The following is a 56,487-nucleotide window of genomic DNA, read 5'->3' on the forward strand; positions in this document are numbered from 1 at the left end:
GAACCGCCTCGCGCATCGCGTCCCAGTCCTGGATACAGGACTGCAGCGCCTCGATGAGCTCGTCGGCCTCTTCGCGGAAGATTTCCAGAATCTCCTCGTCCACCTCATCGCCGGGCTTCGCCTGCACCACCGGCTCGGCGGCGGCCACGACCGAGGATTCCTCGACCGGCTGCAGGGTAACGCTGAGCGGCTCGCTCAACTGCTCCTCGGGGGCGGCCACGTACTCCTGCAGCGCCGCGATCAGCTCCTCGCCAGCAGGGACCGGAAGACCGTCGCGCACGGCCTCCAGCTGCGTCCTGATATGTGCGTGACTGCGTTCCAGCAGATCGAACAACGGCTCGCCGCTGCGCAGGCGCCCATCGGCCGACTGCCGATAGAGCATTTCCAGCTCATAGCCAAGATCACCGATCGGTTGCACGTCGGCCATCCGCGCGCAGCCCTTGATGGTGTGCAGGTCGCGTTGCAGGGTCTCGATTTCCAGCGCGTTCTGCGGATCGGCGCGCCAGCGCTGCAATGCCTCGCGGGCATCCTCGATGAGTCCGAAGCTCTCTTCGAGGAACAGCGCCATCAGCTCGGGGTCAGCCTGCACATCCAGCGCATCAACTTCGCCCTCGCCCGCCGCAGGCACCTGCAGCTCGATCTCTTCAAGCTCGCCGAAACCCTCCAGATCCAGTGCTTCGGCCGCCTCCAGGGCCGCCCACAGGTCGCCCTCGGGGCTGGCCGTGGTCGGCTCCGCCGCCTGCGGCTCCAGGCTGACGGCACCGGTTTCCCGATAATCCTGCACGGCGCGGATCAGCGAGCTGGCCACCGTCACCGGCTCGCGGGCCTGCAGTTGTTCGATCTGTTGGGCCAGACGGTCATGGCACTTGTGCAGCAGCCAGGCCAGGGTCGGCTCGGCGGTGAAGCGCTGCTGCATCAGGCCTTCGTAAAGGAATTCCAGTTCATGGGCCAAGTCGCCGATCGCGGTAACACCGGTCATGCGTGCACCGCCCTTGAGGGTGTGCAGATCGCGCTGCAGTCCGCCCAGCGCATCCAGGTCCTGCGTATCGGCCAGCCAGTCCTCCAGGGACTGGGCGGCGCTGTCCAGAATGTCGCCCGCTTCGTCGAGGAAGATCTCGACCATCTCCTCGTCCAGCTCGTCGACCGGCTGCGCGGCTGGGCGCCCCGTCTCCGCTGCGTCGGGCGCATCCTCCAGACTGGGAGGCGCCTCCTCCGACGTATCGAACGCCAGTTCGAGCGGTTCCAGTTCGAGCAGGCTGTCGGGCAGCGCATCAATGTCGAACGCCGGCTCATCGAGCAGGGCTGGCGGCGTCAAGACCGCGGCCAACGCGGCGATGCGATCCGGACGCGGGCTGACCTGCAGCGCGGCGGCCACCTGGTCGAGCATCCCGATCAGCGCCTCATGGGCCGCCAGGGCTTCCTCGAAGAAGCGCGCATCGGTGGCCAGGCCTTGGTCCGCCACGGCGGCATACACTTGCGACACCGCCTCGCAAAGCTCGGCCAGCGGCGCCAGCTTGGCCTGCCGGGCGCCCTGCCAGAGTGCTTCCACGGCGGCCCGCAGATCACCCAGCGGGCTGGGTGCCTGCGGCTGGTCGCGCCAGCCGGCCAGCAGCTCTTCGCTGTCCAGCAGGGTGTCGATGTGGTTGCCCAGATGCCGCCCGAGCAGCTCCGACGCATGGGGTTCGCTGCTGGTGCGCTTGGCCTCGGCCTGGTTCAGGCGTTCCTTCTGCAGGCTCTGCACGGCGACCTGGAACGCCTCGGTGCCCGGCAGCGGCGCGTGCGGCGTGCTGTCAAGCTGCGCCAGGCCCTGCTGCAACAGCTCGCGGGCCTGGGCGAGCAGCCCGGCCAGTTCGCGATCGACCGGAATCTGGTGGTTGTGGAATTCCTTGACCAGCCGCTCCAGCGGCATGGCGACCTCGGCCATCGGCAGGATGCCGGCCATGTGCGCGCTGCCCTTGAGGGTATGCAGCGCCCGCTGCAGACGGTCGTTGACCGGCTGCGGCAGGATCTGCGCACACTCCGCCAGGAACTGGTCAAGCGTCTCCAGGTGGCTCTCCGCCTCGTTGCGGAAGATATCCAGTAACTGCGGGTCCAGGCCGCTGGCATCGGCGGCGTCATCCACCGCCACTGCGCGAGGGAGGGACGGCGCAGGCTGCTGGCCGCGGGACAGCGCATGGGCTGCGGCAGCCAGGCGGTCGACATCATCGCGCTGACGCTGCGCCTTGGCAGCGAACTCGTCGACCAGCTCGGGCAGCAGTCCCACCACCTCGCCGACCAGCTCGTGCACCGCCGGACCAGCCTCGATGCTGCGGTCCAGCAGGCGATTGAAGAGGTTCTCCACCGCCCAGGCCAGTTCGCCGATGATCAGCGCGCGCACCATGCGACCGCTGCCCTTGAGGGTGTGGAAGGCGCGCCGGACTTCGCTCAGCGCTTCACGGTTGTCGTTGTTGGCGCGCCATTGCGGCAGGAACTGGTTGATGGTGTCGAGTACCTCGCCAGCTTCCTCGATGAACACCTCGAGCAGCTCTTCGTCCACCGGCTCCTCGTCGGCAGGCGGCGGCAGGAGGCTGGGCGGAGCATCCTGGGCGGGCGGATTGATGGCCTGCACCGGCGCGGCCAGCACATCGGCCACCGTCAGCACCGGCGCGGGTTCAGGCTCGGGTTTCGCGGCCAGCGGTTCGGCCGGAGGCGTCAGGCCCTCGGCATCCAGCTCCAGCAGTTCGAACATAGACGGCGCGGGCGTGTGCGGCGCGGCCTCCTGCTCAGGGGCGAACAGATCGTCGACGAAATCCGCCAGCGTGGCCGGCGCGGCAACAGGCGGCTGTTCCATCTGCGGCTCGCGCATGTCGTCGGCCAGCCAGTCCAGCACCGGCTCGGCCGGAACAGCAGCCTCCTCGGCCGGCAGCGCGCGGGGCGCATAGCCCAGGCTGCACAGGCTTTCCTCGGCCACGTCGAGAATGACTTCGCCCTGGCTGGCATGGTCCTCGCTGAGGCGTTCCAGGTAGTACTCGACGCCGGTGATGGCGTCGGCCAAGGTATCCAGGTGCTGCCAGTCCGGCACTGCACGGGGCTCCAGCAGACGCTCGCAGATGTAACGCCGGCAGGCTTCAAGCAACTCGGCGGCGCGCTGCAGCGGAATCATGCCCAGTCCGCCGCGCACCTGGGTGAGCAGCTCCGGGACCCGGGCCAGATGTTCGTGGTTCCACTGCGAGGCGATGAACTCGATGATGGCGTCCTTGGCCTGTTCGAGACCGGTACGCGCCTCACGGATCACCAACTGGTGGATCTGCGTCACATCAGTGGTGGGCAGGCGGCTCTGCTCGCTCTGGCTGTCGTTATCCATGCCGGCGATGCCGGACAGGGTCGCCTCGACATACAGCAGCGCGCCGGCGATATCCATCAGCGCGCCATCATCGGCGGTCTTTTCGCCGTCGAGCAGCAGCTGCACGGTGTTCAGCTGGTCGAGAATGGCCTTGCGCGGCTGGGCGAAACCCAGCACCGCCAGGGTGTCGGCGATCTGCTTGAGGGGTGTCTGCAGGCCGCTCAGCTCGGCCAGGTTCTGCCGGTCGCTGCGCACGAACAGGTCCAGGCTGTCCTTGATACGCACCAGCTCTTCGCACAGGGCCGCCACCACCGAGCGGATCGCACCGCGGTCCGGGCCGACCAGTTGGCCGCGCTCGGCACCCGACACCGCTTCTCCCGGAAGCGCCTGGTCGAGGCGGAAACGGGCCTTCAGCTCGGCAATGCGCGGCGTTTCAAAGCTCGCCTTGGCCAGGTGGAACAGCAGGTTCTTGGTCAGCTCCAGCGGCGCGGCATGGTTGAAGCCGGCGGCCCCCTCGCTCACCAGCCGCTTGAGCTCCTTGTCCAGCTGCTGCAACAGCACATGCACGGAGGGGCCGGAGGGCACGCTGCCACTGACCAGCCCTTCGACCACGCCGGCGGCAATTTCCCACAGCGGCTCCAGGGGCGACTCGCGGCCCAAATCAGCGAGCTTCAGGTAGACCTTTTCCAGCTGGGCCAGATTCTTGGCCGACTCCTGCCCGCGCAGCAGGCCCACCATCGCCACCTGCTGCAACTGGCGCAGCTTGCGCAGCAACTGGGGGAATTCGGGGGTATTCAGCAGCGCCAGGGACTCACGCGACAAGGCCGGAATCGGCGCGGACAGGTCCGGCGCGAACAGGCTGGTTTCCGGCAGGGGCTGCTCGCCGCGCGCACTGCGCAGTTCGTTGAGCAGCGGCAACAGCAGCAGCGGCAGATCGGTGCGCGTGCTGTGCACGCGATCCAGGTACACCGGCAGCTGCAGGATGGCCTGCATGAGGATCTGCAGCGCCTCGCTCTGGTCGGCGACACGGTTCTCCAGCAGCGCCTGGGCCAGCCGCTCCATCTCCTCGGCGAGCAGAGCGGCACCGTAGAACTCCACCATCTGCAGGGTGCCGTGGACCTGGTGGACATAGGTCAGGCAGAAGCTCAGGCGTGTGCTGTCCTCGCGGTTCTCGACGAACGCTTCCAGGGCCTGGCGCGCCTGGTTGAGCGTCTCGGCGATTTCGCCCTTGACCCATTCCAGGGCGACATAGTCGTGCCGATCCCCCATAGCCACTCCAGTCATTCGCGTATCCGGGTAAAGGCCAGAACCCGCTCATCGGCCACCGGCTGCAGCGCCGGATGCTGCCAGCCGGTCATCTCGCCGACACCAAGCACCAGCAGCCCACCCGGGGCAAGGCGCTCGGCCAGGCCATTGAGGATGTCGCGCCGCCGCCAGCGGCGGAAATAGATCAGCAGGTTCTGACAGAAAATCACGTCCAGGCTGCTCCACGGCGCCTTGTCCAGGTCCAGCACATTGAGCCGGGCGCAGCACACGCGCGCCGCCAGCTCCGGTGTCACGCGCCAGCCATCCGCCTCGTTGCGCAGATAGCGCTCGCGGCGTTCGGTATCCAGCGCTTCCAGCCGTCGCGCGTCATAACGCGCGTCACGGGCCTGGTTCAACGCGCCCTGGCTGATATCCGTGGCGATCACACCGAACTCCGTTCGCCGGGCAGCGCGACGCTGCACTTCGGCTGCGGAGATGGCCAGCGAATAGGCTTCCTCGCCACTGGCGCATCCCACGCTCCACAGCATCCAGGGCCGTCCGTTGTCTTCCTGCAGGCGCCGGCTCAGATACCCCTCCATCACTGCGAAGGAAGGGGCATGACGGTAGAAGCGGGTTTCCTGCACGGTCAGTCGGTCCAGCAGGGTCGCCCATTCCAGGGCGCCTCGCGGCCCCTCGGCAACCCGACGCAGATAGGCCTGGTAATCCTCCAGACCCAGCTCGCGCATGCGCTGGCCAAGCCGGGTCTGCAGGAAGACGCGCCGCCGCTCGCCGAGCACCTGACCGGTGCGTTCCTCGATCAGCGCGCTCCAGGCGCGAAATTCCGCAGTAGTCATGTCGGCCAGGGGTTTCAAGGCCCAGACGCCGCTTGGCTGCATGCCGTGCCCCTCGCTCATGACTCATGATCGGCGTCCCTTGCGAAACGCCGCCCCCTGTCAGGCCTCGTCGCGCGCCGCCGGCAGCTTGAAGCCGGACACCGAGTTGCGCATCTCGTTGGCCAGCTTGGCCAGGTTGCCGATGCTGCGCGCCGTGGCGGTGGTACCGGTGGAGGTCTGCGAGGTGATCTCCTGGATCACGTTCATGGTGCTGGAGATATGGCCGGCGGAAGAGGCCTGCTGGCGCGCCGCGTTGGAGATGTTCTGGATCAGCGCGGCGAGGGTCTTGGATACCTTTTCGATCTCTTCCAGCGACACCCCGGCGTCCTGGGCCAGGCGTGCACCGCGCACCACCTCGGAGGTGGTCTGCTCCATGGAGATCACCGCTTCGTTGGTGTCGGTCTGGATCGCCTTCACCAGCGTTTCGATCTGCTTGGTCGCCGCCGAGGAACGTTCCGCCAAGCGCTGTACTTCGTCGGCTACCACCGCGAAGCCGCGGCCGGCGTCGCCGGCCATGGAGGCCTGGATGGCGGCGTTCAGGGCGAGGATGTTGGTCTGGTCGGCAATGTCGTTGATCAGGCTGACGATGTCGCCGATCTCCTGGGACGATTCACCCAGGCGCTTGATGCGCTTGGCGGTGTCCTGGATCTGCTCGCGGATGCTGTCCATGCCGGTGATGGTGTTGTGCACCACCTCGTTGCCCTTGTTGGCGATGGCCACGGAACGCTCGGCCACCGCGGTGGACTCGGCGGCGTTCGCCGACACCTGGTCAATGGACACGGCCATTTCGTTGATGGCCGCCGATGCGCCGGCGATTTCCTGGGCTTGGTGTTCGGACGCCTCGGCCAGGTGCATGGCGGTCGCCTGGGTTTCCTGGGCGGCGGCGGACACCTGCACGGCGGTCTGGTTGATCGCGCGCACCAGATCACGCATCTGGTCGATGGAAAAGTTGATCGAGTCGGCGATGGCGCCGGTGAAGTCCTCGGTCACGGTGGCTGTCACCGTCAGGTCACCGTCGGCCAGGTCGGCAATTTCGTCGAGCAGTCGCAGAATGGCGGTCTGGTTACGCTCGTTCTTCTCGGCGGTTTCCTGCAGGCGGCGGCGGGTGTCCTGCACCATCACCATGCCGATCAGGATCACGGCCGCCAGCGCCAGGGCGCCCAGCAGGTAGGTGGCCAGGGTGTTCAGATAACGACCGTTGGCGAGTTCGTCGAAGCCGGCGGCCAGGTCGGAGGCCTTGTCCAGCAGGGTCTGCGAGATGCTGAAGATGTTGCCGGCCGATTCCCGCACCTGGAACAGCTCGGGCGAGGTTTCCAGGATCTCGTCCACCGAGCCGGAAACGAACTCGAACAGCTCGGCGATCTCTGCCAGACGCTCACGGGCTTCCGGCTCGGAGACCCGGCTGATCTCCATGGCACGGTTGCCTTCCAGCATGGCATTGAGCACCCGGCCGAACAGGCTGGCGTCGCGACCGAACATGTCGGCCGCCTGTACCGAGTCCTCGTCGCCGGCCAGCACCTTGTTGACCGCACCGAGGATCCGTTCGGCCAGCAGCGACTGCCGCTGGGCGACCGACACCTGAGCGGCGGGCGCATCGCTCTGCAGCAGGATGTCCACCACTTCCTCGTACTCGACCTGCAGCTGCGGAATGGTTTCCGACAGGGTGGCGGCCACCTGGTGCAAGGACAATACGGTCTGTTCGCTGGCCAGGATCACGTCGGTGTCGCGACGCAGGCGGTTCCAGTCCTTTTCCACCGCATCCATCTGCGGGGCGACTTCGAAGGACACCATTGGCAGGCCGGTGTCCGGGTTGCCCTTGGTCAGGTAGCCCCAGCGGCGATCGAAGTCGTTGCGGGCGTCCTTGAGCAGGGCGAACGCCTCGGCCTTGCCCGCCGCCGCTTCGGTGGCGTTCTTGGCGATACGCTGGGAGAGCACGCGCAGCTCACCCGCGTGGGTGATGTACTCGGTGTCGTAGCCAGACTGCACGTTCAGGTAGGTGAAGTTGGCGAACAGCAGCACGATGGAGACGATCAGGCCGACGAACAGGCCGGCGATCAGCGAGCTGCTGCGCATGCCCGAAAAGAGATTTCCCGCGTTGTTTTTCTTCATGAATGGCCCCCGCCTGGACCCACCGCTATTCCCATTTGAAGCCAACGGACCGGATACCGGCCCACCAATAAATTCGTGTCACACCGCGACGTCGAGGAAGTCCTCGTGCTGCGCCAGTCGCTGCGGACTGAACACCAGCCAGGGCTGCGCGCGATTGAATACGCCATAAATGAAGGGCTGGATGGCCGCTTCCAGGGGCGGCACCTGCTCGGAGAAGGTCTCGACCGGGAAGTGCTGCATGCCGAACACTTCATCCACGACCAGGCCGGAAAACACGTCCTGATGCTCCACCACCAGCACCCGGCGCTGCTTGCGCTGGGCGCTCAGTTCCTCGCCGAAGAAACCGCACAGATCGATCAGCGGCAACAGGCGCCCGCGTACGTTGGCCACTCCCCTGACCCAGGGCTTCACCCCGGGCAACTGGGTGTGGCGCGGCTCGTGCAGGATTTCCCCCACCTCACCCATGGGCGAGACGAACAACCGCTCGCCCATGCGAAAACCGATCCCACTCCAGGTCTGCTGGGTTTCCTGCTGGGCCGGCAAGCCGGCCGCGAGCGTACGGCAGCGCTGATCGATGCCGAGAAGGAGATCGAAGGGAGTCGGTTGTCCGGACATGCCTGCCCTGCCGTGCCGGGAGTCGATGAGTTCGGTGCGGACGGCGTCAGCCGGCCAGCACCGCGTTCAGCGTCTTGAGCAGGGTTGCCTCGTCCACCGGCTTGGTCAGGTAGTCGCGCGCACCCTGGCGCTTGCCCCAGACCTTATCGGTTTCCTGATCCTTGGTGGTGACGATGATCACCGGAATGTGACTGGTTTCCTCGTCCTTGGTCAGTTGGCGGGTGGCCTGGAAGCCATTCAGCCCCGGCATGACCACATCCATCAGCACGGCGTCGGGCTTTTCCTGGCGGGCCAGGGCCACGCCATCGGCGCCGTTCTCGGCCTTGAGCACCTGATGCCCATTCTTTTCGAGCATCTCGGTCAGCTTGTACATCTCGGTCGGAGAGTCATCAACAATCAGAATGCGAGCCATGGTGTTCCCCATACGAAATAACTACGGTCCGTCGCAGGACTCAGGATACCTGTTCACTCGGCACGAACTCCGGCACGTGGGCCTTGATCGCACCCAGCAACTCTTCCTTGCTGAACGGTTTGGTGAGGTATTGATCCGAGCCGACGATCCGCCCCTTCGCCTTGTCGAACAGGCCGTCCTTGGACGAGAGCATGATCACCGGCGTGGATTTGAAGGCGCTGTTGTTCTTGATCAGCGCACAGGTCTGATAGCCGTCCAGACGCGGCATCATGATGTCGACAAAGATGATGTTCGGGTGGGTGTCGGCAATCTTGGCCAGGGCATCAAAACCGTCCACAGCGGTGATGACCTCGCAACCGACCTTCTTCAGCAGGGTTTCCGCGGTGCGGCGAATCGTCTTCGAGTCGTCGATCACCATCACTTTCAAACTGCCGGAATGCTGTTCCATTATCGCCCTACCATTGCCTCGGTGAGTCGTTATCGTTGCGCTTCGCCTGCGCCTGAGACCGGTCTACGACAGGGCTTCTACCCTGCCGCCGGCCTTTGTAGCACAGGACCCGGACGGCAATCCACAGAGCAGATCACCCTGCGGATTCAACCTTGACCGAGGGCAACTCCGGCGCCACCCTTGACGCCCTTGCGCCGGTCACCCCGTTGGCGACCGGCCGTCACGCTGCAGAGGAACCCTAATGAGCACTCGTCTCGGGATCGTCATGGACCCCATCGCGTCCATCACCTTCAAGAAGGACAGCTCCCTGGCCATGTTGCTGGCTGCCCAGTCGCGCGGCTGGACGCTGTTCTACATGGAGCAGCAGGATCTGTATCAGCGCGGCAGCCAGGCCCGCGCCCGGGTGCGGCCACTGCGCGTGTTCAACGACCCGCAACGCTGGCACGAACTGGATGCCGAGCAGGACATCGCGCTCAACGAGCTCGATGTGATCCTGATGCGCAAGGACCCGCCCTTCAACAGCGAATACGTGTACGCCACCTACCTGCTGGAACTGGCCGAGAAAGCCGGCAGCCTGGTGGTCAACAGCCCGCGCAGCCTGCGCGACTGCAACGAGAAGTTCTTTGCCACCCAGTTCCCGCAATGCACGCCGCCGACCCTGGTGAGCCGGCGCGCGGACATTCTGCGAGAGTTCGCCCGCGAGCACCGTGACGTCATCCTCAAACCGCTGGACGAGATGGGCGGCGCCTCGATCTTCCGGCACCGCGAGGGCGACCCGAACCTGTCGGTGATCCTCGAGGTGCTCACCGAGCATGGCAGCCGGCAGATCATGGCGCAGCGCTACATTCCCGAAATCAAGGATGGCGACAAGCGCATCCTGATGATCGACGGCGAGCCGGTGCCCTATTGCCTGGCGCGCATCCCGGCGCAGGGCGAGACGCGGGGCAATCTGGCCGCCGGCGGCCGAGGCGAACCGCGTCCGCTGACCGAGCGCGACCGCGAGATTGCCGCCCTGGTCGGCCCCGAACTGCGCAAGCGCGGCCTGCTGTTCGTCGGCCTGGACGTGATCGGCGACTACCTCACAGAAATCAACGTGACCAGCCCGACCTGCATCCGCGAGATCGACGCGGCCTACGACACGCGCATCGGCGAGCGCCTGATGGACGCCATCGCCAGCCGTCTGGGTCGCGGCTGAGCGGACAACGGCCACTGACCGGAAGCGCTGCCTGGTTCATGGACTTTTGGACCATCACTGGGCAGACTTCCGGGGTTTCCACGGCGCCGCTTACTCAATGACCGCAGCCATCACCCCCACCCTCGAACCGCCTCGAGTTCGCCCCGCCGACCGACTGGGCTTCACCCTGTTCCTGGCGGTGGCGCTGCACGTCGCGCTGATCTTCGGCCTGGGCTTCACGCTGGCCAAGCCCAGCGAAGTCAGTAAATCGCTGGAAATCACCCTGTCCACTTTCAAGAGCGAGGAGGCCCCGAAACAGGCCGACTTCCTTGCCCAGGACAACCAGCAGGGCAGCGGCACGCTGGAACACAAGGCGGCGCCCAAGACCACCGAGATCGCGCCGTTCCAGGACACCGAGATCAACAAGGTCACTCCGCCGCCCGCCGCGCCGCCGGAAGTGCCGCGCGAGGCGCCCAAGGCCGCCGTGGCTACCCGCGCGCCCCAGCGGGAGAAGACCCCGGTGCAGGCCGAACTGCAGAAGACCGAGCAGCGCCGCCCGGCACCGGAATTCGACAGCTCGCAGCTGTCCGCCGAGATCGCCAGCCTGGAGGCCGATCTGGCGCTGGAACAGCAACGCTACGCCAAGCGGCCGAAAATCCACCGCCTGAACGCCGCCTCGACCATGCGCGACAAGGGCGCCTGGTACAAGGACGAGTGGCGCCGCAAGGTGGAACGCATCGGCAACCTCAACTATCCCGACGAGGCGCGCCGCCAGCAGCTGTACGGCAGCCTGCGCCTGCTGGTGTCGATCCGCCGCGACGGCTCGCTGTACGAGGTACAGGTGCTGGAATCCTCCGGCCAGCCAGTGCTCGACCAGGCCGCCATGCGCATCGTCCACCTGGCCGCCCCGTACGCACCCTTCACTGGCGATCTGGCCGAGTTCGATCGCCTGGAGATCATCCGCACCTGGCGCTTCGAACGCGGCGATCGGCTCTCCAGCCAGTAGCCCGCCCCCAGCAGGGCATCCCGCCACGCCCGCTTTCGCGGGGCGGTTCCAGCCGCGATGCCTTTTCGCTTTTCGCCATGCTTGCCGCCCCTGCCGCGAAGGCCGACACTTACGGCCATGAACACCACCGATACCTACCTGAAGAATCAGTTGCTGATCGCCATGCCGCATCTGGCCGACCCGAACTTCGCCCAGACGCTGATCTACCTGGTCGAGCACAACGAGCATGGCGCCATGGGACTGGTCATCAACCGTCCCAGCGGCCTTGAGCTGGCCGATATCATCGAGCAGCTGCGCCCCGAACAACCCCCGGCACCGGACAGTTACGAGCAGCCGGTATTCAGCGGCGGCCCGGTGCAGACCGACCGTGGTTTCGTGCTGCACGACAGCGGCTGGCAGTACCAGGCCACCCTTGATCTTGGCGAACTGGCGCTGTCCACCTCGCTGGATGTGCTCTACGCCATTGCCGATGGCCATGGCCCGCGCCGCAGCCTGATCACCCTTGGCTACGCTGGCTGGGACGCCGGCCAGCTGGAGACCGAGATCACCGAGAACGCCTGGCTGCACTGCCCGTGCGACGCGCGCCTGCTGTTCGAGCTGCCGGCCGAGCAGCGTCTTGCTGCGGCGGCCGCCTCGCTGGGCATCGACCTCAACCTGCTGAGCAGCCAGGCGGGGCACGCATGAGCGAGAACCTGCGGCTGGTCATGGGCTTCGATTACGGCACCAAGCAGATCGGCGTGGCGGTGGGCCAGGCCATCACCGGCCAGGCCCGCGAACTCTGCGTACTCAAGGCACAGAACGGCGTGCCCGACTGGACGCGCGTCGAGGCGCTGATCAAGGAATGGCAACCCGATGCCATCGTGGTCGGCCTGCCGCTGAACATGGACGGCACGCCCAGCGACATGAGCGAACGCGCCGAGAAGTTCGCCCGCCGCCTGCACGGCCGCTTCAACCTGCCGGTACATACCCACGATGAACGCCTGACCACCTTCGAGGCCAAGGGCCAGCGCCTGCGCGAGGGCCAGCGCGGTGGCTACCGGGATCGCCCGGTGGACGCCCTGGCCGCCGCCCTGCTGCTGGAAGGCTGGCTCGAAGCCCGGGGATAACTCTTCTCGGCCTGCGGGCCGCCTTCAAGGAGCGACCATGACCCTTCCGAATCCCGCCGAACTGCTGCCGCGCATGGCCCGCGACCTGCGCGCCCACCTCGCCGCACGGCAGATCAGCGAACCCCGCTTCATCGGCATCCAGACCGGCGGCCTGTGGGTCGCCCAGGCGCTGCTCGACGAACTCGGCGAACCCGGCCCGCTGGGCGCGCTGAACGTGTCCTTCTACCGCGACGACTTCAGCCGCACCGGCCTGCATCCCCAGGTGGGCCCCTCCAACCTGCCGTTCGAGATAGAGGGCCAGCACCTGGTGCTGATCGACGACGTGCTGATGAGCGGCCGCACCGTGCGCGCCGCGCTCAACGAGCTGTTCGACTATGGCCGCCCGGCCAGCGTGACCCTGGTCTGCCTGCTCGACCTGGACGCCCGCGAGCTGCCGATCCGTGCGGATGTGCTCGGCGCCACCCTGTCGCTGGCCCCCGATGAGCGCGTAAAATTGCTCGGCCCCGCGCCGCTCGTCCTCGAGCGACAGATGCTTGCATCCCACTGAGACCCCGAACGATGCCGACCGCCGCTATCAAGCGCCCGCTGCAGCTCAATGACCTTGGGCAGCTGCGCCATTTCCTGTCCCTCGACGGCCTGTCCGGCGAGCTGCTCACCGAGATCCTCGACACCGCCGATTCCTTCCTGGAAGTCGGCGCCCGCGCGGTGAAGAAGGTCCCGCTGCTGCGCGGCCGCACCGTGTGCAACGTGTTCTTCGAGAACTCCACGCGCACGCGCACCACCTTCGAACTGGCTGCCCAGCGGCTGTCGGCCGACGTCATCACCCTGAACGTCTCCACCTCCTCGACCAGCAAGGGCGAGACGCTGTTCGACACCCTGCGCAACCTGGAAGCCATGGCCGCCGACATGTTCGTGGTGCGCCATGCCGATTCCGGTGCCGCGCACTTCATCGCCGAACACGTCTGCCCCGAGGTGGCGATCATCAACGGCGGCGATGGCCGCCACGCGCACCCGACCCAGGGCATGCTCGACATGCTGACCATCCGCCGCCACAAGGGCGACTTCGCCAACCTCTCGGTGGCCATCGTCGGCGACATCCTGCACTCGCGGGTGGCGCGCTCCGACATGCTCGCCCTGCGCGCCCTGGGCTGTCAGGACATCCGCGTGATCGGCCCGCGCACCCTGTTGCCCATCGGCCTGGAGGAAAACTACGGCGTGCGGGTGTTCACCAGCCTGAGCGAAGGGCTGAAGGATGTCGACGTGGTGATCATGCTGCGCCTGCAGCGCGAGCGCATGCAGGGCGGCCTGCTGCCCAGCGAGGGCGAGTTCTACCGCCTGTACGGCCTGAGCACCCAGCGTCTGGCGCTGGCCAAGCCGGATGCCATCGTCATGCACCCGGGGCCGATCAACCGCGGCGTGGAGATCGAATCCGCCGTGGCCGACGGCGCCCAGTCGGTGATCCTCAACCAGGTCACCTACGGCATCGCCATCCGCATGGCGGTCATGTCCATGGCGATGAGCGGCCAGGCCGCCCAGCGCCAGCTCGAATCCGAAACCGCTTCCGAGGAGCAGAACTGATGTCCTCCACCCGTATCCTCGGTGCTCGCGTCATCGACCCGGCCAGCGGCCTGGACCGGGTCACCGACCTCTATCTGGATGCCACCAAGATCGTCGCCATCGGCGAGGCGCCGGCCGGTTTCACAGCCAGCCAGACCCTGGATGCCAGCGGACTGATCGCCGCGCCGGGCCTGGTCGACCTGTCCGTAGCCCTGCGCGAGCCGGGCTACGGTCGCAAGGGCAACATCGCCAGCGAGACCCTGGCCGCCGCCGCCGGGGGCGTCACCAGCCTGTGCTGCCCGCCGCTGACCCGCCCGGTGATGGATACCGCCGCGGTGGTCGACCTGGTGCTGGAGCGCGCCCAGGAAGCCGGTCACGCCAAGGTGTTCCCCATCGGCGCCCTGACCAAGGGCCTGGGCGGCGAGCAGCTGGCCGAGCTGGTCACCCTGCGCGACGCCGGTTGCGTGGCCTTCGGCGATGGCCTGACCGACATGCCCAACACCCGCAACCTGCGTCGGGCCATGGAATATGCCGCCACCTTCGACCTGACCCTGGTGCTGCACAGCCAGGATGCCGCGCTGGCCGAAGGCGGCCTGGCCCACGAAGGCCCGACCGCCAGCTTCCTCGGCCTGGCCGGCATTCCGGAAAGCGCCGAAACCGTTGCCCTGTCCCGCCAGTTGCTGCTGGTGGAACAGTCCGGCGTGCGCGCGCACTTCACCCAGCTGACCAGTGCCCGGGGCGTGGAAATGATCGCGCAGGCCCAGGCCCGCGGCCTGCCGGTGAGCGCCGACGTGGCGCTGTACCAGCTGATCCTCACCGACGAGGCGCTGGCCGGCTTCTCCAGCCTCTACCATGTGCAGCCGCCGCTGCGCTCGCGCGCCGACCGCGACGCCCTGCGCGAGGCGGTGAAAAGCGGTGTGGTGCAGGCGATTGCCAGTCATCACCAGTCCCACGATCTGGACGCCAAGCTGGCGCCCTTCGCCGCCACCGAGCCGGGCATCAGCAGCGTGGAATTACTGCTGCCGCTGGCCATGACGCTGGTGGAGGACGGCCTGCTGGATCTGCCGACCCTGCTGGATCGCCTGAGCTGGGGCCCGGCGCGGGCGCTGCAGCTGCCCGCCGGCCGCTTGGCTGTGGGCGCCCCGGCCGACCTGCTGCTGTTCGATCCGGCCAGCAGCACGCTGGCCGGTGAAAGCTGGTACTCCAAGGGGCAAAACTGCCCGTTCTTCGGCCACTGCCTGCCCGGCAAGGTGCGCTACACCCTGATGGACGGGCGGATCAGCTACCAGGGTTGAGTCAGGTGCCCCCCCCTGTGGGAGCGAATTCATTCGCGAGCTTTCAGGCCACACCCGGAAGCTCGCGGACAAAACCGCTCCCACAGTACGGGCGTTGGGTTTCAGCCCCACAGCCGATTGCGTTCGGAAATCTGCTGGTTCAGTGTCCAGAAGTCGTAGAGCACCCCAATCAGGAAAAAGCCACCGGTCAGCAGATAGAGCAGGCCGGTGATCCACTTGCCCTGGTACATCCGGTGCACGCCGAACACGCCGAGGAAGGTCAGCAGGATCCAGGCGATGTTGTAGTCCAGCCGCCCGGAGTTGAAGCGCAGGTCCGCCTGGCGATCCATCGAAGGGATCAGGAACAGGTCGATGATCCAGCCGACGAACAGCAGGCCAAGGGTGAAGAACCAGATCGTCCCGGTGATCGGCTTGCCGTAATAGAAGCGGTGCGAGCCGAGGAAGCCAAAGATCCAGAGCAGATAACCGATGACCTTGCTGTGGGTGTCGTGATAGCGCATGGGCGTGTCCCCTGACGGAATGGATCGGGCTCAGCCTAACCCATCGGCGCGCACGTTGCGCCCTCAGCGCGCCAACGGCAGCTGGACGACATTGCCGTACTGCGGCGCCGGCGCGCAGCGCTGCAGGGAGCGCAACAGCTCCTCGACCTCCTCCCGCTGCTGCGCCAGTTGCTCGGCATAGCGGCCCAGCATCTGCCCGCGCGTGCGGGCCTGACGGCTGGCCTGGGCCAGGGCGCGCATTTCCAGCAGCTGTTGTTCGAGCAGCTGCTTGCGCTCCTGATTGAACTGCAGCAGCGGCAACAGCACCTCGGCTTCCCAGCGCTCGATGGCGCCTCGCAGGCGCCGATGCAGATCGACCACCGACTGCGCCAGGGTGCCCAGGAAGCGACGGGTCAGACTGTGCTGCTCGGTCAACAGCGTGCTGGGCCGCAGGCGAAAATGGTCGGCCCGCAGCCGCAGTTGCTGCAGCTCACGGGCAAAGGCCTCCAGTTCCAGACGCGGCGCATCCACCGCCATCAGCGGGTACGCCTCGTTATGCCGGCGATAGATGGCCGCCACGGTGCGGTCCGCCATGGCAGCCTCGTTGCGCAGGTGGTCCAGGTCGGACTCCAGCAGGCTGAAGAAGCCCACGATGCCCTGGTTGATGCCCAGTGTTGTCCAGCTGCCCAACAGGCGCTCGCGCACCGCCAGCAAATGCTGCTCCAGCCGCTCGGGACCGATGGCCTGACGCAACAGCTCGGCCTGCCGGCGCAACAGGTTCTGCTGACCGCGCAGGGCAATCAGCCCCTTGTGGTGTTCGGCATGCTCGGCGCGCGCCCGCTCACCCAGCTCGGCGAGCACCGCGTCCTGGTCACGCTCCTGCGCCGCCAGCTGCCGCTGCTGGTCAGCCACCCGTGCAATGCGCTGCGCCAGCAGCGCCTCGCTGGCCACCAGCATCTCGCGCAGCGGCGCCACCACCTGCTCGTCGACCAGCCGCCCCCGGTCGGCAACCAGGCGCTCGTCCAGCAGCGACTCCAGTTCGGCAAAGCGGCTGCGCGCCAGCAAACGGGCATCGTTGCGCACCCGGGCCAACAGCCCCTGGCGGGCGGACAGGGGCACCACCTGCTCGACGCCCAGCCCCAGTTGCTCCGCACTGTCGCGGCGCACCCGCTCCTGATTGGCGGCGATTTCCTCGGGCGCGAGCAGCTCGTCCTCCAGCACGTCGATCTTGTTGAGCAGCGCATACAGACGGCGCGGGCCGACGCGGTCCAGGCCACGCACATGGCCGTCCCAGATGGCCAGGTCGCTGGCCGTCACGCCGCTATCGGCCGCCAGCAGGAAAAACACCACCTGGGCCTCCGGCAACATCGACAAGGTGAGCTCGGGCTCGCTGCCCAGGGCGTTCAGCCCGGGGGTATCGAGGATGCGCAGCCCCTTGCGCAGCAGCGGATGGTCGACGCTGGCCAGCGCGTGCCGCCAGGCCGGGACGCGCACGCGCTCCGCTTCCCCGCTCGGCTCCAGGGTGGCGGGGTCGAAGCCCAGGCGCAGCGCCTGCTCGCGGGAAACCGACTTGACCCGCGCCACCTCGGCGAAGGCGTCGGCCATGGCGGCGGGTTCCTGCGCATCCAGGTTGAAGGTCACCCAGGCCGCCGGCCGCTGGCGCAGCTCGGCCAGCGAGACCTCTTCCAGGCGGGTCTCGATGGGCAGCAGTCGCAGGTACGGACGTGCCGCCCGTGCATCGAAGAACAGCTCGGTGGGACACATGGTGGTGCGCCCGGGCTGCGAGGGCAGGATGCGCCGGCCACAACCGGCAAAGAACAGGGCGTTGATCAGCTCGGTCTTGCCCCGCGAGAACTCACCGACGAAGGCCAGCGTCAGTTGTTCACTGCGCAGCTGACGCAAGGCGCGCTCCAGGCGCGCCTCCAGCGCCGGCGTGGCCATTCGGTTGGCGGCCAGCCAGCTGCGATAGCGCACCAGTACGGCGGTCAACGCCCGCTTCCATTGCACGGAGGCATCGATCTGCTGGCCGAGGCGGTCCAGGCTCATGGCGGCATGTCCTTATGCGAAGAGGCATGCCGTGCATTATTGGCCAGCCGGGCGGGGCGTCCAGCGACTGGCGCACACCGTGACGGCTGTCGATCAACCCCGGGTGATCTGCAGCCCCTCCGGGAACCGCTGCGGCCTCGCGATGCGCACGCGCTTCTGGCGGTTCAGCTCGCCGCTTTCCAGACTGACCTGGTTCTTCGGCACGCCGAAGGCCTTGGCCAGGAAGGCCATGAGGTGAGCGTTGGCCTTGCCTTCCACCGGCGGGGCGGTGAGGCGGATCTTCAGGCGATCACCATGCAGGCCGGCGAATTCGTCCTTGCTGGCCTTGGGCTGCAGGTGCACGGCGAGGAGCAGGTCCTCGCCGTCCCAGCGGTACCAGTCCGTCACAGGAAGAACGCGATAGCCGATGGCATCAAGGTCATTTCCGCTAGGTTGAGGACCACGTACCTGTCCAGCAGGTGCAGCGCGATCAGGGCGAATATCGGGGAGATATCCACCACGCCCAGGTTGGGCATGAACCGGCGGATGGGTGCCAGCACCGGCTCGCAAATTTGCTGGACCAATTGCGCGGTGGGGTTGTAGGTGCGCGGCGCGACCCAAGAGAGAATCGCACTGACAATCAGAGAAAAGAAAAAGATTTTTAGGAACAGCGAAGCAACGCCAATCAGTGCCCAGGCCAGGAGATGTAGCAGGCTCCACGGCGTGCCATTGAGTGCCAAAATGACCAACATCAGCGCGAGCTGAACCAGCACCGCCAGCACCAGCGAAGCCAGGTCGATTCCGCCGAAACCGGGAATCACCCGGCGCAGCGGCATCAAGAGCGGCGAGGTGGCGCGCACGATGAACTGGCTGAGCGGGTTGTAGAAGTCGGCGCGCACCAGTTGCAGCACGAAGCGCAACAGCACGGCCAGCAGGTACAAGCCGCCCAGAGCGTGGATCAGAAAGGTGACAGCATCGACCAGACCATTACCGTTCATCAGAAGCTCCTTATTGACCCAGTTGTTCGGCCAGCTCGGCGGAACGAGCGGCGGCGGCGTTCAATGCCTGTTGCACGAGGGATTCGAAACCACCGGCCTGGAAAGCCTTGATGGCTGCTTCGGTGGTGCCGTTCGGCGAGGTGACCCGGCGACGCAGTTCGGCGGCGTCCACATCGCTTTCAGTGGCCATGCGCGCCGCGCCAAGCGCGGTCTGCAGGGTCAGCTGCGCGGCGGTTTCGCGTGGCAGACCAAGCTGCTCGCCGGCGGCGGTCATCGCCTCGATGAGCAGGAAGAAGTAGGCCGGGCCGCTGCCGGACACGGCGGTGACGGCGTCGATCAGCTTCTCTTCATCCAGCCACAGGGCCACGCCGACCGCCGACAGCAGTTGCTCGGCCTGGGCGCGCTGCGCCGCGCTGACCTGCGCATTGGCGAACAGCCCGCTGACGCCCTGGCGCAGCAGCGCCGGCGTGTTGGGCATGCAGCGCACGATCGGTCGATCGCCCAGCCACTGTTCGAGGCTGGCGCAGGGAATGCCCGCGGCGATGGAAACGATCAAAGGACTGCCGGTCAGGCTGGGCGCCAGCGCCTGGCACACGGCTTTCATGACCTGCGGCTTGACCGCCAGCACCACCACGTCAGCGCCAGCCACCGCCTCGGCGTTGTCGGCGCACAGGAAGATACCGTGCTCGGCGCCCAGACGGGCGCGCTGTTCGGCGCTGGGATCGCTGGCGCGGATGCGTTCGGCGGGCACGCCCTGGGCGCGCAGGCCGCCGATCAGGCTGGCGGCCATGTTGCCGGCGCCGATGAAGGCGATTCGAGGTTGGTTCATAACGGATTCCTTCAGGAGGGGCGCGCGGCGGAATAGTCGCGCGCGCCGAACAGCGCCGTGCCGATGCGCACCCAGGTGGCGCCTTCGGCGATGGCGGATTCGAGGTCGTGGCTCATGCCCATGGACAGGGTATCGAGCTCATAAGGTAGCCGGGCCTGCAGTTCGCGCAGGCGGGCGAAGGCGGCGCGCTGCTCGGCGGGATCGTCGGTCGGTTCGGGAATGGCCATCAGTCCGCGCAGACGCAGATGCGGCAAGGCCGCCACGGCGGCGGCCAGCGCCGGCAGCTCCTCCGGCGCGCAGCCCGACTTGCTGGCCTCGCCGCTGACATTCACCTGCAGGCAGATGTTCAGCGCCGGCAGCCCGGCCGGGCGCTGTTCGGACAGGCGCTGGGCGATCTTCAGGCGATCCACCGAATGCACCCAGGCGAAATGCTCGGCGATGGCCTTGGTCTTGTTCGACTGGATGGGGCCGATGAAATGCCAGCACAGCGGCAGATCGGCCAGCGCCTGCTGCTTGCCCAGGGCTTCCTGCAGGTAGTTCTCGCCAAAATCGCACTGGCCGCGGGCGTATGCGGCGCGGATCGCCTCGGCCGGCTGGGTCTTGCTCACCGCCAGCAGACCGATGCCGGCCGGGTCGCGCCCGACCCCTTGCGCCGCCTCACGGATCCGCGCGCGGACCTTTGCAATCTTCTCTTCTATCGTCGACATTACTGGCGCTCTGAGCCGGGCCCCGGAGGCTTGGCATTCTACCCGCTTGCCTGTGATTGGGGAGTCCCATGGATATTACCGAGCTGCTCGCCTTCAGCGCCAAACAGGGCGCGTCGGACCTGCACCTGTCGTCCGGTTTGCCGCCGATGATCCGCGTGGACGGCGATGTCCGGCGCATCAACCTGCCGGCCATGGACCACAAGCAGGTGCACGCGCTGATCTACGACATCATGAACGACAAGCAGCGCAAGGATTACGAGGAGTTCCTGGAAACCGACTTCTCCTTCGAAGTCCCCGGCGTAGCGCGCTTCCGGGTCAACGCCTTCAACCAGAACCGTGGCCCCGGCGCGGTGTTCCGCACCATTCCGTCCAAGGTGCTGACCATGGAAGACCTGGCCATGGGCGAGATCTTCAAGAAGATCGCCGACGTGCCGCGCGGGCTGGTGCTGGTCACCGGCCCCACCGGTTCGGGTAAGTCGACCACCCTGGCGGCGATGCTCGACTACATCAACAGCAACAAATACCAGCACATCCTCACCGTCGAGGACCCTATCGAATTCGTCCATGAATCCAAGAAGTGCCTGGTCAACCAGCGCGAGGTGCACCGCGACACCCTCGGCTTCAACGAAGCGCTGCGTTCGGCGCTGCGTGAGGACCCGGACATCATCCTGGTCGGCGAAATGCGCGACCTGGAAACCATCCGCCTGGCGCTGACCGCCGCGGAAACCGGTCACCTGGTGTTCGGCACCCTGCACACCACCTCGGCGGCCAAGACCATCGACCGTATCGTCGACGTGTTCCCGGCCGAGGAGAAATCCATGGTCCGCTCGATGCTCTCCGAGTCGCTGCAGGCGGTGGTCTCGCAGACCCTGCTGAAGAAGATCGGCGGCGGCCGGGTGGCGGCCCACGAGATAATGATCGGCACCCCGGCGATCCGTAACCTGATCCGCGAGGACAAGGTGGCGCAGATGTACTCGGCGATCCAGACCGGCGGCGCGCAGGGCATGCAGACCCTCGACGCCTGCCTGAAGAACCTGCTGGCCAAGGGCATGATCAGCCGCGACAGCGCCCGCGAAAAGGCCAAGTCGCCCGAGCATTTCTGAGCCAGCGGCGGCGCGATTCCGCAGGAGCGAATTCATTCGCGAGCTTCTGGCCACGGCCTGCAGCCTGGCCGACCGCCGAAAAGCTCGCGGACGAGTCCGCTCCCACGGCCCGACGCAGCTCCCGCTCGCGTAATTCTTAACGACAGGGATCATCCCCATGGAAATGGAACAACTGCTGCGCCTGATGGTGGAAAAAGGCGGCTCCGACCTGTTCATCACCGCCGGCGTGCCGCCGTCGATGAAGGTCAACGGGCGCATCCTGCCGGTGACCAAGGCCGCACTGTCCCCGGAAATGACCCGCGAGACCGTGCTCGGCACCATGAACGAGCAGCAGCGCCGCGAGTTCGCCGAGAACCACGAGTGCAATTTCGCCATCAGCGCGCGCGGCATCGGCCGTTTCCGGGTCAGCGCCTTCTACCAGCGCAATCTGGTGGGCATGGTGCTGCGGCGTATCGAGACCAACATTCCTACGCTGGACGACCTCAAGCTGCCCGAGGTGCTGAAGAAGCTGTCGCTCTCCAAGCGCGGCCTGATCCTGTTCGTCGGCGCCACCGGCACTGGCAAGTCCACCTCGCTGGCGGCGATGATCGGCCACCGCAACAAGAACTCCAGCGGCCACATCATCACCATCGAAGACCCGATCGAGTACATCCACCAGCACCAGAACTGCATCGTCACCCAGCGCGAGGTCGGCATCGACACCGAGTCCTTCGAGGTGGCACTGAAGAACACCCTGCGCCAGGCGCCGGACGTGATCCTCATCGGCGAGGTGCGCACCCGCGAGACCATGGACTACGCCGTGGCCTTCGCCGAAACCGGCCACCTGTGCCTGGCCACCCTGCACGCCAACAACGCCAACCAGGCGCTGGACCGCATCATCAACTTCTTCCCCGCCGACCGGCAGCAGCAGGTGTGGATGGACCTGTCGCTCAACCTGCGCGCCATCGTCGCCCAGCAACTGGTGCCGACCCCGGACGGCAAGGGCCGCCGCGCGGTGATCGAGGTGCTGATCAATACGCCGCTGGCCGCCGACCTGATCCGCAAGGGCGAGGTGCACGAACTGAAGTCGCTGATGAAGCGCTCCACCGAGCAGGGCATGCAGACCTTCGACCAGGCGCTCTATCAGCTGTATACCCAGGGCGAGATCACCTACCAGGACGCGCTGGCCCACGCCGACTCGTCGAACGACCTGCGCCTGATGATCAAGCTCGGTTCGGAAACCGACGGCGAGCACCTGAGCGCCACCAGCCAGAAACTCAGCCTGGCGCCCAGCGACGACGACTTCCGGTAGGGCGGTCGGCGCTTTCCCGGCCGCCGTTAGGCGCTCAGGCCTGCACGGATGTCCGAGCTCCCCAACGAAAAAACCCACCTCACGGTGGGTTTTTTCATTCACGGCACCGACTCAGATGGGGCGGCTACCGTACTTGCTGTCCGGCTTCTTCGGCGGATCGGCGACGACGTTGGGCTCGATTTCCTGAACCCGGCCACCACGCGCGAGGAATTCTTCCATGGCGCGGGCCAGCGCATCACGCTCCTTCTGCTTGGCCTCCACGCTGGGAAGCTCTTCAGGATCGACCGCCTGCTTGACCTTCTTGCTGGTGGGGGCAGGTGCCTCGACGTCATCGTCGCCGTCAATCTCCTCGGCGGCGCTCAGCTCCTCGCCTTCCTCCTCGTCGGTGGTTTCCAGTTCGTCCTGTTCGAGATCTTCGTCGCTCATATTCACCTCATGTCTTGCTCGAAGTCGGGTAGTTATAGCCCAGACAAAAAAAATTTCGACTTCGCCTAAAGCAGCAGTCACGCGTGCTCGCTGACGCACCCTGTGCGTGCCGGCTGGCGATTTTGGCGCGCATTCTAGCGTGGCGACGGAAAAAACAAAGGGCGCCCGAAGGCGCCCTTTGTCAGAGAGTACGACTCAGCGCGTGCTGGTGAACTCCGGGTAGGCCTCCAGGCCACATTCAGCCACGTCCACCCCCTCGTATTCCTCTTCCTCGGTGACGCGCAGGCCCATCACAGCCTTGATGATTGCCCACACGATCAGGCTGGCGAAGAACACCCAGGCGAAGATGCACACCACGCCCAGCAACTGCGCACCGAAGGTGGCGTCGGCGTTGGTGGCCGGCACGATCAGGCAACCCCAGATACCGACCACGCCGTGCACGGAAATGGCGCCGACCGGATCATCGATCTTCAGGCGGTCCAGGCCGAGGATGCTGAACACCACCAGTACACCCCCCACGGCACCGATCAGCATGGCTTGCTCAGCGCTCGGGGTCAGCGGTTCGGCGGTGATGGCCACCAGGCCGGCCAGCGCCCCGTTGAGGATCATGGTCAGGTCGGACTTGCCAAACAGCAGGCGCGCGGTGATCAACGCGGCCACCAGGCCACCGGCGGCGGCCAGGTTGGTGTTGACGAACACCTGGGCCACGGCATTGGCATCTTCGATGGTGCTCATCTTCAGCTGCGAGCCGCCGTTGAAGCCGAACCAGCCCATCCACAGGATGAAGGTGCCGAGCGTAGCCAGCGGCAGGTTGGCGCCGGGGATGGCGTTGATCTGGCCATTGGGGCCGTACTTGCCCTTGCGGGCGCCCAGCAGCAGCACACCGGCCAGGGCAGCGGAGGCACCGGCCATGTGGACCAGGCCGGAGCCGGCGAAGTCGGAGAAGCCGGCGGCGTCCAGGAAACCGCCGCCCCACTTCCAGAAGCCCTGGATCGGGTAGATGAAGCCGGTCATCACCACCGCGAAGGCGATGAAGGCCCACAGCTTCATGCGCTCGGCCACGGCGCCGGACACCACCGACATGGCGGTGGCGGCGAACACGATCTGGAAGAAGAAGTCGGCGCGGGCAGCATAGTAGGGAGCGTCTTCCCCGCCGGCGGCGACCACGTCAACGGCGTTCTCGTCGCCGATCAGAAAGCCCAGGCTCGGCAGGATGCCGCCTTCCGGGCTGGAGTACATGATGTAGTAGCCAACCAGCAGGTACATGATGGAGGCCACGGAATACAGCACGATGTTCTTGGTGAGGATCTCGGCGGTGTTCTTGGCACGCACCAGACCCGATTCGAGCATGGCGAAACCGGCCGCCATCCACATCACCAGGGCACCGCAGATCAGGAAATAGAAGGTATCGAAGCCGTACTGGACGGGTATCAGGGCACTGCTTTCCATTGTGTTGTTCCTTGCTGTTGCGCGTCAGGCGCGCTTGAGGAAGGCGGCAGGCGGGGCCCACCGGGTGCCCGGCGCAAGGCCGGGCACCGCTCGGCTTACAGGTTGTAGCCGCGCTCGTTGTGCAGGCTGAGGTCGAGGCCGATGGTCTCTTCTTCCTCGGTCACCCGCAGGCCCATGACCAGATCGATCACCTTGAGGATCACGTAGGTCAGGACACCGGTGTACACGACGGTGAACAGCACGCTTTCGGTCTGGATCCACAGCTGGGTGGCGATGCTCTCGATCTCGCCGAAGCCGCCCAGGGACTGGGCGCCGAAGGCACCGACCAGGATCGCGCCGACGATACCGCCGACACAGTGCACGCCGAAGACGTCCAGCGAGTCGTCGTAGCCCAGCTTGCGCTTGAGGCTGGTGGCACAGAAGAAGCAGATCACACCGGAAGCCAGACCGATCACCAGGGCGCCGACCGGGCCGACCGCGCCAGCGGCGGGGGTGATGGCCACCAGGCCCGCGACCACACCGGAGGCGATGCCCAGGGCGCTGGGTTTGCGGTGGGTGATCCACTCGGCGAACATCCAGGCCAGCGCAGCGGCGGCAGTGGCGATCTGGGTGACCAGCATGGCCATGCCGGCGGTTTCGTCAGCGGCGGCGGCGGAACCGGCGTTGAAGCCGAACCAGCCGATCCAGAGCATGGCGGCGCCCATCAGGGTATAGCCCAGGTGATGCGGGGCCATCGGGGTGGTCGGGAAGCCCTTGCGCTTGCCCAGCACCAGGCAGGCCACCAGGCCAGCGATACCGGCGTTGATGTGCACCACGGTGCCGCCGGCGAAGTCGATCACGCCTTCGTCCCACAGCAGGGCGCCGTCGCCACCCCAGACCATGTGGGCCATGGGGGCATAGACGATGGTGAACCACACGGCCATGAACACCAGCATGGCGGAGAACTTCATGCGCTCGGCGAAGGCACCGACGATCAGGGCCGGAGTGATGATCGCGAAGGTCATCTGGAAGGTGACGAATACGCTTTCCGGGAAGGCGCCGACCAGGGCGTCCTTGGTCAGGTTGCTGAGGAAGGCGTTGTCCAGGCTGCCGACGATGGAGTTGATGTTGAACACACCAGCTTCCATGCCTTCCGTGCTGAAGGCCAGGCTATAGCCGTAGGCGAACCAAAGGATGCTCATCAGACCAGTGATGGCGAAGCATTGCATCATCACCGAGAGCACGTTCTTGGAGCGCACCATGCCGGCGTAGAACAGCGCCAGGCCGGGGATGGTCATGAACAGCACCAGGGCGGTGGAGGTCAGCATCCAGGCGGTGTCGCCGGCATTCAGGGTGGCGGTTTCCTCCTGGGCCATGGCCAGGCTTGAGAAACCTAAAGACAACAGGGCGCCTAGCCCTGCGATTTTTCGCAGAGTCATGGTTGTTACTCCTGGGGCGGGGTGGGGTCGGAGGGGGCGTTAGATCGCGTCGGTGCCGGTTTCGCCGGTACGGATACGAATGGCCTGCTCCAGGTTCACGACGAAGATCTTGCCATCGCCGATCTTGCCGGTATTGGCCGCCTTGCTGATGGCTTCGATGACGCGGTCGAGCTGGTCATCGTCGATGGCCACTTCGATTTTCACCTTGGGCAGGAAGTCGACGACATATTCGGCGCCACGGTACAGCTCGGTGTGGCCCTTCTGCCGTCCGAAGCCCTTGACCTCGGTGACGGTGATGCCTTGAACACCGATGTCGGACAACGACTCGCGGACGTCGTCCAGTTTGAACGGCTTGATGATGGCAGTGACTAGTTTCATGAAACTTCTCCCGTTAGGTGGACTTGCCCCAGAAGTACTTAACCCCACGGCAAGTCTAAGCTCAGTGTCTGGCCTTTGGAACGCATCGCCGGCGCTGGCGCAGTCGTTTTCTTCTGTCCTGGAGCGCTGCGGTCGAAAGGCGGGCTCAGGTTCTGCATCAGTGCACGTGACACTTGGGATATAGCGAAAAGCTTGCCAGGTGCCTGCAAGCCACGGCCCACGCGGGCCGCAGCGATGGGCGCGGGCTGCCGACCGGCGGCGACGCACCAGGATGGAGCACGGCAGCCCGGCCCGGTGCGTCTTTTACGTGCACGGCCCTAGGCTTTGGTCGGAGCGGTGCCCGGCCCGTGGCCGCGGCTGCAGGATTCCCGGCCAGCCGTTCTGCGCTAAACTGCCCGCCGACTTTCCCTCAGGAGCCGCCCATGCTGCCGCCCAAAGCCTTGTTCGATGCCATCAGCAGCCAGGCTGCCCGCCTGATCGGCGAAACCTCGCTGCCGCCCGCGGAGCTGGAGTCTCGCCTCAAGGCCCTGCTGCAGAGCGCCTTCAGCAAGCTGGATCTGGTCAGTCGCGACGAGTTCGACAGCCAGATGGTCGTGCTGGCCCGTACTCGCGCCCGCCTGGAAGCCCTCGAAGCCCGCGTGGCGGAGCTGGAAGCGCAGCGCACCGAGCAGGCCTGAGCACGCAGCGCCCAATCCCCCCTGCAAGGATGCGGGGTGCCGTCAATCAAGGAGTGATGCATGTCTTTGGCCCTGGTCCATAGCCGCGCGCTGGTGGGTGTCGAGGCCCCTGCCGTCAGCGTGGAAGCCCACCTGGCCAACGGCCTGCCCTCGCTGACCCTGGTAGGCCTGCCGGAAACCAGCGTGCGCGAAAGCAAGGATCGCGTGCGCAGCGCCCTGCTCTGCTGCGGCTTCGAGTACCCGCAGCGACGCATCACGCTGTCCCTGGCGCCCGCGGACCTGCCCAAGGATGGCGGCCGCTTCGACCTGGCCATCGCCCTGGGCATTCTCGCCGCCAGCGGCCAGGTGCCCAACGAACCCCTCTGCCACTACGAATGCCTGGGCGAGCTGGCGCTGTCCGGCGAGCTGCGCCCGGTACGCGGCGTGCTGCCGGCCGCGCTGGCCGCGCGCGCAGCGGGGCGCAAGCTGATCGTCGCCGCGCAGAACGCCGAGGAAGCCAGCCTGGCCTCGGGGCTCGAGGTGTATGCGGTCGAGCACCTGCTGCAGCTGGCCGCGCACCTCACCGGCCAGGAACCGCTGGCGCCTTACCAGGCCCAGGGGCTGCTGCGCCAGACGCAACCCTATCCGGACCTCGCCGACGTGCACGGCCAGTTGGCCGCCAAGCGCGCCCTGCTGGTGGCCGCGTCTGGCGCCCACAACCTGCTGCTCAGCGGCCCGCCCGGCACCGGCAAGACGCTGCTGGCCAGCCGCCTGCCCGGGCTGCTGCCGCCGCTGGAGGAGTCCGAAGCCCTGGAGGTGGCCGCCATCCATTCGGTGGCCGCCCATACACCGCTGAGCCACTGGCCGCAGCGTCCGTTTCGCAATCCACACCACAGCGCCTCCGGCCCCGCTCTGGTGGGCGGCGGCAGCCGGCCGCGCCCCGGCGAGATCACACTCGCCCACCAGGGCGTGCTGTTTCTCGACGAGCTGCCCGAGTTCGATCGCAAGGTGCTGGAAGTGCTGCGCGAGCCGCTGGAAAGCGGCGAGATCGTCATTGCCCGCGCCACGGAAAAGCTGCGTTTTCCGGCGCGCTTCCAATTGGTCGCCGCCATGAATCCCTGTCCGTGCGGTTACCTGGGTGATGCCGGCGGGCGTTGCCGCTGCTCGCCGGAACAGGTGCAGCGCTACCGCAACAAGCTGTCGGGGCCGTTGCTGGATCGCATCGACCTGCACGTCACGGTGGCCCGCGAAACCACCCAGCTCGCCCCCACGGAGACCACGCCGCAAAGCACCCCGCAGGCGGCCGACCAGGTGGCCCGCGCGCGGGCGCGCCAGCAGGCCCGCCAGGGTTGCGCGAACGCCTTCCTCGACCTGCCGGGGCTGCGCCGGCATTGCGTGCTGGCGGACGAAGACCGCCTCTGGCTGGAAAAGGCCTGCGAACGCCTGGGACTCTCGCTGCGCTCGGCCCACCGACTGCTCAAGGTGGCGCGCACCCTGGCCGACCTGGAGGAAAGCGAACACATCGGCCGCCCGCACCTGGCCGAGGCGCTGCAATACCGTCAGGGGCACTCATAGACCGTAGGGTGGAAAACTCGCGCAGCGATTTTCCACCACGCCCCCCCTCGCCATGCGTCGGTGGAAAGCCTTCGGCGTTTTCCACCCTACTGACCTGCCAACAAAAAACCCCGGGGCCTTGCGGCACCGGGGTTCTTCGTCACGTCTGGCCGATCAGTTGAACGGCTGCGGACGCGGGGTCTTGGCGGTGGACGGCGGCAGGATCGGCAGCGCAAAGCTCGGCTGCTCGCCGGTCAGGGTCTTCAGGAAGGCGGTGATCTGGGCGATCTGCTTCTGCTCCAGCTTGCGACCCAACTGCAGACGGGCCATCACGTCGACCGCTTCTTCCAAGTTCCAGTAGGCACCGTCGTGGAAGTAGGGGTAGGTCAGCTCAACGTTGCGCAGGGTCGGCACCTTGAACTTCATGCGGTCGGCATCATTGCCGGTCAGACCGGCAACACCCTCGGCCGGATTCTGGGTGGCGTAGGGTTCGACCAGACCCATCTTCTGGAAGGAGTTGCCGCCCACGGCGCTACCGTTGTGGCAGGCGGTGCAGCCCACGTCCTTGAACAGCTGGTAGCCGGCCAGTTCGTCCTTGTTCAGGGCCTTCTTGTCGCCCTTGAGCCACTGGTCGAAGCGCGAGTTCGGGGTCACCAGGGTCTCTTCGAAGGCGGCGATGGCGTCGGTCACCTGGTCGATGTCGATGGCGTTCTTGCCGTAGACCTTCTTGAAGGATTCACGGTACTGCGGGATGGATTGCAGCACGTCCACCGCCAGGGTATGGGTGAAGCCCATTTCCATCGGGTTGGCGATCGGGCCACCGGCCTGCTCCTTCAGGTCCGCCGCACGACCGTCCCAGAACTGCGCCAGGTTCAGGCTGGAGTTCAGCACGGTCGGCGAGTTGATCGGGCCCTGCTGCCAGTTGTGACCGATGGAGGACGGCAGGTTGTCGCTGCCGCCCATGGAGAGGTTGTGGCAGGAGTTGCAGGAAATGAAGCCCGACTTGGACAGGCGCGGGTCGAAGAACAGCTGCTTGCCCAACTCCACCTTGGCCTGGTTGGTCACCTTGGCCGGCTGGATCGGCTGAATCGGTTCGTTGCTGGGCGCAGCAAAGGCGGTGGCGCTCACAGTCAGGCTCAAGGCCAGCATCACGGGTTTGAACATGGTCGGGGGCTCCTACTGCTAATCGGGGTCAGACCAAAGATGCCGATAGAGGCATAGGGCCATATTGACATGCGTCAAGGCGATCGATGAATGGCAGCGGTAAAGCGCCGCACCCCTGGCCAGAACAAGGCAAACAAAAACCCCTGTCGCCCGAAGGCGACAGGGGTTTGGTTCAGCGCAGCCGCTATTACATCAGTGGGATGCTGTAGTTCACGATGAAGCGGGTTTGGTCGATGTCGGCGGTCTTGCCGTCGCCGTCGTACATGCCGTGCATCAGACGAGCGCCCAGACCCTTGAACTGACCCTCCGGAATGGTGTAGCCCACCACAACGTCAGTTTCGGTGTGATCGCGCTCCAGCACGCCGCCGTCGCCCATCTGGTGCAGGACGCTAGCGCTCAGGCCCTTGACACCCACGGTGCCAAAGTCGAAGCCGTAGCTGACCAGGGTGACTTTCTCATCCTGGTTAGCCATCAGGCCGTTACCGATCATGCGCTCGGAGATCAGGTAGTTGCTGTTGCTCAGCTGTCCGAAGCCGGTATCACCCGACAGTTCCTGGTAGCCAACACCGAAGGTGTGGCCGGCGATGGAGTAGTTGACCAATGCACTCCACAGCTTGTTGTCGTTGCGGGGATTAGCACGACCATCGCCATCACCATCTTCCGAGGTGTTGAAGTAACGCAGGTCAGCGCCCAGCTTGCCGGCGCCCACGGCTGCGGAGTACTTCAAGCCAGCGAAGTGCTGCTTGTAGGTGTTGTGCAGTTGGCCGAAGTAGTACTGGGCGGTCAGGCCGTCCATTACCTTGTAGTCGGCGCCCAGCAGCGAGAACTCGCCACCGAAGCGGTCGTTATTGTCAGTCCACTGATCCTCGTCACGCATGGACACCTTGGTCAGGTGAGCTGCGGTCAGGGTCAGGCCAGCGACATCCTGGTTGGTCAGCATCGCGCCTTCGAACAGCTGCGGCAGCATGCGTGCATCGTTGGAGACCAGGACCGGAGTCACGGGACGCAGGGCACCGAGGTAGCCAGTGGTCTTGCCGACGCGGGCCTTCAGGGTGGCACCACCCTTGTTCAGGCGCTCGGCCGACTCGTCTGCGCTATAGCGCTCGAACAGCATGGCGGTCTGCTGGTCGCCGTGGTCAGCCAGCTTGTACGCAGCGGCACCGAACAGGTCGACACCGACACCAATCGCGCCTTCAGTGAAGCCGGACTTGTAGTTCAGCATGAAGGCCTGGCCCCACTGGCCGCCTTCAACTCCTGCTGCACCGTTGAACTCATCGGTGTCCTGAGCAAAGTAGTAGTTACGCAGGTCCAGGCTCAGCTTGCTGTCCTTGACGAAATCAGCGGCAGCGAACTGGCTCATGCCCAGGGCGCTGACGGCGACGGCTACAGCCACGGCAGTTTTTTTCATTTGTTCTTACTCCAGTTTTGGTTTTTTCGAGCCGGGTTTTTGGCCCGTCTTCGAGCGCATCGGTCGGAACACCTTTCCCCCCAGCGTTCCGACGATATTCGCGACCGACCGTCCCCAACGGTACCGCTCGGCCTTTCACCTGCCTGTTGTGCCTTCCTGTTGGCCAGGCATCGAACCTGTTACAAACCACAACAAAAGTTAGGTGCGGGCCTTTATGACAGAAAAAAATCGGGTTTTGAAGCCTACCGATGGCCAATGTTGTCGCGGAAAAGGCGAGCCGGTTCACCGTTCCGCATGCTGGAAGGTTTCAGACAGACGGTGATTCCCGCATGTTTGCGGCATTCTGGCGCCAGGGACCCGCCGTTTCGTTGCCCGGGATCAATCCGACGGTAACCTTCGGCCAGTCGTCGCGCTGAGTGAACTTCCGTATACTGCCGCGCCTATTCCCGCCGGCGCTTGCAGTTCACGATGAAAGCGTTCCCGAATGCCCTCCTGTTGACGGTGGGCTATGCCCTGGGCTCCACCCTCTGGGTTTTCCTCAGCAACCAGCTGTTGCTGCGCTGGCTTGGTCCCGGCGAGCAGTACTACGCCTGGCAGACCTACAAGGGTCTGATCTTCGTCGCGATCAGCACCCTGCTCCTGTACTTGTTCCTGCGCCTGCAGCGCCGCCTGCTCGACGATGAGCTGCAAGTACGCCGCCAGCATGAAAACCGCCTGCGGCAATCGGCTGCCGTGTTCGACAACACCCTCGAGGGGGTGGTGATCACCAACACCCAGAACCGCATCATCCACGTCAACAGGGCCTTCGAGCGCATTACCGGCTATACCGAGGCCGAGGTGCTGGGCAACACGCCGAGCCTGTTCAAATCGGGCCGCCATGACCGCAGTTTCTACAACATCGTCTGGGGCGAGCTGCAGGCCCATGGCAGCTGGAGCGGCGAGATCTGGAATCGCCGCAAGAACGGCGAGATCTTTCCGCAATGGCAGCGTATCCACGCCATTCGCAACGAGTTCGGCGAACTGACCCACTACGTGGCGATCTTCTCCGACATCAGCGCGATGAAGCAGACCCAGCAGGAGCTGGACCACCTGGCTCACCACGACCCGCTGACTGGCCTGCCCAATCGCCTGCTGTTCAACGAGCGCGTGCAGCATGCCCTGGAGCGCAATGCGAAGAGCCAGCAGGGCGGCTGCGTTCTGCTGCTGGACCTGGACCTGTTCAAGGACATCAACGAGAGCCTCAGCCACAGCACCGGCGACGAAGTGCTGCGCAAGGTGGCCGAGCGTTTGTCGGCGGTTGGCAAGGGCCTGACGGTGGCGCGCCTGGGCGGCGACGAATTCGCCCTGCTTTGCGAGGACGGTGGCGACGCGCAGCGGGCGACCGCGCTGGCCGAAGCCGTGCTGCAAAGCCTGCATGCCCCCTTCCAGATCGCCGGCGCCACGCTGTTCCTGACCACCAGCATCGGCATCGCCCTGTTCCCCGAGGACGGCACCCAGCTTGACCAGTTGATCCGCAATGCCGACTCCGCGCTGTTCAAGGCCAAGCAGAGCGGCCGGCAGACCTACGCCTTCTACACCCAGGAGCTGACGCTGCAGGCACGCCAGCGCATGGAGCTGGGCGCCGCACTGCGCCAGGCCATCGAGGCCCAGCACCTGCTGCTCAATTTCCAGCCGATTCTCGACCTGAAAAGTGGCCAGGTGCGCGGGGTGGAAACACTGGTCCGCTGGCGACACCCGTCCCGCGGAATGATTCCTCCCGGCGATTTCATTCCGCTGGCCGAGGAAAACGGCCTGATCGCCGCCATCGACACCTGGGTGCTCGGCGCCGCCTGCCGACAGATGCGCGCCTGGCAGGATGCGGGCATCGACCTCGACTTCATCGCGGTGAACGTTTCCAGCCGCCTCTTCAGCCGGGGCGAGCTGGAAGAGCACGTGCGCCGCGTACTGACGGAGACCGGGCTGCGTTCCGGCTGCCTGGAGCTGGAAGTCACCGAGAGCGCGGTGATGCACGATCCGGACGCGGCCTGCGAGCAGTTGCGACGGCTGAGCAACCTCGGCGTGCGCCTGTCGATCGACGACTTCGGCACCGGCTATTCCTCGCTGCTGCGCCTGAAGAGCCTGCCGGTGGACAAGCTGAAGATCGACCAGGGCTTTATCGCCGGCCTGCCTGACGACGAGGATGACGCCGCCATTACCCGGGCGATCATCGCCCTGGCGCACAGCCTGGGCCTGGCCGTAGTGGCCGAAGGCATCGAATCGCCCGCCCAGGCCGCGCTGCTCGCCCGCTACGGCTGCGGCCTCGGCCAGGGCTACTGGTTCGGCCGCCCGCTGCCGGCCGCCGAGCTGGACTGGCGGCCCCGGCCGCTGCCGCGCGTGCAGGCGGAAACCCTCACCGTCAGGTCGTAGTTTTCCCCGCCCCTGACCGGAGACAGCGCGCCAGGTACATCGCGTCCCACCGATGCACCCACGCGCCACAAGCGCGCCGTGCCGGCGCGATGGTGGACAAGAACGACGTTGTCCACCCTACGTCTTGCAGGCGGGAACCCCCTCCATCCTCGATGGGGCGACGGTCACGTAGGGTGGATCGCGCTCCATCGATCCACCCTCGGGTGCCAGGCGCGGCCCCCCGCCTAGAGTTCCACCCCCAGCCCGCTGACGCGCCGCACCCGGCGCTGCACCGCCGCCTCGAACACCCCGGCACGCGGCTCCACCAGGGTGAACCGTTCGCGGGCGCGGGTGATGGCGGTGTACAGCAGCTCCTTGGTCAGCACCGGGTTCAGCGCGTCCGGCAGCACCAGCGCGGTGTGGGCGAACTCCGAGCCCTGGGACTTGTGCACGGTCATGGCGAACACCGTCTCCACGGCAGTGAGGCGGCTGGGCAGCACGAAGCGCACGCCGCCGGAGCCGTCGTTGCGCGGGAAGGCCACCCGCAGCAGCGGCGCGCCGTCCTGGCCGGGCAGGCGCAGGGCGATGCCGATGTCGCCGTTCATCAGGCCCAGCCCGTAATCGTTGCGGGTCACCAGCACCGGGCGGCCCTCGTACCATTCGTGGGCGGGATCGATCAGCCCCTGGCGCTGCAGCTCATCCTGCACGCGCTGATTCAGGCCCTGCACGCCCCAGTCGCCCTTGCGCAGCGCGCAGAGCAGGCGGAAGCGGTCGAAGGCGCCGAGCACCCTGTTCGCCCAGTCCTGCCAGGCCGGGCCGTTGAGCGGCTCCATGTCCAGCGGGCGCCCGGCCTGCAGCTCGCGCAGGTAATGCGTATAACCCTCCGCGCCCCCGTGGCCCTGGCTGATCAGCCGCGCCAGAGCGGCTGGCCCGCCGCGCAGGGCGTGCACGTCCGGCGCGCCCTGCGCCAGCAGTCGGCGGGCGTCCGCCGCCGCCTGACGATTGACCAGGCGCGCCAGCTGGCCGATGCCGCTGTCGGCGCCGAAGCGCCGCGAGTGGCGCAGCATCACCGTCTGCTGGGCCAGCGGACGCCGACCGGCTTCGCCCGGCAACAGTCCCGGTTCGTCCAGCGGTCGGCCGGCCAGCTGTTCCAGCCAGGCGCGGGTGGGCGGATCGTAATGACCGGCCTCGGCGTCGCGGCACAGGTCGCCGAGCACCGCGCCGGCCTCCACCGAGGCCAACTGGTCCTTGTCGCCGAGCAGGATCAGCCGCGCATGGGCCGGCAGGGCGTCGAGCAGGCGCGCCATCATTTCCAGGTCGATCATCGACGCCTCGTCCACCACCAGCACGTCCAGCCCCAGCGGGTTGCCGGCGTGGTGGCGGAACTGGCGGGTGTCCGGGCGGCTGCCGAGCAGGCGGTGCAGGGTCAGCACTTCCTGGGGAATGGCCGCGCGCACCGCCGCGTCCACCGCCAGCGTGCGCACCTGCTGGCCGATGGATTCGGTGAGCCGCGCCGCCGCCTTGCCGGTCGGCGCAGCCAGGCGGATGCGCAGCGCCTGACCGTTCGCCACCGCGGGCGCCTGCAGCAGCGCCAGCAGGCGCACCACGGTGGTGGTCTTGCCGGTGCCGGGGCCGCCGGTGATCAGTGTGAAGCGGCCACGCACCGCCAGCGCGCAAGCGAGCTTCTGCCAGTCGACCCGCGCCTCGTCGCTGGCCGGGAACAGCGCGTCCAGCCGCGCGGGCAGGTCGTCGGGCACGGTCAGCGGCTCGGCCAATCGCTGGCGCAGGCTGTGCGCCACGCGCTGCTCGTAGTTCCAGTAGCGGCGCAGGTACAGGCGCCCTTCGCACAGCAGCAGCGGGCGGGCCTGCTGCGCCGGGTCACCGCCCTGCCAGACTTCGACCAGCGCGCTGGCGGCCAGCGCCGCCTGCCACTGCGCCAGGTCCAGGCCGGCGAGCAGTTGCGACGGCAGGCGCGTTTCACCGGCCTGTTCCCCTTCGGGCGGCAGGGACAGGGCGAAATCCGGCTCGTCGAGGGTGACGGCCAGGTCCAGGCACACATGACCCTGACCCAACTGGTGACTGGCCAGCGCGGCGGCCAGCAACAGCAGCGGCGAGGCCTGCGGCTCGCGTTCGCGCAGGAAGCCGACGAAGGCGCGGTCCAGCGGCCGCAACCAGCCCCGGCGCACCCAGAGATCCAGTTGGGCGATCAATTGATCGCGCTCGCTCAGCACCTGGGAAAGCAGGGGATAGGCTTCGTCGCGCAGTTGCCGGGCCAACAGATCGAGATTCATGGGCAGACCTCCGCATGGCCGGCAAACAGGCGATCCAGCGCCTCGATCAGCGCGCGCGGCGGCCGTTCGGCATGCACGCCATGGGCGCCGCCGCGCAGGAACAGGTACAGCGCGCCGCCCATGTGCCGTTCGTAGTCGTAGTCGGGCAGGCGCGCCTTCAGTTGGCGGTGCAGGGCCAGCAGGTAGAGCATGTACTGCAGGTCGTAGCGCTTCTCCAGCACGGTCTGGCGCATGGCCTCGGCGTGGTAGGCCAGCGCGTCGCCGCCCAGCCAGTTGGACTTGTAGTCGGCCACGTAGTAGCGCCCCTCGAACTCGAACACCAGGTCGATGAAGCCCTTGAACAGGCCGTTCAGCCGGCTCGGCGCCAGCGCCGGGCGCGGCGCGCCGTCGAGGGTGTGGGCGCGCACCAGGGCATCCAGGCGCTGCACGTCCACCTGACGGCTGGAGAACCAGAACTCCATCTCCACCTGGTAGTGGCCGAGATCGGCCAGGCGCAGCGGCCGCTCGCCGGCGGTCAGCGGCACCTGCAGGTAGTCCCCGAGCCACGCGTCCAGCGGCTCGATCCACTGCTGCCAGCCGCGCAGCTGGCAGCGGCGGGCGAGCATTTCGCGCCGCGCGGCGGGGTTGTCCAGCGCCTCGGCGAAGCCCTCGCGGCCGGCCCATTCCAGCAGGCCGTGCAGGAAGGTGCCGGGCTGCGGACCGCGCGGAAAACGGTGCAGCTCGGCGCCCTCGGCCGCGCCGGCGAATTCGCGGCTTTGCGCATCGTCGTCGTGGATCTTCTGGGCGGCCGGACTGTCCGGGGCTTCGATCGGCTCGACCGCATCGTCGCCGGCCAGCGCCAGGGCGCTGTAGGAGGCGATCCACCAGTGTTCCAGGGCGCGCCGTTTGGGCAGGCGCGCCTGCAGCGCGGCGTTGTCGGCGGCCGGCGGCAAGAAGCGTTGCTCGTTGGGCGACGGCGGCGCGGCCAGCTGGATCCCGGACCCGGCGGCCTGCAGCGCGGCCAGCCGGGGCGCCAGCTCGAAGGGCTCGCCGCCGGCCAGCACGTAGCCGATGGCCGAACGGTGCAGGCAGGACTCCTTGCCCTGGCGGCGCTTGAGTTCGGCCAGCCCCAGCCAGCAGGCGTGCCGGGCGCGGGTCAACGCTACGTACAGCAGACGCAGGTCCTCGCCCAGGCGTTCGCGGTCGGCGCGGTCCACGGCGGCGGCGTCCGGGCGCAGGTCCACCTGCAGCTCGCCCTGCCCGTCGTGGTAGCGCAGCGGCGGCTCGCCCTCCACCGGGCGGTGCGAGCAGATGAACGGCAGGAACACCAGCGGGTATTCCAGGCCCTTGGACTTGTGGATGGTCACCACGCGCACCAGCGCGTCATCGCTTTCCAGGCGCAGGATCTGCTCCTCGGCGCCCTGCCCCTGGCCGTCCAGGTGCTCGGCCAGGTGGCGGATCAGCGCCTGCTCGCCGTCCAGCTCGCCGGCGGCCTGCTGCAGCAGCTCGGCCAGGTGCAGCAGGTTGGTCAGCGCGCGCTCGCCATCGTCGCCGGCCATCAGCCGCTGCGGCAGCGCGAAGTCCTGCATCAGGTGGCGCAGCATCGGCAGCACGCCCTGCCGGCGCCATTGCTGGCGGTAGCCGCGGAACTGCATCACCCGCGCTTCCCAGGCCAGTTCGTCCTCGGTGAGCGCGTGCAGCTCGCTCAGCGAGCGGCCGAGGGTGACCGTGGCCAGCGCGGCGCGCAGCAGGCGCTCGTCGTCCGGCTCGGCGCAGGCGCGCAGCCAGGCCAGCACGTCGGCGGCCTCCTGGCTGTCGAACACCGAACTCTTGTCCGACAAATAAACGCTGCGCACCCCGCGCCGCGCCAGCTGCTGGCGGATGGCCCGCGCTTCGCGGCCATCGCGCACCAGCACGGCGATGTCCGCCGGACACAATGGCTGCAACGTGCCGTCGGCGCGCCGGAAACCGGCCTGGCCGGCCAGGCCGAGGTTGAGTAGCCGGGTGATCTGCGTGGCGCTGGCGGCCGCCAGTTCGCGCCGGTAGCGCTCGCCGCTGATTGGCGCCGATTCGGCCAGGTGCCAGAGGGTCATGGCCGGCTGGACCTGACCGTCGATCTCCAGCGTTTCCGCACGGCCGCGCGCGTTCACGCGGTGGAACGGCAGCGGGTTGCCCGCCTCGCCCTTGAACAGGAAGGCGCCCAGCGGCTGCAGCTCGGCGAACTGGAACAGGCCGTTGACCGCCTCGACCAGCGCCGTGCTGGAGCGGAAGTTGGTGTCCAGGCTGTGGTGGCGGCCTTCGGTGGCGGCGCGCGCCTTCAGGTAGGTGAAGATGTCGGCGCCACGGAAGGCGTAGATCGCCTGCTTGGGGTCGCCGATCAGCAGGATGGCGCAGTCGTCGCGCGCCTCGCCGATGCCGTAGATGCGCTGGAAGATGCGGTACTGCAGCGGGTCGGTGTCCTGGAATTCGTCGATCAGCGCCACGGGGAACTGCCGGCGGATCACCTCGGCCAGCCGCGCGCCGCTGTCGCCGGCCAGCGCGGCGTCCAGGCGGGTGAGCATGTCGTCGAAGCCGATCTGCGCGCGCTGGCGCTTTTCCCGGTCGAAGCGCTGCTCGATCCACTGCACGGCATGGCGCAGCAGCGCCTCGTCCGGATCGGCCAGCGCGGCGAGCGCCGCCGGCAGTTCGGCGATGGCCTGCAGGCCCGGATGTTCGAAGGGCGTGCCCTGCTTCCAGATCTCCGCCAGGCCGTCCGCGGTCAGCCGGGCAAAGCCGGTGCCGAGATCCAGCTTCACCGCCTCGGGATCGCTGGCCCAGGCCTTGAGCGCGTCGCACCAGCCGTTGTACCAGCGCGCCTGCAGGCGACGGCCGTCCACGACCTTGCGGGCGCAGGCGTCATCCAGCAGCGTGCGCAGCTCCTCGGCCCACAGCGCCCAGGGTTCCTTGAGCGCCGCCAGGCGCTGGCCGCGCTCGGCCAGCGCGGTTTCGAGCAGCGCGCGGATATCGGTGTGCGCCTCGCCGAGGCCCAGCCCGAGCAACGGACGCACCCGCTGGCGCAGCTCGGCGGGGCTGCTCCAGTGCTGGTGCACCCAGGCCAGCGCGGCGCCGCGCAACGGGTAGAAGTGCGCACGCCAGAAGTCGTTGACCACCTCGGCCAGCAGGTCGCTCTGGTCGGCTTCCAGGGTCTGGGTGAACAGGCTGCCGCTGTCGAAGGCGTGCTCGCGCAGCATGCGCTGGCACCAGCTGTGGATGGTGGACACGGCGGCCTCGTCCATCCACTGCGCGGCGGTGTCCAGGCGCAGCGCGCAGCGCGGCCAGTCGGCCGGCGGGTATTCGTTGCGCAGGGCGACCAGCAGGTCGTCCGGGTCGGCCAGTTCACCGCGGAAATGCCGGGCGCTCTGCGCCAGGCGCGTGCGGATGCGATCGCGCAGCTCCTGGGTGGCCGCCTCGGTGAAGGTCACCACGAGGATTTCCGGCGGCAGCAGCGCACGGCCGAAGCCGCGTGCTTCGCCGCCGTGGCCGAGCACCAGGCGCACGTACAGCGCGGAGATGGTGAAGGTCTTGCCGGTGCCGGCGCTGGCCTCGATCAGCCGGCTGCCCGTGAGGGGCAGGTCCAGCGCCAGATTGGGTTTGTCACTCATGCCGGCACCTCCAGTGCCTGCCAGTCGGCCGCCACCAGCGGGCCGTACAGGGCGTTCCACAGATCGCGGGCGCCGTCGACCGCCAGCAGGCTGTCGTAGTCGGCGAAGTAGCGGCGCAGGTCGGCGCTTTCGTCGCGCTCGCCGGGCGTCCGGAAGGCGCCCTCGTAGGCGCTGCGCCCCGCCTCGTCGGCGCCTTCCAGCAGGTAGGCGCAGGCGGTCTTCGGCGCCAGCGGCAGCGGTTGCTGCAAGTTGCGCAGCCAGGCGTCCAGCAGCGCGCGCAGCGCAGTCTCCGCGGTTTGCGCCGGCAGCGGCGCCAGGCGCAGGCCACCGTCGCTGCCGAGCAGGACGGTGTGCAGCGGCACACGGCAGGCGCTGGCCAGCAGGTGGGCGACCCAGGGGCGCATCAGGTGGTGCCATTTGCGCTTCTTCGGCTGCAGACCCAGCGCGCCGGGCTGCACGCGCAGGCTGAGCAGTTCGCCCAGGGCATTGCGGCGCAACCCGGGCAGCCAGCCGCCGACCGTCAGCTCGCCGTGCTGGAAGCCCACCGCCTGGGGCGAGGCCACCGCCTCGGGCCACAGCGTCAGCAGATACCGGCGGGCCTCCAGCAGGTCCGGCAGCGGTTCCAGCAGCGCCGCGCCATGCAGCTCGCCGAACCCGGACAGCGGCAGCAGGCCGCTGCGCTGCAGCAGCGCCGCCTGCTCGTGCAGACGCTGGCGGCCGGCCTCTGCGTCGGTTTCATCGAGGGCCGCGCGCAGCAGCGCGTCGCGCAGCGTGTGGCGCTGCAGACCGTCCAGCTCGAAGCACTCCGCATCCGGCGGCGGCGGGTCGCCGTCGCGCAGGTGGAGCTTCAGGCGCAGCTGATGGAACTGGCGCAGCGGGTTGCGCAGGAAGTCCTGCAGGGTTTCCAGCTCGAGGGCGCCGTCCACCGGATAGGGCGGCAGGCGACCCTCCGGCTGCTTGCCCGCTTCACCCTGGTGCAGCGCCAGCCATTCGCCGGCGTAGCTGAACAGCTCGGCATCGCCGCCGAAGTAGGCGGCGTTGAACGGCTGCAGCGGGTGTTCGCAGGTCAGCGCCGCGAGCAGCGCTTCGTCATCATCTTCCCGGCCGGCCAGCCGCCAGCCGGCGGCCAGGTGGTCGCGCAGCTGGCCGATCAGCACCGACGGCGGCTTCGCGCCGTTGTCGCGTACGCTGCGGCCGATCCAGCTGACGTACAGCTGCTCGCGCGCCGAGAGCAGCGCTTCGAGCAGCAGGTAGCGGTCGTCCTCGCGGCGCGAGCGGTCGCCGGGGCGGTAGTCGCCGCCCATCAGGTCGAAGTCCAGTGGCGCCTGGGCGCGCGGGTAGTCGCCGTCGTTCATGCCCAGCAGGCAGACCACGCGGAACGGAATGGCGCGCATGGGCATCAGCGTGCAGAAGTTCACCGCGCCGCTGAGGAAGCGCTGGCCGAGGCTGGGCTGGTCCAGCGCGCCGAGCCAGGCCTCGCGCACCACGGTGAGCGGCAGTTCCTCGTGCAGCCCGGCCTCGCGGCACTGCTCCAGCCAGCCCTCCAGGGCCTGGAGCAACTGGCTGAGCAGCAGCTCGTCCTGCTCGTCGCTCGGGCGCAGGAACACTTCCAGCAGCGCGCGCAGGCGTTCGCCCCACTGCGGCGCGGTGGCCGGCCGGGAGAGTTCCCGCCAGGCCAGTTGCAGGCGCTCGACCAGGGTGACCAGCGGGCCGAGCAGCGCCGCGTCCAGGCCGCCGATCTCGGCGTAGGGCTCGATGCCGTCCAGCGGTGCGCCCTCGCCCACCGCGTAGCCGAGCAGCATGCGGCGCAGGCCGAACAGCCAGCTGTTCTGCTCCAGATTCGCCGGCACGCCGAAGCGCTGGCGCTGCGCGGCGTCCAGCCCCCAGCGCACGCCGGCACCCTCGATCCAGCGGTGCAGCTGCGGCAGGTCACCCTCGGCGATGGCGAAGCGCGCGCGCAGCGCCGGCACGTCCAGCAGGTCGAGGATCTCGCTGACCGCGAAACGGCTGTCCGGCAGGTTGAGCAAATGCTCGACGGCGATCAGCAGCGGCTCGCGGCCGCGCCGACCCTGGTCGGCCAGGGTGAAGGGGATGAAGCGCGCATCGTCGCGAGCGAGCCGACCAAACACCGCCTGGATGTGCGGGGTGTAGCGGTCGATGTCCGGCACCATGATGATCACGTCGCGCGGATGCAGGCCGGGGTCGGCGCTGAAGCGTGCCAGCAACTGGTCGTGGAGGATCTCCACCTCGCGCTGCGGGCTGTGGGCGATGTGAAAGCGCAGCGAGCGGTCCCGCTGCGGGTCCAGCGCGGGCCAGCGTTCGCGGGTCTCGGCCAGCGGGCGCAGTTCGAGGATGTCGTCCTGCAGCTGGCCGAGCAGCGTGGCCGGCGCGTCCTCGCTGAACAGGTCGATGCGCTGGGCGGGGAACAGCGCGCGGTAGTCATCGGGGCTGTCGTAGCTGTCCAGCAGGTTGATGTAGTCGCGGCCCTGCTTGCCCCAGGCGGCCAGCAGCGGCTGGGCGTGCTGGTGCAGCAGCTCGGCCGGCAGGTCGGCGGGCATGTCGGGACGCCGCTGCTGGCGGCGGTACTGATGGCGCAGCAGGTCCTTGTCGGCGACGATGTCCGCCCAGTGATGGCGGCAGGGGTTGTGCACGCAGAGCAGCACCTGGCTGAAGCGCGCCAGCGCGCCGAGCGCTTCCAGCGCCTGGGCCGGCAGCGAGGAAATGCCGAACACGATGACCCGGCGAGGCAGGCCGCGCGGCGCCTCGTGCACTTCGCGCAGCCGGGCGAGGAAGCGCCGGTGCACGCCGGCGCGGCTCTGCGCCAGGCCCTCGGCACCCACGTCGGCGAGCAGCGCGCGCCACAGTTCGGCCTGCCAGCCCTGCTCCTCGGTCAGCGCCACGATCTGGCCGCTGGCCTTGCGCAGCTGGTCGCGGCCGGCGGCCCAGTCCTCCAGCCAGTCGGCGCGGTACACCTGGTACTGATCGAACAGGTCGGCCAGGCGCTCGGCCAGTTGGTGACGCTTGCGCAGGTCGTCGTCCTCGGCGAGGAAGCGGCGCAGCGGAGTGAAGCTGTCGCGCTCCAGCAGCGCCGGCAGCAGGCGCATCAGCCGCCAGGTCAGCGGGCCCTTGTCGAGCAGCGACACGCGGGGAATCGCCTCGCGGCCGAGCACCGTGCGGTAGGCCTGCCAGAGAAAGGCGGCCGGCAGCTGCACGTCGATGGCCGCGGCGATGCCGCAGCCGCCGCCGTCCTCGCGCGGGTCCTCGGCCAGCGCCTGCTTGAGCCACTGCGCCACGCCGTTGCTGTGCACCAGCACCACTTCGTTTTCCAGCGGGCGCAGCGGATAGCGCCCCATCCAGGCCACCGCCAGCTCGCGCAGCGCGTCCAGGCGGTTGCCGTGGACGATCATGAAGCCGGGCGTCAGGGGCTGATCTGCGGTCATGGAGTGTCCTCATCCTCGAAGACCGCCATGGTAGTGGCTAAGCGCGACGGGACACAGGCTGGACGGACGGACAGGTAAAGTTTTCGCGCAGATACGCAGGCCACATTCCTGCGCTGGCGCAAATGCGCAGTCATGGCGCATGGCTATACTGGCGCGCCCATCGGCTCTGACACCTCCCTGCCATGCCTTCCATCTACCAGCTCAAACCCCGTTTCCAGGCCCTGCTGCGTCCGCTGGTGCACCGGCTGCACGACGCCGGGATCACCGCCAACCAGGTCACCCTGGCCGCCTGCGCCGGCTCGCTGGCGATCGCCGGACTGGTGGCGCTGTTCGCCGAGCAGCGCGGGCTGTTCGCGCTGATTCCGCTGTGGATGACCCTGCGCATGGCACTGAACGCCATCGACGGCATGCTCGCCCGGGAATTCGGCCAGCAGAGCACCCTGGGCGCCTACCTCAACGAGCTGTGCGACCTGGTCTCGGATACCGCGCTGTACATGCCCTTCCTGCTGCTGCCCGGCGTCAGCCCGCTGTGGCTGGTGCTGGTGCTGCTGCTCGCGCTGCTCAGCGAGTACGCCGGGGTGATGGGCCCGCTGGCCGGCGCCTCGCGCCGCTACGACGGCCCGATGGGCAAGAGCGACCGCGCCTTCTGCTTCGGCGCGCTGGGCGCCGGGGTCGCCGCCGGCCTGCTGCCGGCGGCCTGGATCAACGGCGTGCTGGCGCTGCTCGCCGCGCTGCTGCTGCTCACCCTGGTCAATCGGGTGCGCCAGGGGCTGGCGGAAGTGGCCGCCGGGAATTGAGTTTTCATCGAGACAGGGATTTCACGATGCGCGATTACCAGAAACGCACCTTTGCCAGCCACGACGGCCTGGAACTCTTCTACCGCCACTGGCCGGCGACCGACAGCGGCCAGCCGCGCCGCGCCCTGGTGCTGTTCCACCGCGGCCACGAGCACTCCGGGCGCATGGCGCACCTGGCCGACGAACTGGAGCTGCCGGGCTTCGACATCTTCGCCTGGGACGCCCGCGGCCTCGGCCAGTCGCACGGCCCGCGCGGCGACAGCCCGAGCTTCGGCACCAGCGTGCGCGATGTGCAGACCTTCATCGGCCACCTGCGCGAGCGGCACGGCCTCGCCGAGGAAGACATGGTGGTGCTGGCGCAGAGCGTCGGCGCCGTGCTGGTGGCGACCTGGGCCCATGACTACGCGCCGAACATCCGCGCCCTGGTGCTGGCCTCGCCGGCGTTCAAGGTCAAGCTGTACGTGCCGTTCGCCCGCCCCGGCCTGAAACTGCTGCGCGCACTGCGCGGCAATTTCTTCGTCAACAGCTACGTCAAGGCGCGCTTCCTGACCCACGACCCGGCACGCATCGCCAGCTTCGAGGCCGACCCGCTGATCACCCGGCCGATCTCGGTGAACCTGCTGCTCGGCCTGTACGAGGCCGCCGAGCGGGTGGTGGCCGATGCCCAGGCGATCCAGATTCCCACCCAGCTGCTGGTCTCCGGCGCCGACTTCGTGGTGCACCGCAAACCCCAGGAGCAGTTCTTCGAGCGCCTGGGCACGCTGCGCAAGGAACTGCACGTGCTGCCCGGCTTCTTCCACGACACCCTGGGCGAGCGCGACCGTGGGCCGGTACTGGAGCGAGTCAGGCGCTTCGTGCTCCAGCAGTTCGAGCAGCCGCCGGCGCGCCCGTCGCTGCTGGATGCCGACCGCATCGGCGCCAGCTGCGCGGAAGCCGAGGCGCTGGCCACGCCGCTGCCGGCGCGCTCGCTGCGCGGCCTGTATTGGCGCCTGACCCGTGCCGGCCTGAAGATCGGCGCCCACCTGTCCCGAGGCGTGAAGCTCGGCTTCGATACCGGTTTCGATTCCGGCAGCACGCTGGATTACGTGTACCGCAACACGCCCGGAGGAATGGGTCGCCTCGGCCGGCTGGTCGACCGGACCTACCTGGACTCCATCGGCTGGCGCGGCATCCGCCAGCGCAAGCTGCACGTCGAGGAGCTGCTGCGCCTGGCCATGGCGCGGCTGCGCGAGGCGGGACGGCCGGTGCATATCCTCGACATCGCCGCCGGGCACGGCCGCTACATCCTCGAAGCGCTGCAGGGCGTCGAGCCGCTGCCCGAATCGATCCTGCTGCGCGACTACAGCGAGCTCAACGTGCGCGACGGCCAGGCACTGATCGAGGCCAAGGGGCTCGACCAGATCGCCCGTTTCATCGAAGGCGACGCCTTCGACCGCGCCGACCTGGCGGCCGTGGCGCCGCGGCCGAGCCTGGCGGTGGTCTCCGGCCTGTACGAGCTGTTCGGCGACAACCAGCAGGTCGGCAATTCCCTGGCCGGCCTGGCCGCCGCCGTGCCGCCGGGTGGCTATCTGGTGTACACCGGCCAGCCCTGGCACCCGCAACTGGAGCTGATCGCCCGCGCCCTGACCAGCCACCGCGACGGCCAGCCGTGGGTGATGCGCCGGCGCAGCCAGGCGGAGATGGATCAGCTGGTGGCCGCGGCCGGATTTCGCAAGCTGGAGCAGCGCATCGACGAGTGGGGCATCTTCAGCGTGTCGCTGGCCCAGCGGGTGGACGGATGATCACTGCGTCACGCCCCTGGCGCAGCGCCCTGGGCTGGCTGGCGTTCCTCGCGCCGTTCTTCTTCGCCAGCTACGGCCTGGCCACCTGGGTGACCAGCCAGCGCGACGACGTCGGCAGTCTGGTGTTCGCCTGGGAGAGCCACCTGCCGTTCTGGGCCTGGAGCATCGTGCCCTACTGGTCGATCGACCTGCTCTACGGCCTGTCGCTGTTCCTCTGCCTGAGCCGCCTGGAACTGGATCGCCACGCCCTACGCCTGCTCAGCGCGCAGCTGGTGGCGGTCGCCTGCTTCCTGCTCTGGCCGCTGCGCTTCACCTTCACGCGCCCGGACATGGACGGCGTGTTCGGCCTGCTGTTCGAACTGCTGGGCGCCTTCGACAAGCCGTTCAACCAGGCGCCCTCGCTGCACATCGCCCTGCTGGTGATTCTCTGGGTCTGCTATGCCCGGCATGTGCCGGGGCTATGGCGCTGGCTGCTGCACGGCTGGTTCGCGCTGATCGGCATTTCCGTGCTCACCACCTGGCAGCACCATTTCATCGACCTGCCCAGCGGCGCCCTGCTCGGCTGGCTGTGCGTCTGGCTGTGGCCGCTGCACGGGCCGAGCCCGCTCAGCCGGGCGCGCCTGACCGCGTGCCGCGCAGGCCGGCGCCTGGCGCTGCGCTATGCGTTGGGCAGCGCCGCCTGTGCCGTGCCCGCCTTCCTGTTCGGCGGCGCCTGGCTATGGCTGTGCTGGCCGGCGGTGTCGCTGCTGCTGGTGGCGCTGAACTACGCGCTGTTCGGCGCGCATGGGTTTCAGAAGGGCGCCGACGGCCGCCTGAGCACGGCGGCCGGCTGGCTGCTGGCGCCCTACATGCTCGGTGCCTGGCTGAATTCCCGCCTGTGGACATTTCGCCGGCCGGCGCCGGATGAGGTGTGCGACGGCGTCTGGCTGGGCCGACTGCCCGGCGCGCGCGAGCTGGCGCGCAGCCCGTTCCGCTCCGTGGTGGACCTGTGCGCCGAGCTGCCGCTTGCTCCACAGGGCCGCCATTACCATGCGATCCCGGTGCTCGATCTGACCCCGCCGACCCTCGACGATTGCCTGACCGCCGCCGAGGCCATCGAGCAGGCGCGCCGGCGGGGTCCGACCCTGGTGTGCTGCGCCCTGGGCTATTCGCGCAGCGCCACCGCGCTGGCCGCCTGGTTGCTGTTCAGTGGCCGCGTGGCCAACCTGGACGCCGCGCTGGCCCTGCTGCGCGGCGCCCGGCCGCGCATCGTGCTGCACGACGCGCATCTGCGCGTGTTGCGGCAACTGCAGGCACGCCACGCGGTTCTTCCAGCGGAGCCTGCGCATGTCTGAGTTTTCCGCATCGGTGTGCGCCAGCCTGCTGCGCCAGGGCCGCACGCTGGAGCGGGCCAGTCGCCTGCTGGGGATGGCCGGTCTTCTGGCCGGCGGCGCCCAGGCGCTGAGCGGTCCGCCACACTTGCCGTTCGGCCTGCTCTGCCTGGGCGTGTTCCTGCTCTGGCTGGCGCAGCTGTACTGGGCTCTGCGCGTGGCCTTCGACGCCGAGCTGTTCGACCGGCTGGCCGGTAGCGACACCCCGTTGCCGACTCTCGATAGCGCGCTGCGCGAACTGGGCCTGAAACCGGCCGGCCAGGACAGCCGTACGCTGCCGGCCCGTTGCCAGGCCGCGCTGCGCCTGCTGCGCAGGCAGGGCGTACTGCTGGCTGCCCAGGGACTGCTGGCCGGCGCCGCGCTGCTGACCGTTCTGCTGATCTGAAGGAATCCCCCCATGCTGAGCCTACTCTGCGCCTTCACCATCACCTCCGCCGCCCGCCTGCTGACTGGCGCGCGCAGCCTGTGGCTGGGCTGCCGGCCCGAGGCGGTGCAGCGCATCTACTTTGCCAACCACAGCAGTCATATCGATTTCCTGCTGCTCTGGGCGGCGCTGCCCGCGCCGCTGCGCGCGCGCACCCGGCCGGTGGCCGGCGCCGATTACTGGCTGAAGAGCCCGCTGCGCCGCTACCTGATCACCCGGGTGTTCAACGGCGTGCTGGTCGACCGGGCCGGCGAGGTCGGCGGCAATCCCCTGCAGCCGCTGCTCGACGCGCTGGAGCGGGGCGATTCGCTGATCTTCTTCCCGGAAGGCACGCGCAACCGCGAGGACGGCCTGCTGCCGTTCAAGAGCGGGCTCTTTCACCTGGGCCGCGCGCATCCGCAGGTGGAGCTGGTGCCGGTGTGGATCGCCAACCTCAACCGGGTGATGCCCAAGGGCCGTGCCATCCCGCTGCCGTTGCTGTGCACGCTGAGCTTCGGCGCGCCGCTGGCGGTCGGTGACGACGTCAAGCCCACCTTCCTGGAACGCGCCCGCGCGGCGCTGCTGGCCGTGGCCCCGGAGCACGTCTGAAATGGATCGACATACCTTGCTGTTGTTCGCCGGCATCGGCGCCCTGCTGCTGCTCGCCTCGCTGATCGGCTTCCTGCTCAAGCGCCGCGCTGGCGGACCCAGCCCGACCATCGACAACCTCAACGCGCGCATCGCCGCCTGGTGGGTGATGGTGCTGGTGATCGGTGGCGCCTTCCTGCTCGGCCATGGCGCGGTGATCCTGCTGTTCGCGCTGGTGTCGTTCTACGCGCTGCGCGAGTTCATGACCCTGACGCCGACCCGGCAGAGCGACTACTGGCCGCTGGTGGCGGCCTTCTATGTCGTGCTGCCGGCGCAGTACCTGTTGATCGGCTACGGCTGGTACGGGCTGTTCTCGATCTTCATCCCGGTCTACGTGTTCCTGCTGCTGCCGATCCTCGCCTCGCTGGGCGGCGACACCACGCGCTTCCTGGAACGCGCCTCCAAGGTGCAATGGGGACTGATGATCGCGGTGTTCTGCATTTCCCACGTGCCGGCGCTGCTGACCCTGCAGATCGCCGGTTACGAAGGGCGCAACCTGCTGCTGATCGCCTGGCTGGTGTTGGTGGTGCAGCTGTCGGACGTGCTGCAGTACGTGTGTGGCAAGCTGGCCGGCAAACGCAAGATCGCGCCCCTGCTGTCGCCTTCAAAGACCGTGGAGGGCTTCATCGGCGGCGTGGCGCTGGCCACGCTGGTCGGCGCGCTCTTGTGGTGGATCACCCCGTTCAGCTTCGGGCAGGCGCTGGGCCTGGCGCTGGTGGTCAACCTGTTGGGCTTCTTCGGCGGGCTGGTGATGAGCGCCATCAAGCGCGACCGCGGCGTGAAGGACTGGGGGCACATGATCGAGGGCCATGGCGGCATGCTCGATCGGCTGGATTCGGTGTGCTTCGCCGCGCCGATCTTCTTCCACCTGGTGCGCTACTACTGGACCTGAATCATTCCAGCACCCTGACCTTCGCGGCGCCCAGCGCGTAGGCGGCATCGGCCGCCACGTTGCTGGCCGCCTCGATGCGTAGGCGGCCGTCCACTTCCAGCGGTGCATAGATGTCGTCAATGCGGATGCCCTTGGGGTAGCGCACCAGCACGATCTGGTTGGGCGGCGGCGGCGGCACGTGGATGCAGGCGCCCGGATAGGGCACCAGGAAGAACTCGACGAAACGCCCCTGTTCGTCGCTTTCCAGCGGCACCGGGTAGCCGGCCAGGCGGATCTCCCGGTTGTCGAGGGCCGCGACGGTGCGGGTGGAGTACATGACTTCAGGCAGGCCGGGCGCCTGCTTCAGATAGCCGCCCCCGTCGCTGAAGCCCTGGGCCTCGGCGCCGATGTGTTCGATTTCCGGCATGGCTTCCAGCGCCGCCAGATCCTCGGGCGGCAGCAGCTCCAGCCAGTCCAGCTCGGCGGGCGCGGCGTGCAGCGACAGGGAAACGGTGAACAGCAGCGGAATGAACAAATTTCGCATGGACGACTCGGCTCATGGACAGGACGGGGCCGCGCGCGACCCCGACAAAGACAACGGCGTGAGGGTCAGGTTCGCTTGCGCGTCACCATGCCATAGATCACCAGCAGGATGATCGCGCCAATCACCGCGCCGATGAATCCGGCCGGCTCGCCAGCGTCGTAGAAGCCCACCGCCTGGCCGCCGTAGGTGGCCAGCAGGGCGCCGCCGATGCCCAGCAGGATGGTCATGATCCAGCCCATGCTGTCATCGCCCGGTTTGAGGAAGCGCGCGATCAGCCCGACGATCAGGCCGATGATGATGGTTCCAATGATGCCCATGAGTCCTCCGTCCCAACGGGTTGCGTGGCGGTTGCCACTCCGTTGCTTGGGACCGTTGGGCTGCCGGGCAGTTCGCGGCGGTGCACTGCAGTGATTGTGGGAGCGGACTTGTCCGCGAGCTTCTGGGTGCGGCCTGCAGCCTGGCCGGCGCTGGAAAAGCTCGCGGACAAGCCCGCTCCCATCAGATCCACTCCCAGAGGAGAGGGGGCAGTTCTCAGCCCCTGGCGATCAGCGCCTGCACTTCGGCGATGCGTGCCTGCAGGGTGGCGGCGTCCTGGCAGCGCAGGGTGGCGTGACCGACCTTGCGGCCCGCCTTGAACGCCTTGCCGTAGTGATGCAGGTGGCAGTCGGCGATGCGGATGACCTGCTCGGTCGGCGGCACCGAACCCAGGAAATTGAGCATGGCGCTCTCGCCCACCTTGGCGGTGGAGCCCAGCGGCAGGCCGGCCACGGCACGCAGGTGGTTCTCGAACTGGCTGCACTCGGCGCCCTCGATGGTCCAGTGCCCGGAGTTGTGCACACGCGGGGCGATTTCGTTGGCCTTCAGGCCGCCGTCCACCTCGAAGAACTCGAAGGCGAGCACGCCGACGTAGTCGAGCTTGGTCAGCACGCGGCTGATGTAGTCCTCGGCCAGCCCCTGCAGCGGGTGGTCGGTGCTGGCGATGGACAGGTTCAGCACGCCGCCCACGTGGGTGTTGTGGGACAGCGGGTAGAAGCGGGTTTCCCCGTCGCGACCGCGCACCGCCACCAGCGACACCTCGCCGGTGAAGGGCACGAAGCCTTCGAGGATGCAGGGCACGCTGCCCAGCTCCGCGAAGGCGCCGCTCACGTCGGCGGGCTGGCGCAGGACCTTCTGGCCCTTGCCGTCGTAGCCCAGGGTACGGGTCTTGAGCACGGCCGGCAGGCCGATGGCGGCCACGGCGGCGTCCAGGTCGGCCTGGGACTGGATGTCGGCGAACTCGGGTGTCGGGATGCCCAGTTCCTTGAACAGGGACTTCTCGAACCAGCGGTCGCGGGCGATGCGCAGGGATTCGGCGGCCGGGTACACCGGCACGTACTTCGACAGGAAGGCGACGGTTTCCGCCGGCACGTTCTCGAACTCGAAGGTCACCAGGTCGACGCTCTCGGCCATGCGGCGCAGCGCCTCGGGATCGTCGTAGCCGGCCAGCAGGTGTTCGCCCAGCGCGGCGGCGCAGGCGTCCGGCGCGGGGTCGAGGAAGACGAAGTTCATGTCCAGCGGCGTGCCCGCCAGCGCCAGCATGCGACCCAGCTGGCCGCCACCGATTACACCGATTTTCATGGTCGTGTCCTTTGCGTTACGCCTGACGCGGGTCCGGGTTGTCCAGCACCGTACGGGTCTGCTCCTCGCGGAACTGCTTGAGGGCCGCATGGTACTGAGGGTGCTTGCCGCCGAGGATGCTCGCCGCCAGCAGCGCAGCGTTGATGGCGCCGGCCTTGCCGATGGCCAGGGTGGCGACCGGGATGCCACCGGGCATCTGCACGATGGACAGCAGCGAATCCACACCCGAGAGCATCGACGACTGCACCGGCACGCCGAGCACCGGCAGGTGGGTCTTGGCCGCGCACATGCCCGGCAGGTGGGCCGCGCCGCCGGCGCCGGCGATGATCACTTCGATGCCGCGCTCCTCGGCCTGTTCGGCGTACTGGAACAGCAGATCCGGGGTGCGGTGCGCGGACACCACCTTCACCTCGTGGGGAATACCGAGCTTCTCCAGCATCTCCACCGTATGACTCAGGGTGCTCCAATCGGACTTGGAACCCATGATCACGCCAACCAGTGCGCTCATCCTCGTGCCTCTTTGCGGTGCGCCGGTCGGCGCGCTCAAAAACCAACAAGCCACGCGGCTCGGGCGTGGCTTGTCATGTCGGGGCAAACCAGCGGGCCGGCTGGCTTGAAGGCGCGGCATTATACCGGAAAGGCGCGGCTGTCGCGCCTGTGGCTTGTCGGCAGGTGTATCCGCTCGTTGGCCCCTGCTCCGCCATTTGCTGCCACACTCTGCCGAGCCGCCTCGTCACCCGGAGATCCCCATGACACGTCTCGTTTCCTTTTTGTTGCTCAGCCTGAGCCTGTTTTCCATCAGTCCGCTGCAGGCCGCCCGGCTGGAGGCCGCCGCTGTGGCCGCGCCGGATCGTCACTCGGCCGAGGTGGCCGCCCAGGTGCTGCGGCGCGGCGGCAACGCGGTGGACGCCGCCGTGGCCACCGGCTTCGCCCTGGCGGTGACTCACCCGGAGGCCGGCAACATCGGTGGCGGCGGCTTCATGACACTGGTGGTGGACGGTCAGGGCTATTTTCTCGACTACCGTGAGATGGCGCCCCAGGGAGCCCGACGCGACATGTACCTGGACGAGAGCGGCGAGGTGGTGGCGGATCTCAGCACCGTCGGCGCCCGGGCCGCCGGCGTGCCCGGCACGGTGATGGGCCTGTGGGAAGCGCACCGCCGCTTCGGCAGCCTGCCGTGGGCCGAGCTGCTGACCCCGGCCATCGTACTGGCGCGCCAGGGCTTTATCGTCGACGAGCGGCAAGTGGCGGAGCGCGACGGAGCGGCGAAGTTCTTCGCCGGGCGCACCAATTTCGATCGCTACTTCGGCGGCATGCAGGCTGGCAAACGCTTCGTCCAGGAAGAGCTGGCCCAGACGCTGGAGCGCATTGCGGACCGGGGGCCGGAGGATTTCTACCGTGGCCGCACAGCCGAACTGCTGGTGGCGCAGATGCAGCGCAGCGACGGGCTGATCAGCGCCACCGACCTGCACGCCTACCGCGCCATCTGGCGCGAGCCGCTGCGCTTCGAGTGGCAGGGCCAGGTGGTGTATACCGCGCCGCCGCCCAGCTCTGGCGGTATCGCGCTGGCGCAGTTGCTCGGCATCAAGGCGCTGCGCGCACAGGACTTCGCCGGCGTGCCTCTCAACTCGGCGCGCTACGTGCACCTGCTGGCGGAAATCGAGAAGCGCGTGTTCGCCGACCGCGCCGACTATCTCGGCGATCCGGACTATTTCGACGTGCCCACCGCGCAGCTGACCGCCCCCGAGTACCTGCAACGCCGCGCGGCGGAGATCGATCCGCAGCGCATCTCGCCGACCGAGGCGGTACGCCCGGGGCTGGAATCGCCGCAGACCACGCACTTCTCCATCATCGATGCCGACGGCAACGCAGTGAGCAACACCTACACCCTGAACCTGGATTTCGGTAACGGGCTGGTGGTGGAAGGCGCGGGCTTCCTGCTCAACAACGAGATGGACGACTTCAGCGCCAAGCCCGGCGTGGCCAACGCCTTCGGGGTGATCGGCAGCGACGCCAACGCCATCGACGCCGGCAAGCGCATGCTGTCGTCGATGAGCCCGACCATACTGACCCGCGACAGCCAGGTGACGCTGGCGGTGGGGACGCCCGGCGGCTCGCGCATCTTCACCACCGTGTTCCAGGTATTGAGCAACCTTTACGACCATGGCCTGCCGCTGCCCGAGGCGCTGAAGGCGCAGCGCGTGCATCACCAGTTGCTGCCCAGGGACACGATCTTTCTCGACCCCCATTCGCCGCTCAAGGGCTCGGCCGCCCAAGAACTGCGGGCGATGGGCTATACGCTGACCGAGCAGGGCTGGCCGATGGGCGACGTGCAGGCGGTACAGGTGATCGAGGGCCGGCCGCTGCCGGCTTCCGACCCGCGTGGCCGCGGGCAGGCGCTGGTGGTTGAGGTCAACCGTGCACCCAAGGCGGAAAGCGCAGCGCCGGCTGCGCTGTAACCGTAGGGTGGATCGCGCTTCACCGATCCACCAACGCGCCGCAGGCGCGCCGTGCCGGCGCGTTGGTGGCCAATGGAAAACGTTGACCACCCTACGGTGGGCTGGGCGTAGGGTGGATCGCGCTTTATCGAGCCACCGAGCGCGCCGCCAGGTGCGGCGCGTCGGTGGCCAATGTTGTCCACCCTCCCCGGGCGCGCTTACGCCGGCTCGGCGCCCGCCTCCATCAGCTTGCGCCACAGCAGCCGCACCTGGGCCTTGCGCACCAGGGCGCAGCGGTGCAGGCGGATCTCCAGCGGCACGCGCCAGCTGGCGTCGCCGCATTCCACCAGTTCGCCGCGCGCCAGCTCGGCCTCGACGCTCAGGCGCGGCACCCAGGCGACGCCCAGGCCCTGCAGCGCCATGCTCTTCAGGCTGTCCGCCATCGCCGTCTCGTAGACGGTGACGTAGCGCAGGTTGCGCTGGCGCAGCAGCGCGCCCACCGAACGGCCGAGGAAGGCCCCGGCGCTGTAGGCGAGCAGCGGCACGCTGGCGCTGTCGTTCAGGTCGAACAGCGGGCGGCCCCGGGCATCCGGGGCGCACACCGGGATGATCTCGCTGTTGGCCAGGTGCAGCGAAGGGAAGATTTCCGGGTCCATCTGGAGCACGGCATCCGGATCATGGAACGCCAGCATCAGGTCGCAGGTGCCCTCACGCAGCGCATGCACCGCCTCGCCCACGTTGGTGGCCACCAGGCGCGAGGCGAAATGGATGCCGTCGTTGCGCAGCCCAGCCACCCACTGGGGAAAGAAGCCCAGCGCCAGGGAATGCGCGGCGGCCACCTGCAGTACCTCGCCCTGCTGGCCTTCCAGGTGATGCAGATGACGCAGCGCCTCGCCGAGCTGCTCAACCACGTTGCGCGCGGTGACCAGAAACAGCTGGCCCGCCTCGGTGAGTTCCACCGGCGAATGGCTGCGGTTGACCAGCGTCAGACCGACGGTCTCTTCCAGACTGCGAATTCGCCGGCTGAAGGCCGGCTGGGTCACGAAACGTCGCTCGGCAGCCTTGGAAAAGCTGCGCGTGGTGGCCAGCGCGACAAAATCCTCCAGCCACTTGGTCTCCAGATTCATGCCATTCCTCGTTCCGTTCGGCGGGCCTGGAAAAGTCACAGCAAGGTTATGCCGTTTGTGCATGGGACAGCAATTAAAGGCATTGGTCGACGATCGGTCGCAGGCCCTATGATTCGGGCGTTCGCAGACACAACCTGCCTCTCGATTACTTGTCATGGTCATGCAGACAAGGCCGACCCCTCAGGGCGCCCCAACTCCTGACCACACGCGCCAAAAGCGCCACCTAGGAGTACCTGACATGCGCACCAACGCACGCCCGATGACCACCGCCGTCCAGCCCCCCGCCCGCTACATGCCGTTCCTCGGCCTGGCCTTCACCAGCTCCAAGGCAAACCGCACCGCCAAGGCACTGGCCGCCGCCACCCAGCGCGTTTAAGTTGTTCCCAGGGCCATCATGCCCCTGGGAGGAACATGCACACACTGATTCTCTACACCGGTGGCACCATCGGCATGCACGCCAGTGCGGGCGGTCTGGTGCCCGCCGGTGGCTTCGAAGCCCGCCTGCGGGCCGAAGCGGCCCGCCGTCCGGACGCCTCCCCTGTGGAGTGGCGTTTCCGCGAACTCGCCCCGCCCATCGACAGCGCCAACATGAGTCAGGCCCACTGGCTGGCCATGCGGGACGTCATTGTCGAAGCCGTCGAGCGGGACGCTTTCCAGGCAGTGCTGGTGCTGCACGGCACCGACACGCTGGCCTACAGCGCCGCCGCCCTGAGCTTTCTGTTGCTTGGCCTGCCCGTTCCGGTCGTGCTGACCGGCTCCATGCTGCCCGCCAGCGTGCCCGGGAGCGACGCCTGGGACAATCTGTTCGGCGCCTTGCGGCATCTGGCGGAGGGTGCCGCTCCGGGCGTGCATCTGTTCTTCCATGGCCATCTGCTGCAGGGCACGCGGGTGACCAAGCGCAGCAGTGAGCAGTTCGACGCCTTTGCCGAGACCCTGCGCCCCGTCGCGCATCCTCGATTCCTGTCCCCGCCGGCACCCGATTACCGTATCCCGCGCCGGGAAGTGAACCTGGCTTGCCTTCCCCTGTACCCCGGTCTGCGCGCCGAGCATGTGCAGGCCCTGCTGGACACCGGGCTGCAGGCCTTGCTGCTGGAGTGCTACGGCAGTGGCACGGGCCCGGCAGATAACGCCGCGCTGATCGAGGTCCTGAGCCAGGCCCACACACGCGGTGTGGTCCTCGCTGCCATCAGCCAGTGCCCGGAAGGCCGGGTGGATTTCGCCACCTACGCTGCCGGCAGCCAGTTGGCCGCCTGCGGCGTGATCAGCGGTGGCGGCATGACCCGCGAAGCCGCCCTGGCCAAGCTGTTCGCCCTGCTGGGCGCGGGCCTGGACCCAGCAACGGTCGAAACCCTGTTCGGCGAAGACCTGTGCGGAGAGCTGACCGGGACGGGTGCTTGCCACTAAGCTAAGCGCGTCTGTGCTTGTCGAGGAGATGCGTCATGAGCCGCCGATTACCCGTGGAAATCCGCCCGGTCGGGCCCGACGACCATGACGCCTGGCTGCCCCTGTGGCAGGGCTACCAGCGCTTCTACATGATGAGCCTGGAGCCGGCGGTCAGCGCCGCCACCTGGCAGCGCTTCCTGGATGCCAGCGAAGGACAGCACGCCGCCCTCGCCTGGGCCGATGGCCAGGCAGTGGGCCTGGTGCACTGGCTGTACCACCGCAACACCTGGACGCTGAATCCGGTCTGCTACCTGCAGGACCTGTTCATCGCCCGTGACCTGCGCAGCCAGGGCGTCGGTCGGCAGTTGATCGAGCATGTCGAGCAGCAGGCCCGCCAGGTGCCCTGCGACGAGCTCTACTGGCTGACCCACGAGACCAACACCAATGCGATCCGCCTGTATGCACGGGTGGCCGAGCGCACGGGCTTCGTGCAGTTCCTGAAGACGCTGAAGAGCTGAGATTCCGGCCGACTGAAAGCAAAATGGGGGCAGATCGTCGTACCGGCGTCATGGCCCGGAGCATCACTCGTGCCAGCGCCGCTCACTGTTTTCCAGCAGGCTGGCGGCCTGTTCCGGACCGTTGCTGCCGGCCGGGTAGGGCTTCGGACGCTGGTAGTACTCCTGCCAGCCCTGCAGGATCGGATCG

49 protein-coding genes (2 of these 49 running past the window's edge) are annotated in these 56,487 nt (G+C 67.7%); 22 read left to right on the forward strand and 27 right to left on the reverse strand.

What is annotated here, in order from left to right:
* From SF06_RS09915 to pilG, 6 genes are all read right to left on the reverse strand, one after another.
* Positions 1-4,591: the 5' portion of an Hpt domain-containing protein gene (locus tag SF06_RS09915; RefSeq protein ID WP_039561131.1), read on the reverse strand. Its footprint begins 2,240 nt before the window's first position; the window shows 4,591 of its 6,831 coding nt (coding positions 1-4,591); its start codon is at positions 4,589-4,591; the stop codon falls past the left edge of the window.
* A gap of 11 nt (positions 4,592-4,602) precedes the next feature.
* On the reverse strand, positions 4,603-5,463 hold the full coding sequence (locus SF06_RS09920; RefSeq protein ID WP_039561243.1) for a CheR family methyltransferase: 861 nt from the start codon (positions 5,461-5,463) through the stop codon (positions 4,603-4,605).
* Between the two features lie 57 nt (positions 5,464-5,520).
* Entirely contained in the window at positions 5,521-7,569 is a 2,049-nt protein-coding gene (locus SF06_RS09925) for a methyl-accepting chemotaxis protein (protein WP_039561132.1), read from the reverse strand.
* Positions 7,570-7,647: 78 nt separating this feature from the next.
* Complete coding sequence (locus tag SF06_RS09930) at positions 7,648-8,184, reverse strand: chemotaxis protein CheW (RefSeq protein ID WP_027589105.1); 537 nt, start codon at positions 8,182-8,184, stop codon at positions 7,648-7,650.
* 46 nt (positions 8,185-8,230) lie between these two features.
* Positions 8,231-8,596, reverse strand: a complete 366-nt coding sequence (gene pilH / locus SF06_RS09935) for a twitching motility response regulator PilH (protein ID WP_027589106.1) — start codon at positions 8,594-8,596, stop codon at positions 8,231-8,233.
* Positions 8,597-8,636: 40 nt separating this feature from the next.
* Positions 8,637-9,044, reverse strand: coding sequence for a twitching motility response regulator PilG (gene pilG, locus SF06_RS09940; RefSeq protein WP_027589107.1), 408 nt, complete (start codon positions 9,042-9,044; stop codon positions 8,637-8,639).
* Positions 9,045-9,285: 241 nt separating this feature from the next.
* Between pilG and gshB the strand changes: the two genes are divergently transcribed.
* From gshB to SF06_RS09975, 7 genes are all read left to right on the forward strand, one after another.
* On the forward strand, positions 9,286-10,239 hold the full coding sequence (gene gshB / locus SF06_RS09945; RefSeq protein WP_027589108.1) for a glutathione synthase: 954 nt from the start codon (positions 9,286-9,288) through the stop codon (positions 10,237-10,239).
* A 97-nt stretch (positions 10,240-10,336) separates the two neighbouring features.
* Complete coding sequence (locus SF06_RS09950; RefSeq protein WP_039561133.1) at positions 10,337-11,224, forward strand: energy transducer TonB; 888 nt, start codon at positions 10,337-10,339, stop codon at positions 11,222-11,224.
* 117 nt (positions 11,225-11,341) lie between these two features.
* Positions 11,342-11,908, forward strand: a complete 567-nt coding sequence (locus SF06_RS09955; RefSeq protein WP_039561135.1) for a YqgE/AlgH family protein — start codon at positions 11,342-11,344, stop codon at positions 11,906-11,908.
* The gene (gene ruvX, locus SF06_RS09960; RefSeq protein WP_027589111.1) at positions 11,905-12,330 is read left to right on the forward strand and encodes a Holliday junction resolvase RuvX; all 426 of its coding nucleotides are present in this window, start codon (positions 11,905-11,907) and stop codon (positions 12,328-12,330) included. The genes SF06_RS09955 and ruvX overlap by 4 nt, the downstream gene beginning before the upstream one ends.
* A gap of 37 nt (positions 12,331-12,367) precedes the next feature.
* Entirely contained in the window at positions 12,368-12,877 is a 510-nt protein-coding gene (gene pyrR, locus SF06_RS09965; RefSeq protein ID WP_039561136.1) for a bifunctional pyr operon transcriptional regulator/uracil phosphoribosyltransferase PyrR, read from the forward strand.
* Between the two features lie 11 nt (positions 12,878-12,888).
* Positions 12,889-13,908 carry an aspartate carbamoyltransferase catalytic subunit gene (locus SF06_RS09970; RefSeq protein WP_027589113.1) on the forward strand — a complete coding sequence of 340 codons (1,020 nt, stop codon included), beginning with the start codon at positions 12,889-12,891 and terminating at the stop codon, positions 13,906-13,908.
* Positions 13,908-15,182 (forward strand): dihydroorotase, encoded by a 1,275-nt coding sequence (locus SF06_RS09975; protein ID WP_039561137.1) that lies wholly within the window; start codon positions 13,908-13,910, stop codon positions 15,180-15,182. Before SF06_RS09970 ends, SF06_RS09975 begins: the two co-directional genes overlap by 1 nt.
* Positions 15,183-15,283: 101 nt before the next feature.
* On the opposite strand, the gene SF06_RS09980 is transcribed toward SF06_RS09975, so the two are convergent.
* The 6 genes from SF06_RS09980 to SF06_RS10005 form a co-directional block, all read right to left on the reverse strand.
* Positions 15,284-15,682: an NINE protein gene (locus tag SF06_RS09980; RefSeq protein ID WP_027589115.1), complete on the reverse strand. Its 399-nt coding sequence runs from the start codon at positions 15,680-15,682 to the stop codon at positions 15,284-15,286.
* Positions 15,683-15,745: 63 nt separating this feature from the next.
* Entirely contained in the window at positions 15,746-17,707 is a 1,962-nt protein-coding gene (locus SF06_RS09985) for a dynamin family protein (protein ID WP_039561138.1), read from the reverse strand.
* Between the two features lie 93 nt (positions 17,708-17,800).
* Positions 17,801-18,094, reverse strand: a complete 294-nt coding sequence (locus SF06_RS09990; protein ID WP_039561139.1) for a DUF167 domain-containing protein — start codon at positions 18,092-18,094, stop codon at positions 17,801-17,803.
* Positions 18,091-18,684 (reverse strand): YggT family protein, encoded by a 594-nt coding sequence (locus SF06_RS09995; protein WP_039561140.1) that lies wholly within the window; start codon positions 18,682-18,684, stop codon positions 18,091-18,093. Before SF06_RS09995 ends, SF06_RS09990 begins: the two co-directional genes overlap by 4 nt.
* Before the next feature lie 10 nt (positions 18,685-18,694).
* On the reverse strand, positions 18,695-19,513 hold the full coding sequence (gene proC / locus SF06_RS10000; RefSeq protein ID WP_027589119.1) for a pyrroline-5-carboxylate reductase: 819 nt from the start codon (positions 19,511-19,513) through the stop codon (positions 18,695-18,697).
* A gap of 11 nt (positions 19,514-19,524) precedes the next feature.
* Positions 19,525-20,220 (reverse strand): YggS family pyridoxal phosphate-dependent enzyme, encoded by a 696-nt coding sequence (locus tag SF06_RS10005; protein WP_039561142.1) that lies wholly within the window; start codon positions 20,218-20,220, stop codon positions 19,525-19,527.
* A gap of 68 nt (positions 20,221-20,288) precedes the next feature.
* On the opposite strand from SF06_RS10005, the gene SF06_RS10010 reads away from it, so the two are divergent.
* Positions 20,289-21,323 carry a type IV pilus twitching motility protein PilT gene (locus tag SF06_RS10010; protein ID WP_039561143.1) on the forward strand — a complete coding sequence of 345 codons (1,035 nt, stop codon included), beginning with the start codon at positions 20,289-20,291 and terminating at the stop codon, positions 21,321-21,323.
* A gap of 157 nt (positions 21,324-21,480) precedes the next feature.
* Complete coding sequence (locus SF06_RS10015; protein ID WP_039561144.1) at positions 21,481-22,614, forward strand: PilT/PilU family type 4a pilus ATPase; 1,134 nt, start codon at positions 21,481-21,483, stop codon at positions 22,612-22,614.
* Positions 22,615-22,725: 111 nt separating this feature from the next.
* Here SF06_RS10015 and sutA read toward each other — a convergent pair whose 3' ends face one another.
* The 4 genes from sutA to glnK all read right to left on the reverse strand — a co-directional run bounded on the left by sutA (position 22,726) and on the right by glnK (position 26,285).
* Entirely contained in the window at positions 22,726-23,040 is a 315-nt protein-coding gene (gene sutA, locus SF06_RS10020) for a dormancy-specific transcriptional regulator SutA (RefSeq protein WP_027589123.1), read from the reverse strand.
* A 195-nt stretch (positions 23,041-23,235) separates the two neighbouring features.
* Positions 23,236-24,489: an ammonium transporter gene (locus tag SF06_RS10025; RefSeq protein WP_039561146.1), complete on the reverse strand. Its 1,254-nt coding sequence runs from the start codon at positions 24,487-24,489 to the stop codon at positions 23,236-23,238.
* Positions 24,490-24,584: 95 nt separating this feature from the next.
* Positions 24,585-25,907: an ammonium transporter gene (locus SF06_RS10030; RefSeq protein ID WP_027589125.1), complete on the reverse strand. Its 1,323-nt coding sequence runs from the start codon at positions 25,905-25,907 to the stop codon at positions 24,585-24,587.
* A gap of 39 nt (positions 25,908-25,946) precedes the next feature.
* Positions 25,947-26,285, reverse strand: a complete 339-nt coding sequence (gene glnK / locus SF06_RS10035; protein ID WP_027589126.1) for a P-II family nitrogen regulator — start codon at positions 26,283-26,285, stop codon at positions 25,947-25,949.
* A 422-nt stretch (positions 26,286-26,707) separates the two neighbouring features.
* Between glnK and SF06_RS10040 the strand changes: the two genes are divergently transcribed.
* Positions 26,708-26,962 (forward strand): accessory factor UbiK family protein, encoded by a 255-nt coding sequence (locus SF06_RS10040; protein ID WP_027589127.1) that lies wholly within the window; start codon positions 26,708-26,710, stop codon positions 26,960-26,962.
* 60 nt (positions 26,963-27,022) lie between these two features.
* Positions 27,023-28,516, forward strand: a complete 1,494-nt coding sequence (locus SF06_RS10045; RefSeq protein WP_039561149.1) for a YifB family Mg chelatase-like AAA ATPase — start codon at positions 27,023-27,025, stop codon at positions 28,514-28,516.
* Positions 28,517-28,669: 153 nt separating this feature from the next.
* Here the strand turns inward: SF06_RS10045 and SF06_RS10050 are convergent, their stop codons facing one another.
* Both SF06_RS10050 and SF06_RS17735 read right to left on the reverse strand, forming a co-directional pair.
* On the reverse strand, positions 28,670-29,644 hold the full coding sequence (locus SF06_RS10050) for a cytochrome-c peroxidase (protein ID WP_052199783.1): 975 nt from the start codon (positions 29,642-29,644) through the stop codon (positions 28,670-28,672).
* 202 nt (positions 29,645-29,846) lie between these two features.
* Complete coding sequence (locus tag SF06_RS17735) at positions 29,847-31,067, reverse strand: OprD family outer membrane porin (RefSeq protein ID WP_052199775.1); 1,221 nt, start codon at positions 31,065-31,067, stop codon at positions 29,847-29,849.
* A 468-nt stretch (positions 31,068-31,535) separates the two neighbouring features.
* On the opposite strand from SF06_RS17735, the gene dibA reads away from it, so the two are divergent.
* Entirely contained in the window at positions 31,536-33,473 is a 1,938-nt protein-coding gene (gene dibA / locus SF06_RS10065) for a phosphodiesterase DibA (protein ID WP_037008421.1), read from the forward strand.
* A 224-nt stretch (positions 33,474-33,697) separates the two neighbouring features.
* On the opposite strand, the gene recD is transcribed toward dibA, so the two are convergent.
* Genes recD through recC form a run of 3 tightly spaced genes read right to left on the reverse strand, consistent with a single transcriptional unit; the run spans position 33,698 to position 42,803 of the window.
* Positions 33,698-35,743, reverse strand: a complete 2,046-nt coding sequence (recD, locus tag SF06_RS10070; RefSeq protein ID WP_039561154.1) for an exodeoxyribonuclease V subunit alpha — start codon at positions 35,741-35,743, stop codon at positions 33,698-33,700.
* Complete coding sequence (gene recB, locus SF06_RS10075) at positions 35,740-39,363, reverse strand: exodeoxyribonuclease V subunit beta (RefSeq protein WP_039561155.1); 3,624 nt, start codon at positions 39,361-39,363, stop codon at positions 35,740-35,742. The genes recD and recB overlap by 4 nt, the downstream gene beginning before the upstream one ends.
* Entirely contained in the window at positions 39,360-42,803 is a 3,444-nt protein-coding gene (gene recC / locus SF06_RS10080; protein ID WP_039561158.1) for an exodeoxyribonuclease V subunit gamma, read from the reverse strand. The genes recB and recC overlap by 4 nt, the downstream gene beginning before the upstream one ends.
* A 182-nt stretch (positions 42,804-42,985) precedes the next feature.
* Between recC and SF06_RS10085 the strand changes: the two genes are divergently transcribed.
* Genes SF06_RS10085 through SF06_RS10110 form a run of 6 tightly spaced genes read left to right on the forward strand, consistent with a single transcriptional unit; the run spans position 42,986 to position 48,694 of the window.
* A complete protein-coding gene (locus SF06_RS10085) occupies positions 42,986-43,600 on the forward strand; it encodes a CDP-alcohol phosphatidyltransferase family protein (RefSeq protein ID WP_039561159.1) in 615 nt (204 codons plus the stop codon).
* Positions 43,601-43,626: 26 nt separating this feature from the next.
* Positions 43,627-45,381, forward strand: a complete 1,755-nt coding sequence (locus SF06_RS10090; protein WP_039561161.1) for a bifunctional alpha/beta hydrolase/class I SAM-dependent methyltransferase — start codon at positions 43,627-43,629, stop codon at positions 45,379-45,381.
* Positions 45,378-46,715, forward strand: a complete 1,338-nt coding sequence (locus tag SF06_RS10095) for a phosphatase PAP2/dual specificity phosphatase family protein (RefSeq protein ID WP_065365678.1) — start codon at positions 45,378-45,380, stop codon at positions 46,713-46,715. Before SF06_RS10090 ends, SF06_RS10095 begins: the two co-directional genes overlap by 4 nt.
* Positions 46,708-47,136 carry a hypothetical protein gene (locus tag SF06_RS10100; protein ID WP_039561162.1) on the forward strand — a complete coding sequence of 143 codons (429 nt, stop codon included), beginning with the start codon at positions 46,708-46,710 and terminating at the stop codon, positions 47,134-47,136. Before SF06_RS10095 ends, SF06_RS10100 begins: the two co-directional genes overlap by 8 nt.
* 12 nt (positions 47,137-47,148) lie before the next feature.
* Positions 47,149-47,763 carry a lysophospholipid acyltransferase family protein gene (locus tag SF06_RS10105; RefSeq protein WP_039561164.1) on the forward strand — a complete coding sequence of 205 codons (615 nt, stop codon included), beginning with the start codon at positions 47,149-47,151 and terminating at the stop codon, positions 47,761-47,763.
* A 1-nt stretch (position 47,764) separates the two neighbouring features.
* Entirely contained in the window at positions 47,765-48,694 is a 930-nt protein-coding gene (locus tag SF06_RS10110; protein ID WP_039561165.1) for a phosphatidate cytidylyltransferase, read from the forward strand.
* Between the two features lies 1 nt (position 48,695).
* Here the strand turns inward: SF06_RS10110 and SF06_RS10115 are convergent, their stop codons facing one another.
* The 4 genes from SF06_RS10115 to purE all read right to left on the reverse strand — a co-directional run bounded on the left by SF06_RS10115 (position 48,696) and on the right by purE (position 51,342).
* Complete coding sequence (locus SF06_RS10115; RefSeq protein WP_039561167.1) at positions 48,696-49,217, reverse strand: DUF3299 domain-containing protein; 522 nt, start codon at positions 49,215-49,217, stop codon at positions 48,696-48,698.
* 65 nt (positions 49,218-49,282) lie between these two features.
* Positions 49,283-49,534 carry a GlsB/YeaQ/YmgE family stress response membrane protein gene (locus tag SF06_RS10120; RefSeq protein ID WP_027588819.1) on the reverse strand — a complete coding sequence of 84 codons (252 nt, stop codon included), beginning with the start codon at positions 49,532-49,534 and terminating at the stop codon, positions 49,283-49,285.
* A 214-nt stretch (positions 49,535-49,748) separates the two neighbouring features.
* Positions 49,749-50,834 carry a 5-(carboxyamino)imidazole ribonucleotide synthase gene (locus SF06_RS10125; RefSeq protein WP_039561170.1) on the reverse strand — a complete coding sequence of 362 codons (1,086 nt, stop codon included), beginning with the start codon at positions 50,832-50,834 and terminating at the stop codon, positions 49,749-49,751.
* 16 nt (positions 50,835-50,850) lie between these two features.
* A complete protein-coding gene (gene purE, locus SF06_RS10130; RefSeq protein ID WP_027588821.1) occupies positions 50,851-51,342 on the reverse strand; it encodes a 5-(carboxyamino)imidazole ribonucleotide mutase in 492 nt (163 codons plus the stop codon).
* Between the two features lie 241 nt (positions 51,343-51,583).
* On the opposite strand from purE, the gene ggt reads away from it, so the two are divergent.
* Positions 51,584-53,293: a gamma-glutamyltransferase gene (ggt, locus tag SF06_RS10135; RefSeq protein WP_052199776.1), complete on the forward strand. Its 1,710-nt coding sequence runs from the start codon at positions 51,584-51,586 to the stop codon at positions 53,291-53,293.
* A 197-nt stretch (positions 53,294-53,490) separates the two neighbouring features.
* Here ggt and SF06_RS10140 read toward each other — a convergent pair whose 3' ends face one another.
* Positions 53,491-54,399 carry a LysR substrate-binding domain-containing protein gene (locus tag SF06_RS10140; RefSeq protein WP_039561172.1) on the reverse strand — a complete coding sequence of 303 codons (909 nt, stop codon included), beginning with the start codon at positions 54,397-54,399 and terminating at the stop codon, positions 53,491-53,493.
* A gap of 238 nt (positions 54,400-54,637) precedes the next feature.
* Here SF06_RS10140 and SF06_RS18300 point away from each other — a divergent pair, with 238 nt between their 5' ends.
* From SF06_RS18300 to SF06_RS10150, 3 genes are read left to right on the forward strand one after another with little or no spacing between them, the layout of a single operon-like run.
* On the forward strand, positions 54,638-54,775 hold the full coding sequence (locus tag SF06_RS18300) for a hypothetical protein (protein WP_155956090.1): 138 nt from the start codon (positions 54,638-54,640) through the stop codon (positions 54,773-54,775).
* 35 nt (positions 54,776-54,810) lie between these two features.
* Positions 54,811-55,803, forward strand: a complete 993-nt coding sequence (locus SF06_RS10145; protein ID WP_039561174.1) for an asparaginase — start codon at positions 54,811-54,813, stop codon at positions 55,801-55,803.
* A 35-nt stretch (positions 55,804-55,838) separates the two neighbouring features.
* Complete coding sequence (locus tag SF06_RS10150) at positions 55,839-56,300, forward strand: GNAT family N-acetyltransferase (RefSeq protein WP_027588824.1); 462 nt, start codon at positions 55,839-55,841, stop codon at positions 56,298-56,300.
* Between the two features lie 63 nt (positions 56,301-56,363).
* Here the strand turns inward: SF06_RS10150 and zwf are convergent, their stop codons facing one another.
* A protein-coding gene (zwf, locus tag SF06_RS10155) for a glucose-6-phosphate dehydrogenase (RefSeq protein WP_162172908.1) crosses the window boundary here: on the reverse strand, positions 56,364-56,487 show its 3' portion. The gene runs 1,304 nt beyond the window's last position; only the last 124 of its 1,428 coding nucleotides appear in the window; its start codon lies beyond the right edge, outside the window; its stop codon occupies positions 56,364-56,366.

The organism is Pseudomonas flexibilis (assembly GCF_000802425.1).
GTDB classification, from domain to species: Bacteria; Pseudomonadota; Gammaproteobacteria; order Pseudomonadales; family Pseudomonadaceae; genus Serpens; species Serpens flexibilis.

Excerpts from the sequence above, each read along its gene's own strand:
- SF06_RS09920 (WP_039561243.1), bottom strand. The coding sequence starts at position 5,463 with ATGCAGCCAAGCGGCGTCTGGGCCTTGAAACCCCTGGCCGACATGACT.
- SF06_RS09925 (WP_039561132.1), bottom strand. The coding sequence starts at position 7,569 with ATGAAGAAAAACAACGCGGGAAATCTCTTTTCGGGCATGCGCAGCAGC.
- SF06_RS09930 (WP_027589105.1), bottom strand. The coding sequence starts at position 8,184 with ATGTCCGGACAACCGACTCCCTTCGATCTCCTTCTCGGCATCGATCAG.
- pilH (WP_027589106.1), bottom strand. The coding sequence starts at position 8,596 with ATGGCTCGCATTCTGATTGTTGATGACTCTCCGACCGAGATGTACAAG.
- pilG (WP_027589107.1), bottom strand. The coding sequence starts at position 9,044 with ATGGAACAGCATTCCGGCAGTTTGAAAGTGATGGTGATCGACGACTCG.
- gshB (WP_027589108.1), top strand. The coding sequence starts at position 9,286 with ATGAGCACTCGTCTCGGGATCGTCATGGACCCCATCGCGTCCATCACC.
- SF06_RS09950 (WP_039561133.1), top strand. The coding sequence starts at position 10,337 with ATGACCGCAGCCATCACCCCCACCCTCGAACCGCCTCGAGTTCGCCCC.
- SF06_RS09955 (WP_039561135.1), top strand. The coding sequence starts at position 11,342 with ATGAACACCACCGATACCTACCTGAAGAATCAGTTGCTGATCGCCATG.
- ruvX (WP_027589111.1), top strand. The coding sequence starts at position 11,905 with ATGAGCGAGAACCTGCGGCTGGTCATGGGCTTCGATTACGGCACCAAG.
- pyrR (WP_039561136.1), top strand. The coding sequence starts at position 12,368 with ATGACCCTTCCGAATCCCGCCGAACTGCTGCCGCGCATGGCCCGCGAC.
- SF06_RS09970 (WP_027589113.1), top strand. The coding sequence starts at position 12,889 with ATGCCGACCGCCGCTATCAAGCGCCCGCTGCAGCTCAATGACCTTGGG.
- SF06_RS09975 (WP_039561137.1), top strand. The coding sequence starts at position 13,908 with ATGTCCTCCACCCGTATCCTCGGTGCTCGCGTCATCGACCCGGCCAGC.
- SF06_RS09980 (WP_027589115.1), bottom strand. The coding sequence starts at position 15,682 with ATGCGCTATCACGACACCCACAGCAAGGTCATCGGTTATCTGCTCTGG.
- SF06_RS09985 (WP_039561138.1), bottom strand. The coding sequence starts at position 17,707 with ATGAGCCTGGACCGCCTCGGCCAGCAGATCGATGCCTCCGTGCAATGG.
- SF06_RS09995 (WP_039561140.1), bottom strand. The coding sequence starts at position 18,684 with ATGAACGGTAATGGTCTGGTCGATGCTGTCACCTTTCTGATCCACGCT.
- proC (WP_027589119.1), bottom strand. The coding sequence starts at position 19,513 with ATGAACCAACCTCGAATCGCCTTCATCGGCGCCGGCAACATGGCCGCC.
- SF06_RS10005 (WP_039561142.1), bottom strand. The coding sequence starts at position 20,220 with ATGTCGACGATAGAAGAGAAGATTGCAAAGGTCCGCGCGCGGATCCGT.
- SF06_RS10010 (WP_039561143.1), top strand. The coding sequence starts at position 20,289 with ATGGATATTACCGAGCTGCTCGCCTTCAGCGCCAAACAGGGCGCGTCG.
- SF06_RS10015 (WP_039561144.1), top strand. The coding sequence starts at position 21,481 with ATGGAAATGGAACAACTGCTGCGCCTGATGGTGGAAAAAGGCGGCTCC.
- sutA (WP_027589123.1), bottom strand. The coding sequence starts at position 23,040 with ATGAGCGACGAAGATCTCGAACAGGACGAACTGGAAACCACCGACGAG.
- SF06_RS10025 (WP_039561146.1), bottom strand. The coding sequence starts at position 24,489 with ATGGAAAGCAGTGCCCTGATACCCGTCCAGTACGGCTTCGATACCTTC.
- SF06_RS10030 (WP_027589125.1), bottom strand. The coding sequence starts at position 25,907 with ATGACTCTGCGAAAAATCGCAGGGCTAGGCGCCCTGTTGTCTTTAGGT.
- glnK (WP_027589126.1), bottom strand. The coding sequence starts at position 26,285 with ATGAAACTAGTCACTGCCATCATCAAGCCGTTCAAACTGGACGACGTC.
- SF06_RS10040 (WP_027589127.1), top strand. The coding sequence starts at position 26,708 with ATGCTGCCGCCCAAAGCCTTGTTCGATGCCATCAGCAGCCAGGCTGCC.
- SF06_RS10045 (WP_039561149.1), top strand. The coding sequence starts at position 27,023 with ATGTCTTTGGCCCTGGTCCATAGCCGCGCGCTGGTGGGTGTCGAGGCC.
- SF06_RS10050 (WP_052199783.1), bottom strand. The coding sequence starts at position 29,644 with ATGCTGGCCTTGAGCCTGACTGTGAGCGCCACCGCCTTTGCTGCGCCC.
- SF06_RS17735 (WP_052199775.1), bottom strand. The coding sequence starts at position 31,067 with ATGAAAAAAACTGCCGTGGCTGTAGCCGTCGCCGTCAGCGCCCTGGGC.
- dibA (WP_037008421.1), top strand. The coding sequence starts at position 31,536 with ATGAAAGCGTTCCCGAATGCCCTCCTGTTGACGGTGGGCTATGCCCTG.
- recD (WP_039561154.1), bottom strand. The coding sequence starts at position 35,743 with ATGAATCTCGATCTGTTGGCCCGGCAACTGCGCGACGAAGCCTATCCC.
- recB (WP_039561155.1), bottom strand. The coding sequence starts at position 39,363 with ATGAGTGACAAACCCAATCTGGCGCTGGACCTGCCCCTCACGGGCAGC.
- recC (WP_039561158.1), bottom strand. The coding sequence starts at position 42,803 with ATGACCGCAGATCAGCCCCTGACGCCCGGCTTCATGATCGTCCACGGC.
- SF06_RS10085 (WP_039561159.1), top strand. The coding sequence starts at position 42,986 with ATGCCTTCCATCTACCAGCTCAAACCCCGTTTCCAGGCCCTGCTGCGT.
- SF06_RS10090 (WP_039561161.1), top strand. The coding sequence starts at position 43,627 with ATGCGCGATTACCAGAAACGCACCTTTGCCAGCCACGACGGCCTGGAA.
- SF06_RS10095 (WP_065365678.1), top strand. The coding sequence starts at position 45,378 with ATGATCACTGCGTCACGCCCCTGGCGCAGCGCCCTGGGCTGGCTGGCG.
- SF06_RS10100 (WP_039561162.1), top strand. The coding sequence starts at position 46,708 with ATGTCTGAGTTTTCCGCATCGGTGTGCGCCAGCCTGCTGCGCCAGGGC.
- SF06_RS10105 (WP_039561164.1), top strand. The coding sequence starts at position 47,149 with ATGCTGAGCCTACTCTGCGCCTTCACCATCACCTCCGCCGCCCGCCTG.
- SF06_RS10110 (WP_039561165.1), top strand. The coding sequence starts at position 47,765 with ATGGATCGACATACCTTGCTGTTGTTCGCCGGCATCGGCGCCCTGCTG.
- SF06_RS10115 (WP_039561167.1), bottom strand. The coding sequence starts at position 49,217 with ATGCGAAATTTGTTCATTCCGCTGCTGTTCACCGTTTCCCTGTCGCTG.
- SF06_RS10120 (WP_027588819.1), bottom strand. The coding sequence starts at position 49,534 with ATGGGCATCATTGGAACCATCATCATCGGCCTGATCGTCGGGCTGATC.
- SF06_RS10125 (WP_039561170.1), bottom strand. The coding sequence starts at position 50,834 with ATGAAAATCGGTGTAATCGGTGGCGGCCAGCTGGGTCGCATGCTGGCG.
- purE (WP_027588821.1), bottom strand. The coding sequence starts at position 51,342 with ATGAGCGCACTGGTTGGCGTGATCATGGGTTCCAAGTCCGATTGGAGC.
- ggt (WP_052199776.1), top strand. The coding sequence starts at position 51,584 with ATGACACGTCTCGTTTCCTTTTTGTTGCTCAGCCTGAGCCTGTTTTCC.
- SF06_RS10140 (WP_039561172.1), bottom strand. The coding sequence starts at position 54,399 with ATGAATCTGGAGACCAAGTGGCTGGAGGATTTTGTCGCGCTGGCCACC.
- SF06_RS18300 (WP_155956090.1), top strand. The coding sequence starts at position 54,638 with ATGCGCACCAACGCACGCCCGATGACCACCGCCGTCCAGCCCCCCGCC.
- SF06_RS10145 (WP_039561174.1), top strand. The coding sequence starts at position 54,811 with ATGCACACACTGATTCTCTACACCGGTGGCACCATCGGCATGCACGCC.
- SF06_RS10150 (WP_027588824.1), top strand. The coding sequence starts at position 55,839 with ATGAGCCGCCGATTACCCGTGGAAATCCGCCCGGTCGGGCCCGACGAC.